We start from the raw sequence: 57671 nt of genomic DNA on the forward strand, positions 1-57671 counted from the left end.
GACAACATCTGGCTCGGCGACCGCGACGCCGTCCGCACCCCCATGCAGTGGACCCCCGACCGCAACGCGGGCTTCTCCTCGTCCGATCCGGGCCGGCTCTATCTGCCCACGATCATGGACCCGGTCTACGGCTACCAGGTCGCCAACGTCGAGGCGTCCATGTCCTCGCCGTCGAGCCTGCTGCACTGGACCCGGCGGATGATCGAGATCCGCAAGCAGAACCCCGCCTTCGGACTCGGCACGTACACGGAGTTGCAGTCCTCCAACCCGGCGGTGCTCGCGTTCCTGCGGGAGTACGAGGACGACCTCGTGGTCTGCGTGCACAACTTCTCGCGGTTCGCGCAGCCCACGGAGCTGGATCTGCGCCGGTTCATCGGGCGGCATCCGGTCGAGCTGTTCGGCGGGGTGCGCTTCCCGGCGGTGGGCGAACTGCCGTATCTGCTCACGCTGGCGGGTCACGGCTTCTACTGGTTCCGGCTCCGCGAGGACGCCGCGTAGTGCGGCCGGAGTGGGGCGGCGGGCGGTTTCCGTCGCCCCACCCGGGGCACGGTTGAGTAACACCCCCGACGATCCGGGGAAAGGACGTGACGCCCATGGCGGAAACGGTCACCCCCTCCGGCACCACCCCGTCCGGCACCACCACCCCCACCGGCACCACCGCTCCGCTCCTCGTCTCGCTCGACCCCCTGCTGCGCGAATGGCTGCCCCGGCAGCGCTGGTTCGCCGGGAAGGGGCGCGCGGTCACCGGGTTCACCCTCGTCGCCGCGACCGAACTGCTGCCTCCCGAGGGCAGGTTGGGGCTGTACCACCTGCTGCTGCGCGTGCATCAGTCCGCCGCGCCCGGCGCCCCGCCGCAGCCCGACGACTGCTACCAGCTCCTGATAGGCGTGCGCGAGGCGCTGCCGCCCCGGCTGGCGCCCGCGCTGATCGGCCATGTCGCCTCCGGACCGCTCGCCGGGCGCACCGTGTACGAGGCACTGCACGACCCCCGGCCCGCCGAAGTGCTTCTGGAAGCCCTGCGCACCCGCGCCCGCGTCGGCGCCCTCGCCTTCGAGCGGGCGGAGGGGCAGGAGATCCGGGACGGTCTGGTGGCCCGGCTGCTGACCTCCGAACAGTCCAACTCCTCGGTGGTGTACGGCGATACGTTCATCCTGAAGCTGCTGCGCCGGGTCACCCCGGGGGTCAACCCCGATCTGGAACTCCCCCTCGCCCTGGCCCGCGAGGGCTGCCCCCGGGTGCCCGCGCCGGTCGCCTGGCTGCACACCGAGCTGGACGCGGAGCCGTACGTCCTGGCCGTCCTCCAGCCGTACGTCAGCGGCGCGGCCGACGGCTGGGAGCTGGCGCTGCGCGAGCTGGCCAAGGGCGAGGACTTCGCCGCCGAGGCGCGGGCGCTCGGTCGAGCCACCGCCGAGGTGCACACCGCGCTCGCCCGCGCGCTGCCCACGGTCACCCTCGGCCAGGCACAGCTCCGGCAGTTGGTGGACGGCATGACCGAGCGGCTGACGGCGGCCGTACGGGCGGTGCCCGCGCTGCGACCGTACGAGCCGGGGCTGCGGTCGGCGTACGCGGCGCTGGCCGACCTGGCCGCCGAGGGCCGTACCTGGACCGCGCAGCGGGTGCACGGCGATCTGCATCTGGGTCAGTGCCTGCGCTCGCCGTCCGGGGCGTGGTCGCTGATCGACTTCGAGGGCGAGCCGTCCCGGCCGCTGACCGAGCGGCGGCTGCCGCAGCCGGTGGTGCGCGATGTCGCCGGGATGCTGCGCTCCTTCGACTACGCCGCCCACTCGGCCACCCCGTCCGCGCCGGACTGGGCGCACACCTGCCGGTCCGCCTACTGCTCCGGCTACGCCGAGGTCGCGGGCCGCGATCCGCGCACCGATCCGGTGCTGCTGCGCGCCTACGAGACCGACAAGGCGGTCTACGAGGTCGTCTACGAGGCACGGCACCGCCCCGAGTGGCTGCCGGTCCCGCTCTCGGCCGTCCGCCGCCTCGCCGCCCCCGACCCGGCTTGACCCCGACCTCCCCCTCACCCGACCCGCCCGGGAGAACCGTCCGTGACGCCCAAGAAGCGAGCCACGTCGAAGAACAAGTCCGCCAAGAACCAGACCGGTGGGGCGGCGAAGTCCGCCACGCCTGCCAAGTCGGCCAAGTCCGCGAAGCCGAAGGCGCTCAAGGCTCCGGAAGCCCCGAAGACACCGGAGGCCGCGGAGGTCGTTCAGAGTCCGGCGATCCCCCAGGCCCGCGCGCCGCAGGACGCCCCCCGGGTGCCCGCCCCGCGCACCGAGACCGCTCCGCCGCCCGCCCCGCCCGCCGTCTCCCCCGCCCTCGACGCGGACGACCGCGCGCGGCTGCTGCTCGGCACCCACCACGACCCGCACGCCGTGCTCGGCGCCCACGCGGTACCCGGCGGTGTCGCCTTCCGGGTCTTCCGCCCGTACGCCGAGGCGGTCACCGTCGCCATCGGGGAGGTCCGGGCGCCGCTGCACGACGACGGCGACGGCTTCTTCTCCGGTCTGCTGCCGCTGACCGACGCGCCGGTCTACCACCTGCTGGTCACCTACGACGGCATCGTGCACGAGACCGAGGACCCCTACCGCTTCTGGCCCACCCTCGGCGACCTGGACCTGCATCTGATCGGGGAGGGGCGCCACGAGGAGCTGTGGAAGGCGCTCGGCGCGCGGGTCATGACCCATCAGGGCGTGACCGGCACCCGCTTCTCGGTGTGGGCGCCGAACGCGCGGGGTGTGCGGGTCGCGGGCGGCTTCGACTACTGGGACGCGACGGGGTATCCGATGCGCTCGCTGGGCTCCAGCGGGGTGTGGGAGCTGTTCGTGCCCGGGGTCGGGGAGGGCGAGCTGTACAAGTTCGAGATCACCCGCCCCGACGGTTCGCACACCCTGCGCGCCGACCCGATGGCCCGGCGCACCGAGGTCCCGCCCGCGACCTCCTCGGTGGTGGAGGTCTCCCACCACGAGTGGGACGACGCGGAGTGGATGGCGCGGCGCGGTGAACAGGCGGTGCACGAGGCGCCGTTCTCGGTGTACGAGGTCCATCTGCCGTCCTGGCGCCCGGGGTTGACCTATCGGCAACTGGCGGACCAGCTCACCGCGTACGTCAAGGATCTCGGCTTCACCCATGTGGAGCTGATGCCGGTCGCGGAGCATCCCTTCGGCGGTTCCTGGGGCTATCAGGTCACCGGTTTCTACGCCCCGACGGCGCGTCTGGGCACCCCGGACGACTTCAAGTACCTGGTGGACACGCTCCATCGGGCGGGCATCGGGGTGCTGATGGACTGGGTGCCCGCGCACTTCCCCCGCGACGAATGGGCGCTGGCGGAGTTCGACGGACGCGCGCTGTACGAGCACCACGATCCGCTGCGGGCGGCCCATCCCGACTGGGGGACGCTTGAGTTCGACTTCGGGCGCCGTGAGGTGCGCAACTTCCTCGTGGCGAACGCGGTGTACTGGTGCGAGGAGTTCCACATCGACGGGCTGCGCGTGGACGCGGTCGCCTCGATGCTCTACCTCGACTATTCGCGCGAGCCCGGTCAGTGGACGCCGAACGAGCGCGGCGGGCGGGAGAACCTGGACGCGGTGGCGTTCCTCCAGGAGATGAACGCCACGGTCTACCGGCGCTGCCCGGGCGTGGTGACCATCGCCGAGGAGTCCACCGCCTGGGACGGCGTCACGCGCCCCACCCATCACCGGGGTCCGAGCGGCTTCGGCGGTCTGGGGTTCGGGCTGAAGTGGAACATGGGCTGGATGCACGACTCGCTGGAGTACATGAGCCACGACCCCGTGCACCGCAAGTACCACCACCACGAGATGACGTTCTCGATGGTGTACGCGTACAGCGAGAACTACGTCCTGCCGATCTCCCACGACGAAGTGGTCCACGGCAAGCGGTCGTTGGTGTCGAAGATGCCGGGCGACTGGTGGCAGCAGCGCGCCGGTCTGCGCGCCTACCTCGCCTTCATGTGGGCTCATCCCGGCAAGCAATTGCTCTTCATGGGGCAGGAGTTCGCCCAGGGCGCGGAGTGGTCCGAGGCGCACGGTCCCGACTGGTGGCTGCTCGACCCGTCGTACGGCGCCGCCCCCGACCACCGGGGCGTACGCGACCTGGTGCGCGACCTCAACACCCAGTACCGCGCCACCCCGGCTCTGTGGCAGCGGGACACCGATCCCTCGGGCTTCGCCTGGGTCGTGGGCGACGCCGCCGACGACAACATCCTCGCCTTCCTGCGCCGCGACGCCGACGGCACCCCTCTCCTCGCGGTCTCCCACTTCGCCCCGGTGGTCCGCCACGACTACCGCCTCGGCGTCCCCGACGACATCCCCGCCTGGCACGAGACCCTCAACACCGACAGCGCCCCCTACGGCGGCAGCGACGTCACCAACCCGGACGTGATCAAACCGGAGCCCCAGCCGTGGCACGGGTATCCGGCGAGCGTACGGCTGACGCTGCCGCCGCTCTCGACGGTGTGGCTGCGCCCGGCGTGAGCCGAGTGGGCCGGTCCGGGAGCCGAGCGCTCCCGGACCGGGGCCGTCACACCGCGGCCGGAGCCAGCCCCACGGGCAGCTTCTCGCTGTGCAGGATGCCCAGGTGCTGGGTCGCGCGGGTCAGGGCGACGTAGAGGTCGCTCGTGCCGTAGTCGCCGGGTTCCACCACCAGGACGGAGTCGAATTCGAGACCCTTGGCCTGGCGGGGGTCCAGGAGGACGACCCGCCGGGTCAGGTCGGGTTCGGCTCCGGGGGTGACGCCGTCGAGGCGGGCGGCGAGGGCGGGGTGCAGGGCGCGGGGGGCGATGACAGCCAACCGCCCCTCTTCCGGGGTGAGTTCGGTGACCGCCTCCGCGACCGCGCCGGGCAGGTCGTCGCCCGCGTCGCGCACCCAGGGCCGTACGCCGGTCGAGCGGACGGAGGCGGGCGGTTCGAAGTCCGGGTCGGTGGCGCGGACCACGCCCGCGGCGAGGTCCATGATCTCGGACGGGGTGCGGTAGTTGACCCCGAGGCGGGTGTGCTCCCAGCGGTCCTCGACGTAGGGCGCGAGGATGTCCGACCAGGAGCCGACGCCCGCCGCCTCGGCGGTCTGCGCGGGGTCTCCGACCAGCGTCATGGAGCGGGTCGGGCTGCGGCGCATCAGCAACCGCCAGGCCATCGGGGAGAGTTCCTGCGCCTCGTCCACGATGATGTGCCCGAACGCCCAGGTGCGGTCGGCGGCGGCACGCTCGGCGGCGCTGCGGTGGTCGGACTCCTCGTGGCGCTCCGCGAAGCGCTCGGCGTCGATGATGTCGTGCGCCGAGAGCACCTCGGAGGCGTCGGCGTCCTGCTCCTCCTTGTCGTCGAACTCGTAGGTGCGCGAGGCGTACGACACGTCCAGGACGCCCTGGGCGAAGGCGATCTGGGTCTCCCGCTCGCGTTCCGCGCGGGCGCGGGCCATCCGGTCGTCCTCACCGAGGAGTTCGGCTGCCTCGTCCAGCAACGGCACGTCCGCGACGGTCCATTCGCGGGTCTCCGGGCGGCGGATCGCGTCGGCGTCCGCCGCCGGGAGGTACCCGTCAGGCTCCGCGAGGAAGTCCGCGATCAGCCGGCGCGGGGTCACGCGTGGCCACAACTGGTCGATGGCAGCCCAGACTTCGGGGTTCTCCGCGAGTTCGTCGCGGATCTGGGTGATGTCGGAGGGGTCGAGCAGGCTGGTGCCGTCGTAGGGGTCGGTGCCCACGCGCTCGGCGTACAGCTCGGTGAGCGCGTTGAGGACGTGCCCCTCGAAGTGCTCGCGGGCCACGTTGTGCGGCAGCCCGGTGGCGCGGGTGCGCTCGCGGGCGACGCTCACCAGACCCTGGTCGAGCATGAGGATCTCCCGGTCGTGCTCGACGGCGATCACCGGGTCGGGCAGCGCCTGCCGGTCGCGTACGACGGCGGCGATCACGTCGGCCATCTCCGCACGCCCCTTCACGGCAGCCGCCTCGGGCGTGTCCGTGGCGGTCGCCTTCACCCCGGGGAACAGCTCGCCGACGGTGGCGAGGAGCACCCCGGTCTCACCGAGCGAGGGCAGCACCTCGCCGATGTAGCCGAGGAACGCCGGGTTGGGTCCGACGATCAGCACGGCGCGGCGGGCGAGCAGTTCGCGGTGCTCGTAGAGGAGGTAGGCGGCGCGGTGCAGCGCGACCGCGGTCTTGCCGGTGCCGGGACCGCCCTCGACCACGAGCACGCCCCGGTGCGGAGCCCGGATGATCTCGTCCTGCTCGGCCTGGATGGTGCGCACGATGTCGCCCATGCGTCCGGTGCGCGCCGAGTTCAGCGCGGCGAGCAGCACGGCGTCCCCGGTGGGGTCCTCGTGTCCGGTGCGCTCCTGGTCCCCGAGGTCGAGGATCTCGTCGTGCAGGGAGGTGACGCTGCGGCCCTCGGTGGTGATGTGCCGACGGCGGCGCAGACCCATCGGGGTGTGCCCGGTGGCGAGGTAGAAGGGGCGGGCGACGTCGGCGCGCCAGTCGATGAGAATCGGGGTGCGCTCGGTGTCCTCCTCGCGCAGTCCGATGCGGCCGATGTGGTGGGTGGTGCCGTCGGACATGTCGATCCGGCCGAAGCAGAGGGAGCCGTCGACGGAATTCAGCGCGGCGAGCAGCCCGGAGCGCTCGGCCACCAGGATGTCCCGCTCCAGCCGCGCCTGCTGGGGCTTGTCGCCCTGCGCGAGGGCGTCCTCGACCGAGGTCTCGGCCTCGCCGCGGAGCACGTCCACGCGCTCGTACAGTCCGTCGATGAATTCCTGCTCGTGCCGCAATTCATCGTCCGGAAATTCTGTGTTTGACAATTCCACTCCCGCCCGCATATACTGTGCTCACTGAACTTCTCCGCGATCTCCTTTTCGGAAGTCGCGAATCAATGAATATACCTAAGGAAATCCCCCGAGCGCAATTGCTCGGGGGATTTCCTTGTGTCGGCGGGACCGTCGGGCGGCTACAGCACGTCGGCCAGCTCCTCCAGCAGCCGCCGCTTGGAGCGTGCTCCCACCATCGACTTCACCGGCTCACCGGCGCGGTAGACGACCAGCGTCGGCGCGGAGAGCACGCCGTGCGCCAGCGCCGTCGCCGGATTGCGGTCCACGTCCACCTGGACGACCTTGAGCCGGTCGCCCTCGCTGACGGCTAGGTCCTTCAGCACCGGCGCCATCTGACGGCACGGTCCGCACCAGTCGGCGGTGAACTCCACAAGGACCGGCAGCTCGGAGCCGATCACCTCCGCCGCGAAATCCGCGTCCGTCACCTCGTCCACTCCGCTCGCCACGCTCATCGCGGTCCTCCCAGCTCGCACGAAGGCTCCGGACCCCCCGGAACCAGCGATTCGGCGACCAGCTCCGCGCGCGCCTCCTCGGCCCGCCGCAACTGCCCCGCGACCGTCTCCCGCACCGCCGCGAGCTGCCCGATCAGCTCGTCCAGCTCGCCCAGCTTGCGCCGGTAGACCACGCGCGAGGCGGGACACGCGTCGCCCTCGGGATGCCCGGCCCGCAGACACTCCACGAACGGCCGCGTCTCCTCCAGCTCGAACCCGAAGTCCCTCAGCGTCCGGATCTGCCGCAACACCCGCAGATCCCCCTCGTCGTACTCCCGATGCCCCTGCGCGTCCCGCCGCGCGGGCAGCAACCCCCGCGCCTCGTAGTACCGCAACGCCCGTGCCGTCGTCCCGGCCCGCGCGGCCAGCTCGCCGATTCGCATGTCAGGGACGGTAGGGGGTGACGCGGGGGTCAAGGCAACCGGCCGGTGTCACCGGGCCGGAACGTGATGCGCGGGCGGGCGTCGGAACGACGCCGAACAGGGGTGCCCGTCTGAGCCGACTGGGTAGTCTGGCAACGCAGGTTGAGTCTGTTACGAGGGGGCGGATTCGTGGACCCGGAGCTGGCCGCGCTGGCGGCGACCGCAGGAACGACCCTGGTGTCGTCCTTGACGACCGAGGTGTGGCAGCGAGCCAGGGACGGCATCGCCTCATGGTGGCGGCGCAGTCAGCCGGAGCGGGCCGATGCCGTCACCACGGAACTCGACGCGACCCGCGACGACCTGCTCGCCGCGCGGGCCGACGGCGACACGGGCACGCCGGCCGAGCTGGGCGCGGAGTGGCAGGGCCGGATCCGGCGGCTGCTCGTGGCGCATCCCGAGGCCGCCGACGACCTGCGGACTCTCCTCGCGGAACTGGCCCCGTCGGTGCCCGTCCCGTCGGTGACGCAGCACGCCACCGCCTCCGGGCACGCACGGGTCTACCAGGCGGGCCGAGACCAGCACATCACCGAGCGGTGACCGGCCACAACGACGCCCGGGCCGACGGCCGGGGCCGCGTCTACCAGGCTTCCGGTGACCAGCACATCACCGAACACCACCACCACGGACCCGACTGGAGCGGCCCGGACTCGGTTCGCCGCCCGGCGGTCGGCCGTGCCCCGGTGGTGCTCCGTGACCGAGCCGCGGAGATGGACCGCCTGCGCGCGGCCGTCGAACCCGGCATCGGCAATGGTGTCTACGTCCTGCACGGCCTCGGCGGCTGCGGAAAGACCGCCGTCGCCTACACGCTCTTCGACCACGCCACCCGTCACACCGGCCGGATCGGCCTGTGGGTCAACGCCTCCGACCCCGCCTCCCTGCGCGCCGGGATGCTCGCGGTCGCCGCCGACCGCGGTGCCACCGACGGCGAACTGATGGGCGCGCGCAGTGGATTACGCCCCGCGGCGGACCTCGTCTGGCAGCACCTCGACCATTCCGACCAGCCCTGGCTGCTCGTCCTCGACAACGCCGACGACCCGGCGATCCTCCGCGAGGGCGGCTGGCTGCGCACCAGCCCGGCCGGGATCGTCATCGTCACCAGCAGACAGGCGGCGCCCCACTGGTGGCCCGGTGCCGAACTCCTCCAGTTCGGCGTACTCCCCCGCGACGAAGCCGCCCTGGTACTGCGCGATCTCGCACCGGACGCCGGGACGGTCGAGGACGCGGCGGAGATCGCCGACCGTCTCGGTCGGCTGCCCCTCGCGCTCACGCTCGCCGGTGGCTTCCTGGCCCACCAGGTGATCGACCCCTGGACCATGACCGACTACGGCCGACGGCTCGACGGTGGGGACGGGCTCGATCCCATCGAGTTGATCGACCAAGGCGCCCTGGACGGCAGCGACTCCCGGCACCTGCTCAGCCGCACCTGGCAGCTCTCCCTCGACGCCCTTACCGCCCAGGGGCTGCCCGAAGCCGGGAGCCTGCTGCGACTGCTCACCTGCTGGGCGGGCGACCCACTGCCCCTCTCACTGCTCTCCGGCGCCACGTTCGGCTCGGCCCTCCCGGCGTTCCGTGTCGAGTCGGCCCTGCGCGGACTGCTCGACCAGTCCCTCACCGAGCTGGTGCCCGGCGGGGTGCGCTGTCTGCGCACCCACGGTGTGCTGCTCGACAGCGTGGCCCGGACCACCCCCTCCGACCAGTACGAACAGCTCGCCGCGGCAGCCGCCCGGCAGCTCAGGGCCGCGCTGCCGGAGAACCCGGAACGCGCGACGCACGACCCGCGCAGTCACCTGCTCGCCCCGCATGTACTGGCGCTGCTGCGGAGGGTCGTGGTCTGGCCGGTCGACCAGTCAGTCGTGGAGGAGGCCACCGAGTGCTCGTTGCGGCTCGTGATCGCGCTTCACCGTGACGGCGACTACTCCTCGGCGCTTTCCCTCGCCAACAGAGCCGTCGAACTCGCCGAGCGGCGTCTGTCCGGCGACCACCGGCTGGTCATCAGGCTGCGCCAACGTGCCGGTCGGGCGGTGTACCGGCTCGGTCGATTCGAGGAAGCCGAGGTCCTGCACCGCCGCATACTCGAAGCGTGCGAACGCGCCTTCGGCCCCTCGGACTTGGACACCCTGGAGAGCTGTGTGGGGCTGTCGCGGTCGCTGTGGCAACTCGGGCGCGAACCGGAGGCGATGCGGCTGATCCGGCGGATCATCGCGGGCAGGACCGAGACGCTGGGAGCCGTCCACCCCTCGACCCTCCTCGCACGAGCCTCGCTCCTGGAAGTGGCTCCGGGACCGGAGCTGGACGAGGAAGTCGCCCTGGGGCACGCCCTCGTGGCGGACTGCCACCGCACCTTCGGGGGGCGGCATCCGATCACGTTGATTGCCGAACTCGACCAGGCGGACCTCCTCCGTCGCGCGGGGCGCACCGCCGAGGCGCTTCCCGGCGCCCGCAGAGCCCATGCGGCACACGAGCAGCGCTACGGACCCGAGTACCCGATCACCTTGGCCGCCCGGTCCCTGCTGAGTACCGTCCTGGCCGAACTCGGCCGGTATGACGAGGCGATCGAAGAGGTCGAGGCGGTGGCGGAGGCGCGGGCCCGCGTACTGGGGGCGTCCCATCCCTGGACGTTGGCGTCCCAGGAGAGGCTGGCCGAGTACCGGCGCGCGCACGGACAGCCGTAGTCCGGGACTGCCGGGAGGTCACCCCTGGTGTCCCACCCCCGCCGACTCCTCCACCTCCAGCAGCGAAGCGCTGCGGCGTTCCTCGTCGAACTTTTTCCGGCCGCCCCGGAGGCCGAACAGCCGCTTGGTCAGGGCGATGTAGAGGACGGCGAGGATGTTGAGGGTGAGGGTGGCGATCTTGACCCAACTGATGTGCTCGGTGAGTTCGTAGATCTCCAGGGGGAGGAAGGCGGCGGTGGCGACGACGGTGAGGTACTCCGCCCAGCGCTTGGCGTACCAGAGCCCGACCGCTTCGATCAGTTCGATCAGGGCGTAGGCGAGGAGGACGCCCGCCACCACCAGGAGGGTCGAGTGGTGGTAGCCGAACGCCTTCTGGATGGAGCCGACGACCGGGGAGTGGTCCAGGTCGTAGTGGAAGTGGCGGAAGACCGGGCGGAAGACGTCGAGGTACTCGTCGAACAGGCGGCGCACCGCGTCCTGGCTGTTGCTGAACTTCCAGACCGCGACCGCCACCAGCACGATGAACACCCCGCGCAGCGCCCGTTCCACGGCGAGGAAACGCAGGACGAACAGGTCCCGCAGCACCTTTCCGCGCGGGACCAGCGGAGCCTCCGACGCCGGACCGGAACCGTGCGGCTCGCCCGGGGTGAAGTCGCCGCAGCGCAGGCAGCGCCAGATGTCGCCCAGCTCGGTGCGGGCGTGGAGGCGTATGCGGAGTCTGGGGTCGTCCGGCGCGTAGGTCACATGGCCCTTGCGGGCGCAGGTCCGCCGGTTCCAGTCGATCTTCATCCCCCGTGCCTCCGTATGACGTGCCGTGCCGTGCCGGTCCCGCGGATTCGCGGTTCCGGCACGGCACGTTAGTGGATCGTGGCGTGTCAGTCGGTCGGGGCGGTCACTTGGCCGCGGTTTCTGCCGGTTCGGCGTCCGGGTCGGGGGCGGATTCGGGTGCCGGTTCCGGTGCGGACTTCGGTGCCGGTGCCGGTTCCGGTGCGGGCTTCGGCTCCGCCGCTACGGCATCCTTCGCGTCGTCGGCAGCCTCGGCAGACTCACCAACGCCAGCAGCCTCAACAACCTCAGCCGTCTCGACCGCCCCCGTCTTCTCCCGCCCCGGCAGCAGCACCGTCACCACCACCGTGCCCACCGCCAGGATCACCGCCCCGATCAGGCTCGTGTGCGCCACCGCGTCGGAGAACGACGCGCCGACCGCCTCGGCCATCCGGTGCGCGCCGGAGGCGAGCTGGGTCGCCTGCTGCTTGAGCTGGGCGGCCTGCTGGGGGTCGGTCGCGGCGGCTGCCTTCGCGGCGAGGGCGTGCGCCTTGTCGCCGATGCCCTGCGCGACGGCGTAGCCCGCGCCGACCGAGTCCCGCGCGGTGTCCAGCGCGTTCGCCGGGAGCCCGCTGCCCTTGGTCGAGGACGTGAGGTGGTCGCCGTAGGAGGTGGCGAGGAGGGAGCCGAGGATCGCGATGCCGAGCGAGCCGCCCAGCTCCAGCGAGGTGTCGTTGACCGCGCCGCCCACGCCCAGCTCGGACTCCGGGAAGGAGCCCATGATCGCGTCGGTGCAGGGCGAGAGGGCGAGACCGATGGCGAGACCCAGGACGACGAGGGGCGCCACGAAGTCGCCGTACGTCGAGCCCGCGTCCACACGGGTCAGCAGCGCGAGCGCCACCGTGCCGCCGACCATGCCCGCGCCGACGGTCCAGCGCATCCCGACGCGCGGGGTCAGCCAGCCGGTGAGCGCCGAGCCGACGAAGACCGCTCCGGCCAGCGGCAGCATACGGACGCCGGTCTCCAGCGCGTCGTAGCCGAGGACGAACTGGAGGTGCTGGGTCAGGTAGTAGAACGCGCCGAAGACCGCCAGGAAGAACAGGGCGACGGCGAGGTTGGAGCCCGCGAAGCGGCGGTCGGCGAAGCGGCGTACGTCAAGGACGGGGCGCGGGTGCCGCAGTTCCCAGCCGACGAAGGCGATCAGACCGAGCCCCGCGACGACCGCGGCGGTGACGGCCTTGGCGCCCCAGCCGAAGTGCGGTCCCTCGATGATCATGTAGACGAGCGCGCCGACCCAGACCACGGACAGCAGACCGCCGACGTAGTCGATCCGCTCGCTGTGCCCCGCCTTCGACGGCGGTACGAGGACCAGGGCGGCGACGATCGCCACGGCCGCGATCGGCACGTTGATCAGGAAGGTCGAGGACCAGCCGTGGTCGCGCAGCAGCGCGCCCGCGACGACCGGTCCCGCGGCGATGGCGAGACCCGCCGTCGCGGTCCACAGGGTGATCGCCTTGGCGCGCTCGGCGCGCGGGAAGGTCGCCGTGAGCAGCGAGAGCGTGGCCGGCATGATCAGCGCGGCGCCGAAGCCCATCACGGCACGCGCCGCGATGACGGTGGTGGAGCTGTCGGCGACGTACCCGAAGACCGCGCCCCCGCCGAACACGGTGAGACCGAGGATCAGCGCCCCGCGGCGGCTGTACTTGTCGCCGATCGCGCCGAGCAGCAGCATCAGCGCGGCGTACGGAACGGTGTAGCCGTCGATCACCCACTGGAGGTCGGCGCTGGACAGCCCCAGGTCACGGGTCATGTCGGGCGCGGCGACCGTGAGGGCGGTGTTCGCCATCACGATGATCAGCAGGCTGAGGCACAGCACGAGCAGTGCCCACCAGCGCCGGGGGTAGGGACGCCCCGTCCTCTCGACCGGTTCGTTCATGACGAGTCGCATGACAGGGGTGGCCTTCCTCGGCAGCGTGCGCGACGGGACAACCTGCGCGATACGGACTTGCACAGGGGCGTGCAATTGCACAACCATGTGCAATGTACGTCGTTGCACAACGCTGTGCAAGTCGAGAGGGTGTGCACAATGACTGCCATGACCACGGGTAACCCCAGCCGCGCCGACACCAACCGGCGCCGCATCCTCGACGTCGCGCTCGCCGAACTGCTGCGTGATCCCGAGGCATCGATGGACCAGATCGCGCGCGCTGCGGGCGTCGTACGGCGCACGGTGTACGGGCACTTCCCGAGCCGGGAGGCGCTGATCGGCACGCTCGTGGACGAGGCGGTGCAGGTGCTGACGGACACCGACGCGGGCGCCCGGACGGACGTGACGGACCCGGCGGAGGCGGTCGCCCGTACGGTGCTCACGGTCTGGGAGATCGCCGACCGCTACCGGTTGCTGGTGGCCCTCGCCCAGCGCACGGTCACCGTGCAGGGCATCCGCGACCGGCTCGCACCGCTGCGCGCGGAGAAGGCACGGCTGCTCCAACGCGGGCTGGAGGACGGCACGTTCGTCTCCCCGCTGCCGCCTCCTGCGCTCGCGCTCGTCCACGAGCAGATGCTGTTCGCGGTGATGGAGGCGGTGAACGAGGGCGCGCTCCCGGCCGAGGAGGCGGGGAGCGCGGCGGCGGTGACGATGCTGACGGCGGCGGGGGTGCCGTCGGAGCGGGCGGTGGAGCTGGTGGAGCGGGTGCGGGGGGAGGTGTAGCCCCGCGCTTGCGCTCCCGCACGTGTGAACCCCGCCCTCGCGAACCCTCCCCTGTGAACCCCGCCCTCGCGATCCCTCCCTGTGAACCCCGCGAACTCGACGCCTCGACTGTGAACCCCACGAACTCGACAGCCGGACGCCCGGCCCCGGTTCAGGCGGGTCCGGGCGTCCGGAGTTCACAAGGGGCGCGACTGTTGACCGAGTTCACAGCCGGACGACCCGTGTACTGAAGTCGCGGGACGGCGAACCGTGACATCGGTCAACCGGCGGAGCCGTTACGCCGAAGCCAGCTCCTTCTCCCCGCCCCCACGCTCCTGCGGCTCCCGCGACGCACCGCCGCCGTCGCCGTCACCCTTGCCGTCGCCGTCGTCGAGCAACGTCGTCTCGTCGAAGGGCAGTTCCCCGGAGAGCACCCGCTTGACCCGCTCCGCGTCGATCTCCTTCGTCCACGTGCCGATCAGCACCGTCGCGACCGAGTTGCCCGCGAAGTTGGTCAGCGCCCGCGCCTCGCTCATGAAGCGGTCGATGCCGACGACCAGCCCGATGCCGTCCACCAGCGCGGGCTTGTGCGACTGGAGTCCGCCGGCCAGCGTGGCGAGTCCGGCGCCGCTGACGCCCGCCGCGCCCTTGGAGGCGAGCAGCAGGAAGAGCAGCAGCGGGATCTGCTCGCCCACCGACATGGGCGTACCGAGGGCGTCGGCGATGTAGAGGGACGCCATGGTCATGTAGATCATGGTGCCGTCGAGGTTGAAGGAGTACCCGGTCGGCACGGTGATGCCGACGACCGCCTTGCTGACGCCGAGGTGCTCCAGCTTGGCGATGAGCCGGGGCAGCGCCGACTCCGAGGACGAGGTCGACAGGATCAGCAGGAACTCACGGGCGAGGTACTTCATCAGCAGGAAGATGTTCAGCCCGGAGACGATCCGCAGCAGCGCGCCGAGCACCACGAAGACGAACAGCACGCAGGTGACGTAGAAGCCGAACATCAGCACGGCGAGGCTCTTGAGCGCGTCGAGTCCGGCGGAGCCGACGACCGCCGCGATGGCGCCGAACGCGCCGATCGGCGCGGCCCACATGACCATCGCGAGGATGCGGAAGACCAGCCGCTGGATGTGCTCGATGCCGCGCAGCACCGGCTGCCCGGCGGCGCCCATCGCCTGGAGCGCGAACCCGGCGAGCAGCGCGATCAGCAGGGTCTGGAGGACCTGCCCCTCGGTGAAGGCGGACACGAAGGTGACCGGGATGATCGACAGTACGAAGTCCACCGGGGGCAGCGCGTCGGCGGACACCTGCGCGTGCCCGCTCTGGCGGAGCGCCTCGGTCAGGTGCAGACCCTCGCCCGGGTGCAGGACGTTGCCGACGACCAGGCCGATGGCGAGCGCCACCAGCGACATCACGGTGAAGTAGCCGAGCGCGATGCCGCCGACCGCGCCGACCTTGGCGGCCTTGCGCACCGAGCCGATGCCGAGCACGATCGTGCAGAAGATGATGGGCGAGATCATCATCTTGATGAGGTTCACGAAGCCGGTGCCCAGCGGCTTCAGCTCGACCCCGGCGTCGGGCCAGATGAGGCCCACCGCGATGCCGAGTGCGACCGCCACGATGACGGCGATGTACAGGTAATGGGTGCGGTCCCGCTTCACGGCGGGTGCGGCAGGTGCCGTATCGGGGGTGCTGGCGGCCACGGCTGCCCTCCTTGACGTCTTCGTCGGCACCTTCGGCGTGCGGCTCACGTCCGGGCGGTGCGGGGGATCGCCGTACTATCTCCCGCCATGTGACGGCGGTCACCCTTGCGTTCATTTAGTTCACGCCGGGATCGGCAGGCACACTGCTGGGATGCGTTCGCCCGCCCTCCCCCTGCCCCGCAGCCTCGCGGGGCAGCTCTTCGCCATGCAGGCCGTGCTGATAGCGGTCGTGGTGGCGGGGTACGCGCTGTTCACCTACGTCAGCGACCGGCGGCAGGCGGAGGACGCGGCCGTGCGGCAGGTGCGGGCGGTGGCGCGGACCATCGCGGACGCGCCCTCGGTGCGGGCGGCGATCCGCACCCCGGACCCCACGGCCGACCTGGAGCCGTACGCCCTGCGGGTCACCCGGGACGCCGACGTCGACTTCGTGACGATCATGAATCCGGACGGCATCCGCTGGACCCACCCGCACACCGGGGAGATCGGCAAGCGGTTCCTGGGCCGGATCGCGCCCGCGCAACAGGGGAGGACGTTCACCGAGACGTACACCGGCACGCTCGGTCCCTCGGTGCGCGCGGTGACCCCGGTGCGGGACGGCGGGCGGATCGTCGGGCTGGTCAGCGCGGGCATCAAGGTGGAGGCGATCAGCGCGCGGGTCCAGGACCAGGTGACGGCGCTGCTCGCGGTGGCGGGCGCGGCGCTGCTGCTCGGCGCGGTGGGCACGTACGTCGTCAACGCCCGTCTGCGCCGCCACACCCACGGCATGAACGCCGCCGAGCTGAGCCGGATGCACGACTACCACCAGGCCGCGCTGCACGCGGTGCGCGAGGGACTGCTGATGCTGGACGGACTCGGGCGGGTGGCGCTGGCCAACGACGGCGGGCGCGAGCTGCTGGACCTGGGCGAGGACGCGGTGGGCCGGTCGGTGGCGGAGCTGGGTCTCCCGGGTCCGCTGACCGGGGCGCTGCTCTCCCGGGAGTCCCGCGTGGACGAGGTGCACCTGACCGCCTCCCGGGTCCTGGTGCTCAACACCTCGCCGGTGTCGGGCGGGGAGCGCAGGGGCACGGTGGTGACGCTCCGGGACGTGACCGAACTCCAGTCGCTGATGGGCGAGTTGGACTCCGAGCGGGGTTTCAGTCAGGCGCTGCGCGCGCAGGCGCACGAGGCGGCGAACCGGCTGCACACCGTGGTCTCGCTGATCGAACTCGGGCGGGCCGAGGAGGCGGTGGAGTTCGCCACGGCGGAACTGGAGCTGGCGCAGGCGCTGACCGACCGGGTGGTGGCGGCGGTGGGCGAACCGGTCCTCGCCGCCCTCCTGCTCGGCAAGACCGCGCAGGCGAACGAGCGGGGCGTGGAGCTGGTCGTCTCCCCCGACAGCCGCCTGGACGACGGGGTCCTGCCGCCCGGTCTCACCGCCCGGGACCTGGTGACCGTCCTCGGCAACCTCATCGACAACGCGGTGGACGCGGCGCAGGGCGGTACGGGCGCGCGGGTCACGGTGACGGCGTACGCGTCCGCCGACGCCCGCTCCCTGGTCCTCAAGGTCTCCGACACCGGCCCGGGCGTCGACCCGGCCCACGCGGGACTGGTCTTCCAGCGCGGCTGGTCCACCAAACCGGCCGGTCCCGGCGGGCGTGGGCGCGGTCTCGGGCTGGCCCTGGTCCGCCAGGCGGTGACCCGGCTCGGCGGCACCCTGACGGTGACGGAGGGCGAGGAGGGCGGCGCGGTCTTCGAGGTCCGGCTGCCGCTGCACACCGAGGTCCCGGCGGGAGGCGCGGCATGACGGGCACCGGAGAGCGCGCGATCCGGGTCCTGGTGGTGGAGGACGACCCGGTCGCCGCCGACGCCCACGTCCTCTACGTCAACCGCGTCCCCGGCTTCACGGCGATCGGCAGCGCCCCCACCGGCGCCCAGGCCCTCCGCCTCCTGGACCGCACCCCGGTCGACCTGCTCCTCCTGGACCTCCACCTGCCCGACGTCCACGGACTCCAGTTGGCCCGCTCCCTGCGCGCGGCGGGCCACCAGACCGACGTCATAGCGGTCACCTCCGCCCGCGACCTGGCGGTCGTCCGCGAAGGCGTCTCGCTCGGCGTCGTCCAGTACGTCCTGAAGCCCTTCACCTTCGCCACCCTCCGCGACCGCCTCCTGCGCTACGCCGACTACCACGCCTCCGCAGGCGAGGCGACCGGCCAGGAGGACGTCGACCGAGCCCTCGCCACCCTGCGCGCCCCCACCCCGACGGCGCTGCCGAAGGGGTTGAGCGCACCGACACTGGAGCGGGTCACGGCCGTACTGCGCGACGGCGCGGACGGTCTGACGGCGGCCGGGGTCGCCGAGGAGGTCGGCATCTCCCGCATCACGGCGCGCCGTTATCTGGAGTACCTGGTGGAGTCGGCCCGGGCGGTCAGACGTCCGCAGTACGGCCAGGTGGGCCGCCCGGAGCTGATGTACCACTGGCTGCCGGAGGGAAAGGGGCGCTGAGGCACCCTTCCTCCGGGCAAGGACCCGCTAGAAGACCGACTCCGCCTCGTCCATCCGCGACACCGGCACCGTCTTCAGTTCGGTGACCGCCTCCGCGAGCGGGACCAGGGCGATGTCGGTGCCGCGCAGGGCGGTCATGCCGCCGAAGTCGCCTCGGTGGGCGGCTTCCACGGCGTGCCAGCCGAAGCGGGTGGCGAGGACGCGGTCGTAGGCGGTGGGGGTGCCGCCGCGCTGGATGTGGCCGAGGATGACCGGGCGGGCCTCCTTGCCGAGGCGGCGCTCCAGCTCGTAGGCGAGCGCGGTGCCGATGCCCTGGAAGCGCTCGTGGCCGAACTGGTCGATCTCGCCCTTGCCGTAGTCCATGGTGCCGTCGATGGGGTGGGCGCCCTCGGCGACGCAGATCACGGCGAACTTCTTGCCGCGCGCGAACCGCTCCTCGACCATCTTCATCAGGTCGGCCGGGTCGAAGGGGCGCTCGGGCAGGCAGATCGCGTGGGCGCCGGCGGCCATGCCGGACTCCAGCGCGATCCAGCCCGCGTGGCGGCCCATGACCTCGACGACCATCACACGCTGGTGGGACTCGGCCGTGGTCTTCAGGCGGTCCATCGCCTCGGTGGCCACGCCGACGGCGGTGTCGAAGCCGAAGGTGCGGTCGGTGCCGGAGATGTCGTTGTCGATGGTCTTCGGCACGCCGACGACCGGCAGACCCGCGTCGGACAGCATCCGGGCCGCGGTCAGCGTGCCCTCGCCGCCGATCGGGATCAGCGCGTCGATGCCGAACTCCTCGGCCATGTCGGTGGCCCGCTCGCACGCCTCGCGCAGCCGGTCCCGCTCCAGGCGGGAGGAGCCGAGGATGGTGCCGCCGAGGGCGAGGATGCCGCTGACCGCGTCCAGGTCGAGGGAGCGGTAGTGGCCGTCGAGCAGACCGCGGTAGCCGTCCTCGAAGCCGATGACCTCGTCGCCGTAGTGCGCCACCGCGCGGTGCACGACCGACCGGATCACGGCGTTCAGGCCCGGGCAGTCGCCGCCTGCGGTGAGAACTCCGATGCGCATCGTGCTGTGTCTCCTGCTCGCTGTGGGTACCGGTGAGCCGCTTCGATTCTTTCATGGCCGCCGAAGAGCCGACGACCACCACCCTCCCAGCCACCGTCCACGGGGACTCCGCGCACCCTGCGTGACCCCCCGGACCGACACGCGCCTTATCGACGGCCCAGAGTATTGTCAAGAGGGTTGTGCTCACCTCGGTGGGCGATTTTTGTGCCGGCGTACGGCGAGACCCCCAGGTGGCGGCCCGTACGAGCAAGGATCGGAGAGCACGCGTGACGCGCAGCGTGTACGTGACCGGGATCGACCGGAGCGACGGCCGTCAGGTCGTCGAGCTGGGAGTGATGGAGCTGCTGACCCGGCAGGTCGACCGGGTCGGGGTGTTCCGCCCCCTGGTGCACGACGGGCCGGACCGGATGTTCGAGCTGCTGCGCTCGCGCTACCGCCTCACCCAGGACCCCACGACGGTCTACGGCATGGACTACGAGGAGGCGTCCACGCTCCAGGCCGAGCGCGGCACCGACGAGCTGGTCTCCGTCCTGGTCGACCGCTTCCACCGGGTCGCCCGCGACTACGACGTCGTCCTGGTCCTCGGCACCGACTTCGCCGCCACCCAGCTCCCCGACGAGCTGGCGCTCAACGCCCGCCTGGCGAACGAGTTCGGCGCCTCGGTGATCCCGGTCGTCGGCGGACGCAAGCAGACCACCGCCTCCGTGCTCGCGGAGACCCGCAACGCCTTCCGTGCCTACGCGGGACTCGGCTGCGACGTGCTCGCCATGGTCGCCAACCGGGTCGACCGCGAGGACCGCGACGAGATCGCCGAGCGGCTGGCCGACCGCCTGCCCGTGCCCTGCTACGTGCTGCCCGACGAGCCCGCCCTCTCCGCGCCGACCGTCTCCCAGATCGCGCACGCGCTGGGCGCCAAGGTGCTGCTCGGGGACGACGCCGGGATGTCCCGTGACGCGCTGGACTTCGTCTTCGGCGGCGCCATGCTGCCCAACTTCCTCGCCGCCCTGACCCCCGGCTGCCTGGTCGTGACCCCGGGCGACCGCGCCGATCTGGTCGTCGGCTCGCTCGCCGCGCACAGCGCGGGCACCCCGCCCATCGCCGGTGTGCTGCTCACCATCAACGAGGTGCCGAGCGAGGAGATCCTCACCCTCGCCGCCCGCCTCGCCCCCGGCACCCCGGTGCTCTCGGTGCCCGGGACCAGCTTCCCCACCGCCGAGCAGCTCTTCTCCCTTGAGGGCCGGATGACGGCCGCCACCCCGCGCAAGGCGGAGACCGCCCTCGGTCTGTTCGAGCGGTACGCCGACACCGCGGGTCTGGCGAGCCGGGTCTCGGCGCCGAGCGGCGACCGGGTCACCCCGATGATGTTCGAGCACAAGCTCCTGGAGCGCGCCCGCGCCGACAAGCGCCGGGTAGTCCTCCCGGAGGGCACCGAGGAGCGGGTGCTGCACGCGGCGGAGGTGCTGCTGCGCCGGGACGTGTGCGACCTCACCCTGCTCGGACCCGAGGACCAGATCCGCAAGAAGGCGGCCGACCTCGGCATCGACCTGGGCGAGAGCCAGTTGATCGACCCCGCCACCTCCGCGCTGCGCGACTCCTTCGCGGAGAAGTACGCCGCCCTGCGCGCCCACAAGGGCGTCACGGTGGAGCTGGCGTACGACGTGGTCACCGACGTGAACTACTTCGGCACCCTGATGGTCCAGGAGGGTCTGGCCGACGGCATGGTCTCCGGCTCGGTGCACTCCACCGCCGCGACGATCCGCCCCGCCTTCGAGATCATCAAGACGAAGCCGGACACCTCGATCGTCTCGTCCGTCTTCTTCATGTGCCTGGCCGACAAGGTGCTGGTCTACGGCGACTGTGCGGTCAACCCCGACCCGGACGCCGAGCAGCTCGCGGACATCGCCGTGCAGTCGGCGGCGACGGCGGCGCAGTTCGGCGTGGAGCCGAGGATCGCGATGCTGTCGTACTCCACCGGCACCTCCGGTTCGGGCGCCGACGTGGACAAGGTGCGTACGGCGACCGAGCTGGCGCGCTCGCGGCGCCCCGATCTGAAGATCGAGGGCCCGATCCAGTACGACGCGGCCGTGGACGCCTCCGTGGCCGCGACCAAGCTGCCCGGCTCCGAGGTCGCCGGCCAGGCCAGCGTGCTGATCTTCCCCGACCTGAACACCGGCAACAACACCTACAAGGCCGTACAGCGCTCCGCGAACGCCATCGCGGTCGGCCCGGTCCTCCAGGGCCTGCGTAAGCCGGTCAACGACCTGTCGCGGGGCGCGCTCGTGCAGGACATCGTCAACACCGTCGCCATCACGGCGATCCAGGCACAGCAGCCGACCGCCTCCGAAAGGTCCCCCGAGCAGTGACCCCCACCCGTGTCCTCGTTCTCAACTCCGGCTCGTCCTCGCTGAAGTACCAGTTGCTGGACATGCGGGACAGCAGCAGGCTCGCGGTGGGCCTGGTCGAGCGGATCGGCGAACAGACCTCGCGCCTGGTGCACACCCTGGTCGCCACCGGCGAGAGCCGTGAGCAGAACGGTCCGATCGCGGACCACGAGACCGCGCTGAAGGCGGTCGCCGAGGAGCTGGCCCGCGACGGGCTCGGTCTCGACTCCCCCGAACTGGCCGCCATCGGGCACCGCGTGGTGCACGGCGGCATGTTCTTCACCGAGCCCACCGTGATCGACGACTCGGTGCTCACCGAGATCGAGCGGCTGATCCCGGTCGCGCCGCTGCACAACCCGGCCAACCTCACCGGCATCCGCACCGCCCAGGCGCTGCGCCCGGACCTGCCCCAGGTCGCCGTGTTCGACACCGCCTTCCACACGACGATGCCGGAGTCGGCGGCGCGCTACGCCATCGACCCGAAGATCGCCGACCGGCACCGCATCCGCCGCTACGGCTTCCACGGCACCTCGCACGCCTACGTCTCCCGCGAGACCGCGCGCCTGCTCGGCAAGGAGCCCGACGAGGTCAACGTGATCGTGCTGCACCTGGGCAACGGCGCCTCGGCATCCGCGGTGGAGCGCGGGCGGTGCGTGGAGACCTCGATGGGGCTGACGCCGCTGGAGGGTCTGGTCATGGGCACGCGCTCGGGTGATCTGGACCCCGCCGTCATCTTCCATTTGGCCCGTGTCGGCGGAATGTCCATGGACGAGATCGACACTCTTCTGAACAAGAGGAGCGGTCTGTTCGGACTGTGCGGGGACAATGACATGCGGGAGATCCGCCGCCGCATCGAGGAGGGCGACGAAGAGGCGTCGCTCGCCTTCGACATTTACATTCACCGCATCAAGAAGTACATCGGCGCCTATTACGCCGTACTCGGGCAGGTGGACGCGGTGGCGTTCACCGCCGGGGTCGGGGAGAACGCGGCGGCCGTGCGGTCCGCGGCCATCGCGGACCTTGAGGGACTTGGCCTGGCGGTGGACGAGGAGCTGAACGCCGTACGGTCCGACGGGGCCCGGCTGATCTCGCCCGCGTCCGCGCGGGTGGCCGTCGCCGTGGTGCCGACCGACGAGGAACTGGAGATCGCGACGCAGACCTATGCGCTGGTCGGAAAGAAGAGCTGAGCATTACACCGCAGTAACACGCCTGAGCGCATGTCCGCCCATTTGTATCTTCCGCAGGGCGGAATATTCCGCAGTGAAACAAACCGATAGGATCGCCTCATGCGCCGTTCGAAAATCGTCTGTACTCTCGGCCCCGCGGTCGACTCCCACGAGATGCTCGTCGCCATGATCGAGGCGGGCATGAATGTGGCCCGCTTCAACTTCAGTCACGGCACCCACGCCGAGCACCAGGCGCGGTACGACCGCGTCCGTGCCGCCTCCAAGGAGACCGGTCGCCCCATCGGTGTGCTGGCCGACCTCCAGGGCCCGAAGATCCGCCTGGAGACCTTCGCCGAGGGTCCGGTGGAGCTGGAGCGCGGTGACGAGTTCGTCATCACGACCGAGGACGTGCCGGGCGACAAGCAGATCTGCGGCACGACGTACAAGGGTCTGCCGGGCGACGTCTCGCGCGGCGACCAGATCCTCATCAACGACGGCAACGTCGAGCTGAAGGTCGTCGACGTCGAGGGCCCGCGGGTGCGGACGATCGTCATCGAGGGCGGTGTGGTCTCCGACCACAAGGGCATCAACCTGCCCGGCGCGGCCGTGAACGTGCCCGCGCTGTCCGAGAAGGACGTCGAGGACCTGCGCTTCGCGCTCCGCATGGGCTGCGACATGGTCGCGCTGTCCTTCGTCCGCGACGCCAAGGACGTGGCCGACGTCCACAAGGTGATGGACGAGGAGGGCCGCCGCGTCCCCGTGATCGCCAAGGTGGAGAAGCCGCAGGCGGTCGAGAACATGGAGGACGTCGTGCTGGCGTTCGACGGTGTGATGGTCGCCCGTGGTGACCTCGCCGTCGAGTACCCGCTCGAGAAGGTCCCGATGGTGCAGAAGCGCCTGATCGAGCTGTGCCGCCGCAACGCCAAGCCGGTGATCGTCGCGACCCAGATGATGGAGTCGATGATCACCAACTCGCGCCCGACCCGCGCCGAGGCGTCCGACGTGGCCAACGCGATCCTGGACGGCGCCGACGCGGTCATGCTGTCCGCCGAGTCGAGCGTGGGCGCGTACCCGGTCGAGACCGTCAAGACGATGTCGAAGATCGTCCGCGCGGCGGAGGAGGAGCTGCTCTCCAAGGGTCTCCAGCCGCTGGTGCCGGGCAAGAAGCCGCGCACGCAGGGCGGTTCGGTCGCCCGCGCCGCCGCCGAGATCGCCGACTTCCTCGGCGCCAAGGGTCTGATCGCCTTCACCAAGTCCGGCGACACCGCCCGCCGTCTGTCGCGCTACCGCGCCGCCCAGCCGATCCTCGCCTTCACCACCGACGAGGGCACCCGCAACCAGCTCACCCTGAGCTGGGGCGTCGAGTCGCACGTCGTCCCGTTCGTGAACACCACGGACGAGATGGTCGACATGGTGGACCAGGAGCTGGCCGACCTCAACCGCTTCAGCGCGGGCGACACCGTCATCATCACCGCGGGCTCGCCCCCCGGCGTCCCCGGCACCACCAACATGGTCCGGGTGCATCACGTGGGCGGCGACGCCAACTGAGGCAGCGCTCCCGGTAATTGACAGTGGCCCGGTTCCCCACGCGGTGTGGGGGACCGGGCCACTGCCGTGCGGCTCCCGGAACGGCTCGGGGTCAGTCCGTCGTGTAGACGTGCATGCCGGGAACGTGGAGGCTGCCGCCGAACTGGCCCGCCTGGGTCACCTTGGCGTCGGTGAAGTAGATCAGCGGGATGTTCAGCGGGGGCGGGCTGTCGGGGCTGAAGGTCACCGGGATCAGACCGAAGAGGTTGCCGGAGATGCTCTCGGTGTACATCACGGTGTCGCCGTCGCGGATGGTGGACGTCGACCCCTTGGCGGCCTGGACGTGGTACGTCTTGCCCGCCTGCTTGTCCTTCACGGTCTGGTGCAGGTCCCCGATGTCGGTGCCGCCGGAGATGACGTACTTCAGCACCTTCTTGGTGGTGCCGTCCGCCGTGCGCACCTCGACGACGCCCTTGTAGTCGGCGCCCTTGAGCAGCAGGGAGCTGGCGTTGAGGTACCAGGGGTCGTCCGCCACCGGGACCTTGTTGTCCACGCCGCCCTGGTCGTCGGTGGCCGTCGGACAGTCGTCCGGCGCGGCCGACTCGCTCGCGGAGGGGTCGGCGGACGGGGTCTCCGTCGCGGACGGCGTCCTGGTCGCACCGGCGACCTTCTCCAGGGTGTCCTGGACCGTGCGCGGCGCCTTCTTGGTGCTCGCGCCGCCACCGCTCGTACCGCTCTTGTCCCCGTCGCTCTTGTCCGCACCGCCCGCCGGAGCGGACGACGTGGCCGAGGGAGCGGGGGCGGGCGTGGACGACGACGCGGCGGGCGCCGGGGTCGTCGCCCCGTCGGACTTCTTGCCGCCGCTCAGGACGTCACCGATCGCGTCCCCGAGGGAACCGAGCAGTCCGCCGTCGGCGCTCTTGGACGGGGCAGGGGTGGTGGCCGACGTACCGGAGCCGGACGCGGCACCGGACGTACCGGAACCCGAGGCGCCGGACGCACCCGACGTGCCCGAACCCGCCCCGGACGAACCGGAGTCCGCGGAACCGCCCTTGCCGGTCCCCGCCTTGCCGTCGGAACCTGAATCCGGCGAAGAGGCGTTGCCCGACCCGTCCTGCGCCCCGGAGGTGGCCGAGGGGGACGGCGCGGTGGTGGCGGACGGCGCGGTGGACGCGCCCGCGGAGGGCGTGGCGCTCGGGGACGCGGAGTCCTCGCCGCCGTCCAGCGCGTCGACGCAGTCCTTGTAGTCCGCCGCCTTCTGGCTGTTGGACGCGGGGCTGCTGCCGGTGCTGTCGGCGATGGCGAGCGTGGACGTGAAGCCCATGCCCATGATGACGGCCGTGGGCATCGCCACGGAGGCTATCGCCTTGCCGGCCGGCATGTGGAACCTGGTGAACAGCGGCTTCTTGGGGGCCGCGTGGCGGGGTCCGGTTCTCGCCCGGGACTCCTCCACACCGGTCCCGCGGGCCTCGTCAGCCGGCACTGTGCCTCCCGTTCGCCTCGTTGGCCGGGCTCGTTCCTGACAGGTCGTTCGACTCGATCCCCGCGTCCGCGGCCCGGGGCGGCGGTACGGCTCCGGCGGCACCCTCGCCGGGCACGGCCCCGGCCGGTACGGTCCCGGCCTCGGACGCCTGGGCGGGCACTCCCGGTGCCTGCTTGGCCGCGGGAGCGGGCGCCCAGGAGACGGCCATCGCGCCGCCGACGAGGGCGAGCAGGAAGCCGACGATGAAGCCGCCGAAGTTGGAGACGGGCAGGGACACCAGCGCCAGCAGGATCGCCGCCACACCCGCGAAGGTGCGGACGTGCTTCTGGAACCAGAGGCTGATGCCGAGGACGATGAGGAGCACGCCGATGATCAAGGACCCCGACCCCGCCGTGGTCGCCATGGCCAGCGTCAGATGGCCGAGCTGCAGGTGGTAGTACGGGAAGTAGATGATCGGAAAGCCGCTGAGCAGCACGTAAAGACCGGCCCAGAAGGGGCGGTCGCCTCGCCAGGCGCGGAACTGCTGCCTCCGGCGGGTGAACTGGCCGGAATCGGCGACAGGGGTCTCGGCGCTCATGGAAAACAGCTCCCTGGTGCGGCGTTGCTGTGGTGGTGATGTGGGCCGCGTGTGAAACACGGCCGGAGAGGGGACGGGCGGGGGCGCCATCGGCTCCCCCGCCCGTCAGAGAGTGCTTAGTAGCACTCCTCGCCGTCCGTGGACAGCGACATCTTCAGCCCGCTCAGCTCGAACGTGCCGGCGGTGGTCGCCCACGCCGTCTGACGCACGTTGACCAGCGTGGCCGAGTCGGCCTGCTGGGCGAAGCCGTAGGGGTTCGACTGCTCGCCGCCCCCCTTCATGCCCGGACCCTTCGAGGCGTCCTTCGCGGCCACACCGATGTCGATGTTGTGGAACGTCGCGTCGGCGCCCAGATCCGCGACATCGATGTAGATCCGGTCGGCCGAGACCGGCTTCTTGCCGCCACCGGCCCGCAGGATCAGGCTGATCTTGCCGAGACCCGGAACCGGGGTGACGACCGACTGGCACAGGTTGGTGATGTCGGCGTGGTTGAACGCCGAGACCGCCACCGGGTGGGCGGTCTTCTTGCCGTCCAGCGTGTAGCCGTCGTCGATCGCGCCGTACTGCGCGAAGCCCTTGCCGTCGAGCCGGTCGGCGCTCACCTTGAACGACTGCCCGGACACGCTGAACGAAGCGGCCAGAGCGCCCTGCGCGAGGGCGACACCTATCGCTGCCGTAGCGGCGACGCTGGGCACCATGACCACAGCGAACCGCTTCCATCTGGTCCCGCCACGCACCTGGGACTCCATATTTCCTCCTTCTCGGACGTACATCTCCTGGCCCGGACCGCCCCAGGGGGGTTGCGACCGGACAGGGATGGGAGAAGTGCTACGTCCTCGGGAAGGAGAGCGCCCGCGCCCGACGGCGCGACCCGCGCCCGAACAACCGGCGTTCACCCCCGAGCGACAACCACTGGTCGCGCCTGACACACATCACGCACAACCTTCCGGACAGGCTTCGCCGCAGTGGCGAAGACCCCCCTGTCCCAGAGCCGGCGCCACTGCCGCCGGCTCTGCTCGGTGGGGACACATTCACCGTGTCCCGGCCGGGTGCCGGGGTTACGGAAATGGACCGAGCGTGGCCGATCGTGGTGCATTCTCGCCGCCCGCACAAGGGGCTTCGTTACTGCCTAGTAACGGCGGGATAACCGAAAGACGACTCAGTGGTCTCAAAGGGCGACGCACGGTGCCAACAGTGGGCAGAACAAAGCCGCTGATCCCCGGGCGAAGCCGGACAGACCAACGACCTTGATTTACTCGGAGTAACAGCGGAGCCGATTACCAAGATTTGGTAAAGCGCGGCGGCTCCCGTGCCACATCGGCCATTCCTTCACCGCCGCGCCACAGAACCGACGAGCCGTCAGAACAGCGCCCGTGCAAGCGCCCGGCGGGCCGCCACCACTCTCGGGTCCTCCCCGCCCACGACCTCGAACAGCTCCAGCAGCCGTCGCCGCGCCGCGTCCCGGTCGTCACCGGCGGTGCGGGCGACGGTCTCGATGAGCCGCCCGAGGGCGTCCTCGACATGACCGCCCACCAGATCCAGGTCGGCCGCCGCGATCTGCGCCTCGACGTCACCCTGCTTCTCGGCGGCGTCCTTGCGCACCTTCTGCGGATCCATACCCTGCACCCGCTGGAGCAACTCGGCCTGACCCAGACCGAGTTTCGCCTCTGTGTTCGCCGGGTCGTCGGCGAGTACGTTCTTGTACGCCTGGACGGCACCGGGCAGGTCGCCCTCGTCCAGCGCCCGCACGGCCGCCTCCAGGAGCGCGTCGTACGGTCCCTCCGGCTCCTCGGCGGGGGCGGCGCCCGGCTGCGCGTCCGGGTCCACGGTCAGACCGGTCAGCCCGAAGCGCTGCTCGGCGACCTGGATCAACTGGTCCAGCGTCTCCCGGATCTGCCGCTCGTCGGCGGCGCCCTGGAAGAGCGGCAGCGCCTGGCCCGCGACCACGGCGAAGACCGCCGGGATCCCCTGGACGCCGAACTGCTGCATCAGCATCTGGTTGGCGTCCACGTCGATCTTGGCCAGCAGGAAGCGCCCGCCGTACTCGACGGCCAGCCGCTCCAGGACCGGGCTCAACTGCTTGCAGGGCTGACACCACTCGGCCCAGAAGTCGATGACGACCGGGACTTCGGCGGAGCGCTGGAGGACTTCGCTCTCGAAGTCCGCCTCGTTGACGTCGACGACCAGATCGGCCGGGGAGATCGCCCCCGCGCCGCCGCGCCGGGCGGACTCGGCGCGCGCCTGCTCCGCCTTGGCCTTGGCCTCCTGGGCCGCCTTCACCGCGGCGAGGTCGACGACCCCGCTCATGGACATGTTCCGTGGCTGCATGGGTCTATCCTCCCCCGTTCCCGCGCATGAAGGAAAAAAGCGATGTCGGTCGGCACCGGGGTCCCCACCCCGCGCCGGTGGCCGTCACTCGCGTACGTCCGTCGCGAGCTTTCGCTACGGGTCGTAGCGTAATGGCAGAAGGGGTTCCGGCGACACCCTTTCCCGGTGATCTCCCTCACGACGGCGCGGAGGTGGCCGGTTATGGTCGAGGACATGCAGAGCCGCACCCCCGCAGGCCGTACGGGCCGACCGCGCAGCGCCGCCGCGGACGCCGCGATCCTGGCCGCCACCCGTGAGGCCCTGGTGGAACTGGGCTGGTCCCGGCTCACCCTGGGAGACGTGGCGACGCGCGCCGGGGTTGCGAAAACGACGCTCTATCGCCGCTGGTCCGGCAAGAACGAGCTGGTGGTCGACGCGATCGCCGAGCTGTTCAACGAACTGGAGGTGCCCGACCGGGGCAGCCTCGGCGCCGACATCGAGGGCGTGGTGCTCCAGTTCGCGGCCATCCTGGCCCGCCCGGAAGCCAGGAACGGTCTGATCGCAGTCGTCGCGGAGGCGACCCGGGACGACGCGCTGCGCGAGCGCATCCGCCACTCGATCGTCGGGCGCCAGAAGCATCTGGTCGTCACGGGGCGCGAGCGGGCGCAGGAGCGCGGCGAACTCCCCCCGGAGTCCGACCCGGAGGCTGCCTGCCGCGCCGTCGACCTCATCTTCGACATCGTCGCGGGCACGGTGGTGCACCGGATGCTGGTGAGCGCGGAACCGGCGGACACCGAGTGGGTACGGCGCTTCATCGCGGTGCTGCTCGCGGGGGTCACGGCGGCCGAGGGCTGAACTCCCCTCCACACGTGGGGCGTTGAGGTGTGAAGGTCTTGCGGGCGTGACATGTTCAGGTCACCATGGGCTGCGAGGTCTACTCGCATAGAACCTCACCCGGCGTCCCGTCCGCCGTCGTCCCGGCACCACCCCCCTGTCAGTGCGTCACTCCCCCACCTGGCCACTCGCATCCGGAGGGATCGATCCCCGTGAGACCCCGTCAGTCGCCCCGCCGCGCCGCCCGGACCGTCACCGCGGCCACCCTGCTCGCCCTCGCCGCCACCCAGGCCCTCATCACCGCTCCCTCGGCCACCGCCGCGCCGACCGCCACCGCGCAGAAGGTCACCGGCGCCCAGGACCGCGCCGCCCTGGCCATCGCCCGCTCGCTGGGCGACGCCTCCTGGCGCACCCGTCTGCGCTCTGCCGTCCTCGCGTCCCCGGACGTGGCTCTCACCCCGCTCGCCGCGAAGGGCGACCCCGCCCTGAAGTCCGACCTCACCGCCGCCGACCACGCCATCGCCGACGCCAAGGGGCTCGGCGGCAAGGTCGGTTCCCTGCTGCGGCTCCGGCTCGGCGCCCGCTCCATGCGCGCCGCGCTGACCGACGGCACCGCGCCCTGGGTCGCCGCGGCTGCCTCCGACGACGACACCAGGACGGTCACCGCCTACGACAGCCGGGGTCGCGCCCACACCCTGGACGCCCGCAAGGCACCCGACCACCCGGTGTACGTCGTCGACATCGACGGCACCAAGGCGCTCGCGGCGGGACTCGACGTCCTGCGCGAGGAGCTGGCGAAGAAGGGCGTGCGCTCGGCCGCACCCGCCGCGGTGAACACGGCGGCTTCGGGGCGGTCCGCGGCGGCTTCCGGCGGCTTCTGGACCACGAAGATCGACGCGGTCGAGCTGTCCGACGACGAGGAGCCCTGGGTCAAGGGCGCCGCCGAGATCTACACCCTGGTCTCCGGCTTCGGCCAGGACGGCAAGGTCCGCGTCGACCCCGTCGACATGCCCTACCTGGACTACGACGGCACGGTCTACCGCCCCAACCAGATCCTCGTGAACTGGTCGAACTACAAGTACAACCTCGCCGACGCCGTGATGATGGAGGACGACGGCGACACCAACTACCACGACCTCGCGGTCGCCATCGCCGACGCCCTGCTCACCATCACCGACCAGGGCGCCTACATCCCGCTGGTGGACGCGATCCTCAACGCCATCCCCACCTCCTGGTGGACCGACGACCCCGACTACGTCGACTCCTGGTACACCCTGGCGCAGAACTACAACGGCACCTACTACGGCGCCCGGGGCAACGGCTGGATGACCGTGGAGCCGTACTTCGTGCAGGAGTTCTGAGGCGCGCGGGAGTTCCGAGCCGTGCGGGACTTCCGTGAACGGCGCGGAGCGGCGGCGGGGCTCGCCGGGACGGCTGTCCGTCCCGGCGAGCCCCGTCGTACGCCGACGGGGCTCAGAACCCGGCAGGCTCCGTGTAGACGCCCCACTCGTCGCGCAGCACCCCGCAGATCTCGCCCAGGGTCGCCTCCGCGCGGACCGCGTCCAGCATCGGGGCGATCATGTTGGAGCCGTCGCGCGCGGCGTCCAGCATGGCGTCCAGGGAGGTCTTCACGCGGGTCTCGTCGCGCCCGGACTTCCGCTCGGCCAGCATCCTGACCTGCTCGCGCTCCACCTCGTGGCTGACCCGCAGGATCTCCAGGTCCCCGGTGACCGAACCGGTGTGGGCGTTGACGCCGACGACCCGCTTCTCCCCCTTCTCCAGCGCCTGCTGGTAGCGGAAGGCGGACTCCGCTATCTCGCCGGTGAACCAGCCGTCCTCGATCCCGCGCAGGATGCCGGAGGTGATCGGACCGATGGGGTGCTGCCCGTCCGGGTGGGCCCGCAGACCCCGCTCCTTGATCTGCTCGAAGATCTTCTCCGCGTCCGCCTCGATCCGGTCGGTGAGCTGCTCGACGAACCACGAACCGCCCAGCGGGTCGGCCACGTTGGCGACGCCGGTCTCCTCCATCAGCACCTGCTGGGTGCGCAGCGCGATCTCGGCCGCCTGCTCGCTCGGCAGCGCGAGGGTCTCGTCCAGGGCGTTGGTGTGCAGCGAGTTGGTCCCGCCGAGCACCGCCGCGAGCGCCTCCACCGCCGTGCGCACCACGTTGTTGTACGGCTGCTGCGCGGTCAGCGAGACCCCGGCGGTCTGGGTGTGGAAGCGCAGCCACTGCGCCTTCTCGCTCTGCGCGCCGTACACGTCCCGCATCCAGCGGGCCCAGATGCGGCGCGCGGCGCGGAACTTGGCGATCTCCTCGAAGAAGTCCAGGTGCGCGTCGAAGAAGAAGCTGAGCCCTGGCGCGAACACGTCCACGTCGAGTCCGCGCGAGAGACCCAGCTCCACGTATCCGAAGCCGTCCGCGAGGGTGTACGCCAGCTCCTGCGCGGCCGTCGCCCCCGCCTCGCGGATGTGGTAGCCGGAGACCGACAGCGGCTTGTACGCGGGGATGCCCGCCGCGCAGTGCTCCATCAGGTCGCCGATCAGGCGCAGATGGGGCTCGGGCTGGAAGAGCCACTCCTTCTGCGCGATGTACTCCTTGAATATGTCGGTCTGGAGCGTGCCGTTGAGGATCGCGGGGTCCACGCCCTGCCGCTCGGCGGCGACCAGGTACATGCAGAAGACGGGCACGGCGGGACCGCTGATCGTCATCGAGGTGGTGACATCGCCGAGCGGGATGTCCCGGAACAGGACCTCCATGTCGGCGGCGGAGTCGATGGCCACGCCGCAGTGACCGACCTCGCCGAGCGAGCGCGGGTCGTCGGAGTCGCGGCCCATCAGCGTCGGCATGTCGAAGGCGACGGACAGACCGCCGCCGCCCGCGGCCAGGATCATCTTGTACCGCTCGTTGGTCTGCTCGGCGTTGCCGAAGCCGGCGAACTGGCGGATCGTCCAGGTGCGGCCCCGGTAGCCGGTCGGATGGAGCCCGCGCGTGAAGGGATACTCGCCGGGCCAGCCGATCCGCTCGAAGCCGTCGTACACATCCCCCGGGCGGGGGCCGTACACCGGCTCGACCGGATCGCCGGAGAGCGTGGTGAAGTCTGCGTCGCGCTTGCGCGCGGCGTCGTACCGGGCCTGCCAGCGGCGGCGGCCTTCGTCGATCGCGTGAGCGTCCATACCCTCGAATTTACTTGGACGTCCTAGTAAATGTCGATGGGGGACCGCCGTACGACACCCGTACGGCGGTACGAATCAGACCTTGACCGGGGCGGGAGCGGCGCCCTGGACCTTGGACTCCAGCTCGCGGCTGATCTTCCGCTCGACGAAGAAGGCGGCGGTCGGGATGGTGCCCGCGAGCAGCACCCAGAGCTGCTTGCCGACCGGCCACTTCGCCTTGGAGCCCAGGTCGAAGGCGAAGACCAGGTAGACGACGTAGAGCCAGCCGTGCGCGATGGCGACGACCCGGGTGAAGTCCGCGGCGCCGTCCAGGTGGAACGCGTACTTCGCGATCATGCCCAGGCACAGGAGCACCAGGAGCACACCGGTGATGTAGGCGAGGGCTCGGTAGCGGGTCAGCACGCTCTTTTTCATGCCGTCGAGCGTAACCACCCGTTCCGGGAGATCTTGCCCCGGGGGCGCCCTGTCGTATCGGCCCAGGTCACTCCCCCGTCCGCGCTGGTCAGTCCTCCGCGAAGTCGTGCGCGGAGACCCGCAGCGGGCGCAGCAGCGCGAAGATCTCCCCGCACTCCTCCGCGTCGTACGCGCCGAGCCCGAAGTCCATCGCCATCAGGTCGCGGGTGGCCGCGTCGACCACCTCGCGACCCTTGTCGGTGATGACGGCGAGGGTGCCGCGACCGTCGTTGGGGTTGGGGCGCTTGGCCACCAGACCCGACCTGACCAGGCGGTCCACCGTGTTCGTCACGGACGTGGGGTGCACCATGAGCCGCTCGCCGATCTTGGACATCGGCAGCTCGCCCGCCTTGGAGAAGGTGAGCAGCACGAGTGCCTCGTACCGCGCGAAGGTCAGTCCGTACGGCTTGACCACCGCGTCGACCTCGCCGAGCAGGATCTGCTGGGCCCGCATGATCGAGGTGATCGCGGCCATGGAGGGCACGCTTCCCCAGCGCTGCTTCCAGAGTTCGTCGGCGCGGGCGATGGGGTCGAAGGGGAGACCGAGAGGCTTGGGCACGTCATCAGACACTACCGGCCGGTCATATGCCGGTCAGCCCCGTCTCGCCCTTCGGTCGCCCGGCAGGCCAGCGCGAGCCCGGCGCAGCACAGCGCGCCCAGCACCCCGGCTCCCGCGACGGCCGTCCGCACGCCCGTGACCTCGGCGGCGACGCCCGCGAGCGCCATTCCGGCGCCCTGGACGGTCATCAGCCCGGCGCTGAGCACCGTCATGGCGGTGCCCCGCAGTTCCTCGGGCACCGCCCGCACGAACCACTGGTCGAGACCGAGGGTGTACGCCGAGCCCGCGCCGGAGACGACCAGGAGCAGCAGCGAGACCCACAGTCCCGGGCGCAGGGCGTAGGCGACGTAGGGCAGCAGGGTCAGGCAGAGCAGCGGCAGCACGATGCGTTCGCGGGTGGCCGTGCCGAGCCGGGCGCCCGCGTACAGCTCCCCGGCGACGGTGCCCACCGGCAGCGCGCACATCAGCAGGCCGAGCCCCGGGGAGCCCGCGCCGAGGTCGTGGGCGTAGGGCGCGGCCAGTGCCTCGGGGACGACGCAGAACATGGCGGGCACCCAGAAGACGAGGAGCAGCACGCGCACGCGCGGGTGCGCGAAGAGGGCGCGCAGTCCGCTGCGGGCGCCCTCCCGCCGGTCGCGAGCCCGGGCCGGGCGGTCGCGGGTGCCCAGGCGCAGCAGCAGGGCGGAGGCGAGGAAGGTGGTCACCGTGACGAGCAGGGCGTGGCGGGGCGCGGTGACGGTCAGCAGGAGACCGCCGAGTCCGTAGCCGACCAGGAGCGCGCTCTGGGAGACGATCCGCAGCAGGGAGCGGCCGAGCACGAACGGTTCGCCGTCGCCGAGCACGTCCGCGAGGGTCGCCATCCGGGTGCCGCTGAAGACGGGCGCGACGACGGCGAGGCAGCAGCGCAGCACGAGCAGCGTGCCGACACCCGCGCCCGGCGCGACCATGGCGGCCACGCACGCGGCGCACACCAGGTCGCAGGTCACCAGGACGCGCCGGGCGGGGAAGCGGTCGGCGACCGGGGCGAGCAGGGCGCCGCCGACGGCGTAGGGCAGGAAGCCGAGCGCGAAGACGAGGGCGCTCATCAGCGGGGAGCCGGTGAGGTCGTAGACGAGGACGGAGAGGGCGATCTCGCTGACGATCACGCCGAGCAGGGAGAGGACGTGCGCGGCGAAGACGGCGCGGAACTCGGGGACGGCGAGGACGCCGCGGTATCCGGTGCGGGCGGGTCCGGCGTCGGGAAGCGTCGCGTTCTGGGGTGGTGCGGACATGACGGGCAGGGTGCCGGGGCGGGGGCGGCGGGTCGTAGAGTTTCGGCTGCAGCCGAATCCTGTCGGCTGTCCAGCCGGATCATGGCGGCTGTCCGACCGGATCGCGCTCCATGAAGGCGCGTCAGTCACAGTGACGGAGGTTCCGTGCCCTCTCAGCTCCGCTTCGGCGAGGAGGACTTCCTGCGCTGCCGGTTCGCGATCTCGCCGTTGTGGGAGGCGCAGGACGCGGTGCGGACGCTGCGGCGGCCGGACCGGCACGGGTATCACGGGCCCTGGCTGCGGCGGGTGCGCACGGCGGCTGCCGGGCTCGATCTGGCGCCGCTGTGGCTGCTGATGCCGCGCCGGGGCAGTTCGCCGGACTGGCTCAGTCCCCCGCCGCTCGGTCCGCTCACCTCCTTCGATGACGAGATCGCGGCGGTGCGGGCGGCCGATCCGGAGGCGGCGCGGGCGGAGACGGCGCGTTCGCTGGCCTGTACGCCGGGGGCGCTGGAGTCGGCGCGCGGGCGGGCGTGGCTCGCGGACCCCGCGCGGATGGTGCGGGAGCTGGCGGACCTCCTGGAGGCTGCCTGGCGGGTGCTGGTGGCGCCGGAGTGGCCCCGGCTGCGGGCGCTGCTTGAGGCGGACGTGGCTTTCCACTCGCGCAGGCTGGCCGAGGTGGGTCTGGGGGCGCTGCTGCCGGAGCTGGACGCGCGGCTGTCCTGGGACGGGCGGACGCTGACGCTGCCCGGGGGACGGTACGCGCGCGATCTCGGCGGCCGGGGTCTGCTGCTGATGCCGAGCGTGTTCTGCTGGCCGGACGTGATCACGGGTTTCGAGGCGCCGTGGCAGCCGATGCTGGTCTATCCGGCGCGGGGCATCGGGGACCTGTGGGCAGAGCCCGCCGGACGGACTCCGCAGGCGCTGGTACGGCTCCTGGGGCGCAACCGCGCGGTCGTCCTGACCGCGCTCGGCGAGCCCGCGACGACCTCGGCACTGGCCCACCGGCTCCGTCTCGCACCCTCCTCCGTCTCGGACCATCTGACGGTCCTCAGGGCAGCGGGGCTGCTGACCGCGACCCGGCACGGCCACCAGGTGCTGTACGCCCGCACACCGCTGGGGACGGCGCTGGCGGCGGGAGCGGTCTGAAGTCAGCTCCCCTGCCGCTCCAGGGTCCGCAGGACACCCGGGGTGCGCGGCTGGGTGACGGGCGAGCGCAGACAGCGGCGGGCGGCCGGGGTGCCGGGGAGCGGCGACTTGAACAGCGCGAGCGAGATGACCAGCACCAGCAGCAGCGGGCACAGGAAGGCGAGCACGGGCGCGAGGGGACCGAGCAGCGGGAGCATGGGCTCCAGACCGAGCCCGGCGGCGCAGACGGTCAGCACGAGGGCGCGTACGGCGAGTTCGGTCAGCCAGTTGGCGAGGGCGCGCTCGGGGGTGATGCCCCGCTCCAGCCACAGCCGCAGCCGGTCGAAGGACCAGGCGGTGGCCCAGACGGTGAGCGGGCGCAGCAGCAGCCGGTCGGCGAGGGCGCCCGGAGTGCCCCCTCGGGGGCGGTAGTCGTAGCCGGTCAGGAAGCGGACGCCGTGGGCGTCGGGGACGTAACGCCAGTAGCCGCTGCCCTCGGTCAGCGGGGAGAGGGGGTGCGCGGAGGCGAAGCGCAGGGCGGAGGCGCGGGTGCCGTCGGGGCGTTCGCGCTCTTTGGCGGCGACGCCGGTGCCGTGGACGGTGAGGAACGGCAGCAGGCGCGCGGTGCAGCGGAAGGGGCGCGGGGCGGTGTCCGGGGCGCTCTTCGTGGCGGGGTGGGGGAGGCTGGGGAGGTACTCGATCTCGGCGAGCCTGAGGTCCCAGCGCCGGCGGTGGGCGGGGTCCTGGGTGCGGGTCCAGAGCTCGTCCAGGTCGGTGCGGATGTGCGTCTCTATGTAGAGACCCATGTGGTGTTCCCCCACGTCGGAGCGGATTTCAGGCTCAAACTACCGGGAGGATCCTGGTGCCCCGCCGCTGTGGCGACCGGGACCGGGCGGGGGGACGACGAAACCCCGGCCACGGGGGCCGGGGTCCGGTCGAGGTGCGTCGCGAGGGGGGTGTCACCCGGCCAGGTGACGCTCCACGGTCTCCACCTTCGAGGTGAGCCCGTCAGTGACACCGGGGCGGATGTCGGCCTTGAGCACGAGCGAGACGCGCGGCGCCCGGGACTCGACGGCGGCGACGGCGCGCCGGACGACGTCCATGACCTCGTCCCACTCGCCCTCGATCGAGGTGAACATGGCGTCGGTGCGGTTCGGCAGACCGGACTCGCGGACCACGCGGACGGCGTCGGCGACGTACTCCCCCACGTCCTCGCCGACGCCGAGGGGCGTCACGGAGAAGGCGACGATCATGCGTTCACGACTCCCTCGCGGCGGGCGCGGGCGGCCATGACGGCTGCCTCGGACTCGCGGCGCAGCCTGCGCTCGGCGAAGAAGCCGCCGGTGGGCAGGACGGAGAGGACGAAGTAGAGCGCGGCGGTGCCGAAGCTCCACTTGGCGCGGTTCCAGGCGTCGGCCCAGAAGAGCACGTAGAGGATGAACAGCACGCCGTGGACCGCGCCCATCACAGGGACGGCGTTGAAGTCCGTGGTCCGCTTCAGCACCGAGCACAGGAGCAGGATCAGGAAGGACACCGCCTCGGGCGCCGAGACCAGTCGCAGTCGGCGGATGGCGGATGCTGTCTTGAGGTCCACGGGTCACCTTCGGTGGGGAGGGCGCTGGGGCGCGGTCGTGATCGCTCGGTGAGCGGCTCATGATCCTTTGTGAACGGAAGCACAAGCGTCGCCCATTGTGGCAAACAATGCCCCTAGGGGTGCGCTCAGGGTCGTTCTCCACCCGTGGGCCCTGTTCTCTCCACCCGGGCGGGGGCTAGTTTCGCGGTGTGGCGACGTTCCGACTACAGGGCGGCAAGGTGCTCGCCGTCGACATGACCGGGGATGCCGTGAAGGCGAAGAACGGCTCCATGGTCGCGTACGACGGGCAGATGGCCTTCAAGAAGCTGAGCGGCGGTGGCGAGGGTCTGCGCGGCATGGTGACCCGGCGGCTGACCGGCGAGCAGATGACGGTGATGGAGGTGAAAGGGCAGGGGACCTGCTGGTTCGCGGACCGGGCGTCCGAGATCAACCTCGTGACGCTGCGGGGCGACAAGCTCTGGGTGGAGTCGAGCAATCTGCTGGCGACGGACGCGGGGCTGCGCACGGGCACGGCGTTCACGGGTCTGCGCGGCGCCTCGCAGGGCAACGGCCTGTTCACCACGACCGTCGAGGGCCACGGCCAGGCGGCGGTGCTGTCCGACGGACCGGCGGTGGTGCTCCGGGTCTCCCCGCAGTACCCGCTGACGGTGGATCCGGGGGCGTACATCGCGCACCAGGGGGACGTCCGGCAGTCCTTCCAGTCCGGCGTCACGTTCCGCACGCTCTTCGGGGAGGGCGGCGGCGAGGCGTTCCAGATCCGTTTCGAGGGCGAGGGGCTGGTGTACGTCCAGCCGAGCGAGCGGAACACGATCGCGGGGGATCTGTGAGATGGGCTTCCGGGAGATCAACTCGAAGATGATCGAGGCGGCGGTGTCACCGGGCGTGCGGCTGTTCAGCCAGCGCGGGGCGATGCTCGCCTACCGGGGGGACGTGTCGTTCACGCCCAGTGTGCAGAGCGGGCAGGGCGGCATCATGTCGATGCTCGGGCGCCGGGTGGCGGGCGAGGCTGCCCCGCTGATGTCGGTCGAGGGCAGCGGCACGGTGTTCTTCGGGCACGGCGGCCACCACGTCCAGGTGATCAACCTGACCGGCGACACGCTCTACGTGGAGGCGGACCGGCTGCTGGCCTTCGAGGGCTCGCTGCGGCAGGGCACGATGTTCATGGGCTCGCAAGGGGGTGTCATGGGCATCGTCCGGGGCCAGGCGACCGGGCAGGGGCTGTTCACCACCACGCTCCAGGGGCACGGCGCGGTCGCCGTGATGGCGCACGGCGGCGTCTTCGGGATACCGATCACCCCGCAGCGCCCGGTCCATGTGGACCCCCAGGCGTACGTCGCCCATCACGGCGAGGTGCGCAACCGGCTCTCCAGCGCGCTCGGCTGGCGCGACATGGTGGGGCGGGGCTCCGGCGAGGCGTTCCAACTGGAGCTGAGCGGCAGCGGCACGGTCTATGTCCAGGCATCGGAGGAGAAGCTGTGAGCGCGTACGCGGGCGCGGGCGGGCCGGTGGTGTTCGACCCCGTGACCCTCCCGGTCGACGACAACGTGACCCCGTACACGTTCTGCGTGGAGCTCAAGGGCAGTCAGTGGTTCCTGCAGAAGGGGAAGATGATCGCCTACTACGGGGCGATCGAGTTCAACGGCATCGGGCACGGGCGGCTGGACCGGCTGGTGCGTTCCTCGTTCCATTCGCCATTGCACGCGAGCGACTGGGTCGTGGCGGAGGGCTCGGGCAAGATGCTGCTCGCGGACCGGGCGTTCGACGTGAATTCGTACGACCTGGACGAGGGCAATCTGACCGTTCGCGCAGGCAACTTGATCGCTTTCCAGCCAAGTCTGGCACTCAAACAGTCGATCGTGCCCGGCTTTCTGACGCTGATCGGCACGGGGAAGTTCGTGGCGGCGTCCAACGGGCCGGTGGTGTTCATGGAACCCCCGATCCGGGTGGACCCCCAGGCGCTGGTCGGCTGGGCCGACTGCCCCTCGCCCTGCCATCACTACGACCACGGCTACCTGACCGGCGTACTGGGCGGTCTACGTGCGATGACGGGCCTGGGCGGCGCCTCCGGGGAGGAGCACCAGTTCGAGTTCGTCGGCGCCGGGACGGTGCTGCTGCAGTCCACCGAGGCGCTGATGGCGGAGCGGGAGACGGGTGCGGTTCCGTCCGAAGCGGGGGTACCCGGAGGGGGTGGAGCAGCGCCCGGCGGCCCCGCCACAGGAGCCTCAGGGGTACCGCGCCTTCCCGGACAGCTAGGGGACCTCCAGCGTCGCTTCGGGCTGTGAGCGGTAGTCTGCGGAGTGTGACGTCGAACGCGTGCGCACAGTCACATCACCCAGAGTAGTTCGCCATTCAACATCTTAGGTAGACTTCATTCATGGAGACCGAGACGGCCACGCACTGGCTGACCGATGCGGAGCAGTGCGCCTGGCGCACCCACCTGGAGGTCAACAGGCTGTTGACGTACCAGCTCGAAAAGGATCTGCAACCGTTCGGACTGACGATGAACGATTACGAGATCCTCGTCAATCTGTCCGAGTCCGAGGACATGCGGATGCGGATGAGCGATCTCGCCACCGCCACCCTCCAGTCCAAGAGCCGGCTCTCGCACCAGATCACCCGCATGGAGAACGCGGACCTGGTGCGCCGGGAGAACTGTGAGTCGGACCGCCGCGGCCTGTACGCCGTGCTGACCGACCACGGCCTGGAGACGATGAAGAAGGTCGCGCCCCACCATGTGTCCTCGGTGCGCCGCCACTTCATCGACCTGCTCTCCCCCGATGCCCTCCAGGACCTGAACAAGTCCCTCAAGCCCGTCGCGGAACACCTGCGCACCCAACGCGGCCGCCTCTGACACCCACCAGAGCAGCCGGGCGAAGGCGCGGTATCCCGGCCCACCCGCCGGACCGCGCCTCCGCCCCGGGCGGCACCGCCCGCCGACGCCCGCCTACCGCACGGCGGGCACCCCGGACGCCCCGGCATCACCGGTGAGCGCATCCGACGCCCGGGCCTCACCGGCGACTGTTTCCGGCACCCCGGCTTCCGGCACCCCGCCTTCTGACATCCCCGCCCCGCTGACGGACACCCCGCCCCGCCGGGTGCCGACGGCGACGGTCGTCGCGGCCAGCGACGCCGCACCGGCCAGCGCGAAGCACAGGGGCAGCGGCAACCGGCCGATCAACGCCCCGGCGATCAGCGATCCGCTCGAATAGCCCCCGTTCACCGCCATGTTCACCCAGGCTCCGGCCCGGGTGCGGGCGTCCTCCGGCGCCGTCTCGTCGGCCAGCAGATACGCGGTCGTCAGCGTCGGGGCGATGAAGACGCCCGTGAGGACCATGGCCGCGGTGAGGGTCCACAGGCCGGGCGCGAGTCCCGCCGCCGCGATCATCAGGCCGAGCCCCGCCGTGAACCCGGCCAGACGCGCCCGCGCGGACAGCCGCCAGTCGACCGCACCGTTCACGAGACCGCCCAGCGCGCTGCCGACCGAGAGCGCGCCCAGCACCCAGGGGACCACCGCGGTGCCGTAGGAGCCCTGCTCGGCGTAGGCGGCCACCAGCAGTTCCGCCCCGCTCAGCGCGAGCCCCGCCCCCGCCGCCACGACGACCGGGACCAGCAGCCCGGGCACCCCGCCCGACCGGGTCCGGCGGGACGTGGCGCGTCGCCCCGCACCCGCCCCCGCACCCGCCCCCGTACGCGACCCCGTACGCAACCCGGTCACCGCCGGGGACGTGACGAACGCGGCCGTTCCGCCGAGGACCAGCAGCGCGCCCAGCAGGATGCCGGACGCCGGGGGCGCCCAGGTGATCAGCACGCCCACCAGGACCGGTCCGGAGACGAACAGCAGCTCCTCGGCGACCCCGTCGAGGCTGTACGCGCGGCGTTGCAGACGCCGGTCGGCGACCAGCGCGGACCACACCGCCCGCATGACCGGCCCCAGCGGCGGCACACACGCGCCCGCGAGCGCGGCGGCGGCGCCGATGAGCGGTGCCGGGACACCCGGGCGCCAGACGAGCGCGGCGAGGACGCAGAGCAGGACGGCGTACAGCCCGGCCATGGGCGGCAGGGCGCGGCGCGCGCCGTACCGGTCGACCAACGACGCCCGCACCGGCATCAGGAAGACCGCCGCGCCGCCGAACAGGGACATCACCGCCCCGGAGACGGCGTAGGAGCCGGTGACGCGGTTGACGGAGAGCAGGACGGCGAGGGGGATGACGCCGTTGGAGAAGCGGCCGGTGAGCGCGGCGGCGAAGGTGCGGCGCGCGTGCGGGACGCGCAGGACGGCGGCGTACGAGGGCGCGGCGGGGCGCGCGGGGGCGGGCGCGGACATGCGCGGGGTTCCTCACGGGAGGCGGTACAAGGGCGCGACGGTGCGCCGCACGAGGTGCCGGCCGTGTGCCGGGCACCCGCGCGGGCAGGGGCGCGCGCTATGCCAAGAGGAGGAACATGTGGATCAAGCTAACAGCGGGGGTCGCGGGGCGGTACCGGTTTTCTTCCGAGGGCGGCCCTGGTCCCCGGCGTAGCGGGAGCGAGCCGGGACCCTGCCGGGACCCGCACCCGCGCCCGCGTCAGCCCTCCCCCGGTTCCCGGGTCAGCCCGGAGAGCAGTTGGTCCGCCGCCGCGTACGGGTCCAGTTCGCCCGTGGCGACGCGGCCCGCGAGGCTGGGGAGGTCGTGAGCGCCGTGCAGGTCCCCGATGCGCTCGCGCAGGGCCGTGACCGCGATCGTCTCCACCTCCCGGGCGGCGCGGGCGCGGCGGCGCTCGGTGAGGACGCCGCGCTCCTCCATCCAGGCGCGGTGCTTCTCCAGGGCTTCCACGACCTCGTCGACGCCCTCGGAGCGGGCGGCGACCGTCTTGACGATGGGCGGGCGCCAGTCGCCGGGGCCGCGGGACTCGCCGAGGCCGAGCATGTGGTTCAGCTCGCGGGCGGTGGCGTCGGCTCCGTCGCGGTCGGCCTTGTTGACGACGTACACGTCGCCGATCTCCAGGATTCCCGCCTTGGCGGCCTGGATGCCGTCGCCCATGCCGGGGGCGAGCAGGACGACCGAGGTGTCCGCCTGGGAGGCGATCTCGACCTCCGACTGGCCCACGCCGACGGTCTCCACGAGGATCACGTCGCAGCCCGCCGCGTCCAGGACGCGGATCGCCTGCGGGGCTGCCCAGGCAAGACCGCCGAGGTGGCCGCGGGTGGCCATGGAGCGGATGTAGACGCCGGGGTCGGAGGCGTGGTCGGACATCCGCACCCGGTCCCCGAGGAGCGCGCCCCCGGAGAATGGGGAGGACGGGTCGACGGCGAGGACGCCGACCCGCTTGCCCTGTTTGCGGTAGGCGGTGACGAGCGCGGAGGTGGTGGTCGACTTGCCGACGCCCGGCGAGCCGGTCAGACCGACGACGTAGGCGTTGCCGGTCAGCGGAGCCAGCGCCGCCATGACCTCCCTGAGCTGCGGGGACGCCCCCTCCACCAGCGAGATCAGCCGGGCCACGGCCCGGGGCCGCCCTTCTCGCGCCTCGGCCACCAGAGAGGAGACGTCCCGCATCGATACAGCTCCGTTCACTTGCGTCGCCGGCCGCTCACACCGCCGGAGAGGATGTCCTCAGACCTTCGGTACCCGCACGATCAGCGCGTCACCCTGTCCGCCGCCACCGCACAGCGCGGCCGCGCCGAGCCCGCCGCCCCGGCGCTTGAGCTCCAGCGCCAGGTGGAGGACGAGACGGGCGCCGGACATGCCGATCGGGTGGCCGAGGGCGATGGCGCCGCCGTTGACGTTCACCTTTTCCGTGGACACGCCGAGGTCGTTCATTGACTGCACGGCGACCGCGGCGAACGCCTCGTTGATCTCGATGAGGTCGAGGTCCGAGACCTGAAGCCCCTCCTTCTTCAGCGCGTGCAGGATGGCGTTGGACGGCTGCGACTGGAGCGAGTTGTCAGGACCGGCCACGTTGCCGTGCGCGCCGATCTCCGCGAGCCACTCCAGGCCCAGTTCCTCGGCCTTGGCCTTGCTCATCACGACCACGGCGGCGGCGCCGTCGGAGATCTGCGAGGCGGACCCTGCGGTGATGGTGCCGTCCTTGGTGAAGGCGGGGCGCAGCTTGCCGAGCGACTCGGCGGTGGTGTCGCCCCGGATGCCCTCGTCCTTGCTGAAGAGCACCGGCTCGCCCTTGCGCTGCGGGATCTCCACCGGGGTGATCTCCGCCTCGAACAGACCGTTCTTCTGCGCGGCGGCGGCCCGCTGGTGGGACAGCGCGGCGATCTCGTCCTGCTCGGGGCGGCCGATGCCGAGCCGGGTGTTGTGCTTCTCGGTGGACTCGCCCATGGCGATGCCCTCGAAGGAGTCGGTCAGCCCGTCGTGCGCCATGGAGTCGAGCATCTCGATGGCGCCGTACTTGAAGCCCTCACGGGACTTCGGCAGCACGTGCGGGGCGTTGGTCATGGACTCCTGGCCGCCCGCGACCACGATGTCGAACTCACCCGCGCGGATCAACTGGTCCGCGAGCGCGATGGCGTCGAGCCCGGAGAGGCACACCTTGTTGACGTTGAGCGCCGGGACGCTCATCGGGATGCCCGCCTTGACGGCCGCCTGGCGGGCCGGGATCTGACCGGCGCCGGCCTGGAGCACCTGGCCCATGATCACGTACTGCACCTGGTCGCCGCCGATACCGGCGCGGTCGAGCGCGGCCTTGATGGCGAAGCCGCCCAGGTCGGCACCCGAGAAGGACTTCAGCGAACCCAGCAACCGTCCCATGGGCGTCCGAGCGCCCGCGACGATCACAGAGGTGGTCGTTCCAGAAGACATGAGCTGCGATCCCCTTACCGGCCTGCACAGCCGAGGAGTGAACGAGGGTTTACTTCGAATGTACTGACCGGTACCGGAACCCGTCACCCGGCGTACGGTGTGATCGCGCGCACGTTGCGTAACCACCTCGCACGCGCTGCACTGAAAACATGCTGACGCGAATCGACCACATCGGGATCGCCTGCCACGACCTCGACGCCACCGTCGAGTTCTACCGGACCACCTACGGCTTCGAGGTGTTCCACACCGAGGTGAACGAAGAGCAGGGCGTGCGCGAGGCCATGCTCAAGATCAACGAGACGTCCGACGGCGGCGCCTCCTACCTCCAGCTCCTGGAACCGACCCGGGAGGACTCCGCGGTCGGCAAATGGCTCGCCAAGAACGGGGAGGGCGTCCACCACATCGCCTTCGGTACGGCGGATGTGGACGCGGACTCCGAGGAGATCCGCGGCAAGGGCGTACGCGTTCTGTACGACGAGCCACGACGTGGGTCCATGGGGTCGAGGATCACCTTCCTGCACCCGAAGGATTGCCACGGAGTCCTGACAGAACTGGTCACTTCGGCCTCGGTTGAGTCACCTGACCACTGACCTTCGTACATAAGGGCCGGTAGGGTTGGGGGCGGTCGTCTCCGAACACGGGGGACGACCGATGCCGGGGTCCGGGTTGGGGGACGAGCGTCGGGGCAGCAGCCCGTGCTCCGCCGTTGATCTGACACCATTCCCCGGGGGCCCCGTTCGGCGGACGGACGGAGCTCGTTGGAGAAGCTGACCAGGGGACGGATGGGACCGCGCAGTGCGGGGCTACGAGAGCCAGGAGCGAGAGCCGGCGGCTGACGTCGACCACCTCTCTCGGTTCGAGGCCGAGATGAAGCGGCTGAAGACCGAGCGGGAAAAGGCGATCCAGCACGCCGAGGACCTCGGCTACCAGGTCGAGGTGCTGCGCGCCAAGCTGCACGAGGCGCGCCGCACTCTGATGACCAGGCCCGCCTACGACGGCGGTGACATCGGCTATCAGGCCGAGCAGTTGCTGCGCAACGCCCAGGTGCAGGCCGAGCAGTTGCGGCAGGACGCGGAGCGGGAGCTGAGTCAGGCCCGCGCGCAGACCCAGCGCATCCTGCAGGAGCACGCCGAGCAGGCGGCCCGGCTCCAGGCGGAGCTGCACCAGGAGGCGGTCACCCGTCGCCAGCAGCTCGACCAGGAGCTGGCGGAGCGTCGGCAGACCGTCGAGTCGCACGTCAACGAGAACGTGGCGTGGGCGGAGCAGTTGCGCGCCCGGACCGAGCAGCAGGCACGCAGGCTGCTGGACGAGTCGCGCGCCGAGGCGGAGCAGGCGATGGCCGCCGCCCGCGCGGAGGCCGAGCGGCTGACGCGCGAGGCCCGCGACCGGCTGCGCACCGACGCCGAGGCGGCCAGGTCCGAGGCGGAGCAGATCCTGCGCCGCGCCCGCACGGACGCCGAGCGGCTGCTGAACGCCGCCTCCGCGCAGGCCCAGGAGGCCACCGACCACGCCGAGCAGGTGCGCTCGTCCACGGTGAGCGAGTCGGACGCCGCGCGCCGCCAGGCCGCCGAGCTGAGCCGGACCGCCGAGGAGCGGATGGCGGAGGCCGAGCGGGCGCTGCGCAGCGCGCGTTCGGAGGCCGACAAGCTGGTCGCGGAGGCCGAGGAACGCGCCGCGAAGGCGATCTCCAGCGCCGAGGCGGCCAACGAGACGCGTACGCGCACCGCCAAGGAGCAGGTCGCCCGGCTGGTCGGCGAGGCCACCAAGGAGGCGGAGACCACCAAGGCCGACGCCGAGCAGCTCGTCGCCGACGCCCGCGCCGAGGCGGAGAAGATCCTGGCGGAAGCCGGGGAGAAGGCGCGCAGCGCGACCGCCGAGGAGACGGCGAGTCAGCTCTCCAAGGCCGCCCGGACCGCCGAGGACGTCCTCAACAAGGCGTCGGAGGACGCCCGTCGGACCACGAAGGCCGCCACCGAGGAGGCCGAGCGCATCCGCTCGGAGGCCGAGGCGGAGGCGGACCGGCTGCGCGCCGAGGCGCACGACCTGGCCGAGCAGCTCAAGGGCGCGGCCAAGGACGACACCAAGGAGTACCGGGCCAAGACGGTCGAGCTGCAGGAGGAGGCCCGGCGCCTGCGCGGCGAGGCCGAGCAACTCCGCGCCGACGCGGTCGAAGAGGGCGAGTCCATCCGCGCCGAGGCACGCCGCGAGGCGGTCGCGCAGATCGAGGAGGCGGCCAAGTCCGCCGAGGAACTCCTCTCCAAGGCCAAGGCGGACGCCGACGAGCTGCGCAAGACGGCCACCACGGACAGCGAGAAGGTCCGCACCGAGGCCATCGAGCGCGCCACCGCGCTGCGCCGTCAGGCCGAGGAGACGCTGGAGCGCACCCGCAAGGAGGCCGAGCGGCTCAAGGCCGAGGCCGAGGAGCGGGCGGAGTCCGTCAAGGAGGACGCCGAGCGGGACGCGCGCGAGCTGCGCGAGGAGGCCGAGCGGGCGGCCGAGGCGCGCCGCGAGGAGGCAGCCGCCGAGCTGACGCGGCTCCAGACGGAGGCGCAGGACCGCCTGGAGTCGGCGGAGCAGGCGCTGACGGAGGCGCGCGAGGAGGCGTCCCGTATCCGCCGGGAGGCGGGCGAGGAGGCCGAGCGGCTGCGGTCGGAGGCAGCCGAGCGCATCCGTACGCTCCAGCAGCAGGCGGAGGCCGAGGCGGAGCGGCTGCGCGACGAGGCGGCGGCGGACGCGTCCGCCTCGCGCGCCGAGGGCGAGTCCGTGGCCGTACGGCTGCGCTCCGAGGCAGCGGCGGAGGCCGAGCGGCTCAAGGTCGAGGCGCAGGACACCGCGGACCGGGTGCGCGCGGAGGCGCAGGCAGCCGCGGAGCGGCTGGCGACCGAGGCGTCCGAGACGCTGGCCGCCGCCCAGGAGGAGGCCGTGCGCCGCCGCCGGGAGGCGGAGGAACTGCTCGGCTCGGCCCGCGAGGAGGCGGACCAGGAGCGCGAGCGGGCCCGCGAGCAGAGCGAGGAGCTGCTGGCCTCGGCGCGCAAGCGCGTGGAGGAGGCGCAGACCGAGGCGACCCGGCTGGTCGAGGAGGCGGACCGGCGCGCCACCGAGATGGTGTCCGCCGCCGAGCAGCACGCCCAGCAGGTGCGCGAGTCGGTCTCCGGGCTGCACGAGCAGGCGCAGGAGGAGATCACCGGGCTGCGCTCGGCCGCCGAGCACGCGGCGGAGCGTACGCGCCGGGAGGCGGAGGAGGAGGCGGACCGCGTCCGCACCGACGCCTACGCCGAGCGCGAGCGCGCGGGCGAGGACGCGGCGCGGCTGCGCCGGGAGGCGAACGAGGAGGCCGAGGAGGCCAAGTCGCTCGCGGAGCGCACGGTCGCGGAGGCGATCGCGGAGTCCGAGCGGCTGCGCACGGAGTCCTCGGAGTACGCCCAGCGGGTGCGCACCGAGGCGTCGGACGCGCTGGCCGAGGCGGACCAGGCGGCTTCGCGCACCCGGGCGGACGCCCGGGAGGACGCCAACCGCATCCGCTCGGACGCGGCGACGCAGGCGGACACCCTCATCACCGAGGCGGCTTCGGAGGCGGAGCGGCTCCAGAGCGAGACGGCAGCCGAGGCGGAGCGGGTGCGCGCGGAGGCGGTCGCGGGCGCGGAGCGGCTGATCGCGGACGCCACCGACGACGCGGAGCGGCTGCGTGCCGAGGCCGCCGAGACGGTGGGTACGGCGCAGCGGCACGCGGAGCGGATGCGCGCGGAGGCCGAACGGGTGCGCACCGAGGCGGAGTCGGAGGCCGAGCGGCTGGTCGGCTCGGCGCGCGAGGAGTCCGAGCGGACGCTGGACGAGGCGCGCCAGGAAGCCAACAAGCGGCGTTCGGAGGCGGCCGAGCAGGTCGACACGCTCATCACGGAGACGGCTGCCGAGGCGGACAAGCTGCTCGCCGAGGCACGTCAGCAGGCGCAGCAGACCACCGCGGACGCGGAGGCGCAGGCCGACACGATGGTGGGCGCGGCTCGCACCGAGGCGGAGCGGATCGTCTCCGAGGCGACGGTCGAGGGCAACTCCCGGGTGGAGAAGTCCCGTACGGACGCCGACGAGTTGCTGGTCGGGGCGCGCCGGGACGCGACCGCGATCCGGGAGCGCGCCGAGGAGCTGCGCGACCGCATCACCACGGAGATCGAGGAGCTGCACGAGCGGGCCCGCCGTGAGGCTGCCGAGACGATGAAGTCGACCGGCGACCGCTGCGACCACCTCATCAAGCAGGCCGAGGAGCAGTTGGCCAAGGCGCAGACGAAGGCCAAGGAGCTGGTGTCGGAGGCCAGTTCGGAGGCGAGCAAGGTGCGCATCGCCGCGGTCAAGAAGGCGGAGGGGCTGCTCAAGGAGGCCGAGCAGAAGAAGGCGAAGCTGGTCAAGGAGGCCGAGGAGCTGAAGGCCGAGGCGATCCGCGAGGCGCGTCAGACGGTCGAAGAGGGCAAGCGCGAGCTGGAGTTGCTGGTGCGTCGGCGCGAGGACATCAACACGGAGATCTCGCGGGTCCAGGACGTCCTGGAGGCGCTGGAGTCCTTCGAGGGTCCGGGCGGCAAGGACGCCGGTGTCAAGGCGGGCGCGACGGTGGGGGCACCCCGATCGGGTGGCAAATCCCAGGAGAACTAGCGGCCGGAGCGCTGTGCCGGGTGGGGCGGGGTGTGCTGCCGGGTCTTTGGCAAGTTGTCAGGGGTCCGGCCACCCGAAAGAGGTGTCATTCTATTGATCAAACACGTATCCGCTCGATGACACACCGCTTCGGCGCCTAGGATTCCACCTATCACCTCACCGGTCTCATTCGACAGGAACCCCATGAGCGACACTTCCCCCTACGGCTTCGAGCTTGTGCGGCGTGGATACGACCGCGCTCAGGTGGACGAACGCATCTCCAAGCTCGTCTCCGACCGTGACAGCGCGCTCTCCCGGATCACCGCTCTGGAGAAGCGCATCGAGGAGCTCCACCTCGAGACGCAGAACGCCCAGGCCCAGATCACCGACGCCGAGCCGTCGTACGCGGGTCTCGGCGCGCGGGTCGAGAAGATCCTTCGGCTCGCCGAGGAAGAGGCGAAGGACCTGCGCGAGGAGGCAAGGCGCGCGGCCGAACAGCACCGCGAGCTGGCCGAGTCGGCCGCCCAGCAGGTGCGTAACGACGCCGAGTCCTTCGCCGCCGAGCGCAAGGCGAAGGCGGAGGACGAGGGCGTCCGGATCGTCGAGAAGGCGAAGGGCGACGCGGCCCAGCTCCGTTCCGACGCGCAGAAGGACGCCCAGTCCAAGCGCGAGGAGGCGGACGCCCTCTTCGAGGAGACCCGCGCCAAGGCAGCGCAGGCCGCCGCCGACTTCGAGACGAACCTCGCCAAGCGCCGCGAGCAGTCCGAGCGCGACCTGGCCTCCCGTCAGCAGAAGGCGGAGAAGCGGCTGGCCGAGATCGAGCACCGCGCCGAGCAGCTCCGTCTGGAGGCGGAGAAGCTGCGCACCGACGCCGACCGCCGCGCCCGTCAGACGGTGGAGACGGCGCAGCGCCAGGCCGAGGACATCGTGGCGGACGCCAACGCCAAGGCTGACCGCATCCGTTCGGAGTCCGAGCGCGAGCTGGCCGCCCTGACCAACCGCCGCGACAGCATCAACGCGCAGCTGACCAACGTCCGCGAGATGCTGGCGACGCTGACCGGTGCCGCGGTGGCCGCCGCCGGCGCTCCGGTGGAGGACGAGCCGGTCTCGCGCGGCGTCCCGGCGCAGCAGACGCGCTAGTACCCGCGCGGCAGCCGTTTCGTACGGTCGCCAGGACCGGGCGGAGCCCCCTTCCGTTGCAGTCGGCAGGGGGCTTCGCCCGGTCCTGGCATGATCGCCACGGTGTCCGGTCGCGCCTCCCGGACCCTTTCGGACACGCCGGGTGAAGCTCTGGCTTTACTTTCTCTTGAGCGGAACCGTCAGCGCCCGGATATCCTCCTAACCCTTACGGGGGCGTGCGCCCCGCTGTCCTGAACCTTCCGATGGGTGCGGAGCATGATCGAGGCGGCTGGCCTGACCAAGCGCTACGGTGACAAGACCGCGGTGCACAACCTCTCCTTCCAGGTGCGTCCGGGCGCGGTGACCGGCTTCCTCGGGCCCAACGGCTCGGGCAAGTCCACGACCATGCGGATGATCCTCGGACTGGACAACCCCACCGCCGGGACGGTGACCATCGGCGGCTATCCCTACGGCAAGCTGCCCAACGCCCCCCGCCAGGTCGGCGCGCTCCTGGACGCCAAGGCGGTGCACGGCGGCCGCTCGGCCCGCCAGCATCTGCTGAGCCTGGCCCAGTTGTCCGGCATCCCGGCCCGCCGGGTGGACGAGGTCCTCGGGGTCGTCGGTCTCCAGGACGTGGCGAAGCGGCGTTCCAAGGGCTTCTCGCTCGGCATGGGCCAGCGGCTCGGCATCGCGGCGGCGCTGCTCGGCGACCCGCAGGTACTGCTCTTCGACGAGCCGGTCAACGGTCTCGACCCCGAGGGCATCCTCTGGGTCCGCAATCTGATGAAGGCGCTCGCCGCCGAGGGCCGTACGGTCTTCGTCTCCTCGCATCTGATGAGCGAGATGGCGCTGACCGCCGACCACCTCATCGTGATCGGGCGCGGCCAGTTGATGGCCGACATGAGCGTGACGGAGTTCATCTCCGCCAACTCCGCCGACTTCGCGCGGGTACGCACCCCCGAGACCGAGCCGCAGCAGCGCGAGAAGCTGACGGCCGCGCTCACCGAGGCGGGCGGTCATGTGCTGCCCGAGCCGGACGGCGCGCTGCGGGTGACCGGGCTTCCGCTGCCCCGCATCAGCGACCTCGCGCACGGCGCGGACGTACGGCTGTGGGAGCTGTCCCCGCACCAGGCGTCGCTGGAGGAGGCGTACATGCGGATGACGCAGGGCGTGGTCGACTACCGCTCGACCGCCGACCAGCGCTCGGGGCTCCAGCAGCCGCTGCCGCCGGGCGTCCAGCCCCCCATGCCGGTGCCGGGCCAGGGCCAGCCGGGCTGGTACGCCCCGCCGCCGCCCCAGCCGGGCACGCCGTACGCCCCGCAGACCCCGGCTCCGGGCCCGTACGGCGGCGGGTACGGCGCGGTGGGCGCCGGAGCCCCGAACCCGTACGCGGCGCCCGCACAGGCGCCTCAGCCGCAGCCGGCGCCCGCCGCCGCTCCCCCGGCGCCGCAGCAGGCTCCGCGGCCCGCCCCGGCGACCGCGCCCGCGCCGTCCGCCGGGAGCGCCGACCAGGGCGCCGCATCCGCCGAACCGACCCAGCCCGAGGACGCCCGATGAGCACGCACCAGCCCCCGCTGCCCCAGGCACCCGCGGCCGCCGTGAGCGGCGGTCCGTACCCCGGCTACAGCTCGCCCATCCCGGTCGTGCGCACCCACCTCGGGCACGCGCTGGCCTCGGAGTGGACGAAGATCAAATCGGTGCGGTCGACGGTGTGGACGCTCGGCGTGTTCGCGCTGCTCGTGTTCGGCATCGGTCTGATGGTCGCGCTCGCGGTGCGCGGCACCGACGCCGAGCTGTCCGGCGCGACCGCGCTCGCCATGGGCTTCTTCGGGCTGCTGCTCGGCATGGTCTGCGTGATCACGCTCGGCGTGCTGACCACCGCCTCGGAGTACGGCACGGGCATGATCCGTACGACGATGACGGCGTGCCCGACCCGGGGCCGGGTCCTCGCCGCGAAGTCGATCGTGTTCTTCGTCCTCGCGTTCGTGGTGACGCTGGTGACCGTGACGGTGACGGGTCTGGTGCAGACCTCGCTCCTGGAGAACCAGGGCGTGGACTCGCCGACCGCCCAGGACTGGCTGAAGGCGACGGTCGGCATCAGCCTCTTCATCGCGCTGATCGGGCTGATCTCGCTGCTGGTCGGCTCCATGATCCGGCACTCGGCGGGCGCCATCACCCTCATGATCGGCGCGGTGCTCGCCCCGCTGGTGATCGCCCTGTTCATGAACACGTCCTCGCTGGAGAAGGTCCAGGAGGTGCTGCTGGAGTACTCGATCCCGAGCCAGATGGGCGTCTTCTACGACAACACCCTCAGCCACTCCGGACCCTCGGGCTGGGAGCCGCTGTGGATCATGCTGGGCGTGACGGCGGCGGCGTACGCGGCGGCGTACGCGCTGCTGCGGACCCGGGACGTCTAGCCCGCGCCCCTCGGACGGAGAGGTCCGCGCCGGGTCAGAACCTCGGCGCGCCACCGGGCCGCCGCACCCTCGTGGTGCGGCGGTCCTTCGCGTTCCAGCACGCCTTGTGCCAGTGTCTGCGGTCGTCGACGCCCGCGTGCTGGGGCCAGGCGACCACGTGCGGGACGCCGGAGGGGATCAACTGGTCGCAGCCGGGGCAGCGGTAGGTCTTGCCCTGGGCGCTCGCCCCCGCGACATGGCGCACGCTCCAGTCCTCGCCCTGCCAGCTCTCGCTGGACTGCCAGCCGCCGTACCGGCCGGCTCCGTCGTCCTCGGCGCTGCGGCCGGACTCACCGGCTGCCTTCGGTCGGTTGCGACGCGGGGACACGGGACACCTCTCGGGGCTATACAGGAAGCACGGGTCGCGTCCAGCCTACGCGGCACCCCCGCGGGCACGCGGGAAAGAACCAACCCGCACAAGTCCCCTTCAGGGGCGATCCATTCCAGCAGAGAACCGACCATTCTGCAGACAATCCGCAAATCCCCCTGCCGAGCCGTGTCCTGGGCACGTGTCATGTGGTTATGCCGAGAGCGGGGGAGCTCCGGTCGGAGCCGAGAAAGCGGGAAGTGCGATGCGTGTAGGAAGTTTTGTCCTGGCGGCCCAGTTCCCGGGCCAGGGACCCGGAGAGGCACTCCACCGGGCGGTCCGCTCGGCGGAGGTGGCCGACGAGGCCGGTCTGGACACCGTGTGGCTGGCCGAGCACCACTTCGTGCCGTACGGGACCTGCCCGTCGGCGATCACCCTGGCCGCCCTGCTGCTCGGGCGCACCCGCCGGGTCCGGGTCGGTACGGCCGTCAGCGTCCTGCCCACCGCCCACCCGGTCGCCGTCGGCGAGCAGGCGGCGCTGCTGCACGTGACCAGCGGCGGGCGCTTCACCCTCGGCGTCGGACGCGGCGGTCCCTGGGTCGACCTGGAGGTGTTCGGCACCGGTCTCGGGGCGTACGAGCGCGGCTTCCCGGAGTCCCTCGACCTGCTGCTGCGCTGGCTGCGGGAGTCCTCGGTGGGAGCCGACGGCGAGCGGTACCGGTTCCGCGAGGTGCCCGTCGTACCGCGCCCCTCGGAGTCGCTGACCGAGGTACCGGGACCCGAGGTGGTCGTCGCGTGCACCTCGCCCGCGAGCGTGCGGCTGGCCGCCGAGCGGGGGCTGCCGATGCTGCTCGGGATGCACATCGGGGACGAGGAGAAGGCGGAGATGGTCGCGCTGTGGCGACGGCACGCGCGGGCGGCGGGGCGCTCCGGCGAGGAGATCACCGGAGCCGAGCACGTCTCGGCCGGGGTCTGCCAGCTCGCGGACCGGCGCACGGACGCGGTGGAGACGCTGCTGAAGGCGATGCCGGGCTGGCTGAAACAGGGCCTCGACGCGCATGTGACCGTCGACAACCGTCCCCGCGCGATGCGTGATCCGCACGCCTACACCGAGCTGCTGTGCGGGCTGCACCCGGTGGGCACGCCCCGGCTCGCCGCCGACCGGCTCGCGGCGACGGCCGAGCGCACCGGCATCTCCCGGTTCGCCCTGCTCACCGAGGGGTCCGGCGATCTGGACGCGACGGAGGAGAACCTGCGGCGCCTGGGCGCCGAGGTACTGCCCCAACTGCGCTGACCGCCCCGCGGTACTGGTGGCCGGGGTGCCTGCCGCTCCGGCGCCGCGCGGGCTGCGCGGGACCGGAGCGGCAGGCCGGCCGGGCCGTCAGCAGTCCCGGAGTTCCGGCGACTGATTGAGCAACTGGCTGCGCACCGAGGTGAACCGGGCCAGCGTCTCGTCGGCCGAGGGGTCGAGCGGGAACACCGCCACCCGGTGGCAGTTCTGGAAGGCGAGCCGCACTCCGAAGTGCCGCTGCAACGCGCCGCGCATGGCGTCGCTCGCGAGCACACGCAGCAGCTCACCACGCGCGTGCTCGTCCGGCGGGGGCGTCTGGTTGTCGGCGAAGGGTCCGCCGTCCACCTTCAGCCGGGCCACCAGGGTGCTGATCATCTCCCATGCGAAAGGCAGGGAGGTCCGGACGCAGTCGACGAATTCTGCATCGTCGACCTCGCCTCGCTCGGCCTTTTCGAGTAGGGCCGGTGAGACGTCGAGCGACATGGGTTCTCCTCTCGCACCCCCGAGGGACAGGGGTTGCCGGACAGATGTGGGAGTGCGCGACATCCGGACGATCGGTGCACCCACCGCGCCCCCCGATTCCTACGGTAGGCAACCGTCGGTGACCACACCAGCAGAATGCGTATATGGAACGGTCGCACTGCGGTCACAATCGGCCAGGGATGAACAAGAGTTTCCAGGGACAAATAGGGTGACCCACTGGACGGTTGAGGCGGGCGGTACGGAACGGGCTCCGGGCGAATCGCGTGCACCGGGGCGCGTCGAGTAGCGTTGCCGACCATGCGTCTCGTCATTGCCCGGTGCTCGGTCGACTACGCCGGCCGGCTCACCGCCCACCTGCCCTCGGCTCCCCGCCTGATCCTGGTCAAGGCGGACGGCAGCGTCTCCATCCACGCGGACGACCGGGCCTACAAGCCCCTCAACTGGATGTCGCCGCCCTGCACCCTGAAGGAGGGCGCGGGGGACGACAGCGGGGTGTGGACCGTCATCAACAAGGCGGGCGAAAAACTGATCATCACAATGGAGGAGATCCTGCACGACTCCTCCCACGAACTCGGGGTGGACCCCGGTCTGATCAAGGACGGCGTGGAAGCACACCTCCAGGAGCTGCTCGCGGACCGCATCGAGACGCTCGGCGAGGGCTACACGCTCATCCGCCGCGAGTACATGACCGCGATCGGCCCGGTGGACATCCTGTGCCGGGACGCCGACGGCGGCACCGTCGCGGTCGAGATCAAGCGGCGCGGCGAGATCGACGGCGTGGAGCAGCTCACCCGCTATCTGGAGCTGCTCAACCGCGACCCGCATCTCGCCCCGGTGCGCGGTGTCTTCGCCGCCCAGGAGATCAAGCCCCAGGCCCGCGTGCTCGCCACGGACCGGGGCATCAACTGCCAGATCCTCGACTACGACGCGATGCGCGGCATCGAGGACGACAAGCTGCGGCTGTTCTGACCCGCCCGGGGTTCCGGGCGGGCGCCCCGGTCAGATGACCTCGCCGGGGCCGCTGCTCGACGGATCGGCTGACCGCTCGACGGGCGAGGCGCTCGCCGAGGCGGGACCGCTGGCGGAGGTCGAGGTCTCCGGGTCGGAGCCGGTCTCCGTCGAGGTCGGTGACGCGGGCGTGGACGGCGGGGTCGAGACCGGCGTCGACGGAGTCGTGGGCTTGGTCGAAGTCGGCTTCGAGGACGGCTTCGTCGTCGTCCGGCTCGGCTTCGGATCGGGCTTCTCCGAGTGCTTGCCCCCGCCCGTCCCCTTCGTCTCCCCCGGGTCGGCGGACGCCGTGGTCGCCGGGGCGGACGGGGTCGGGTCGTCGGCGGTGCCGAGGGTGCCGTCGGGACCCGGGTCGGTGGGGCGGGCGCTCGGGGCGGACTTGTGGCGTGCCTTGGCGTCGTCCTTCTTCGGCACCGCGCCCAGGTTCCCGTCGTCCAGTCCCTGCGTCGCGGACGGGTCGATCTCCACGCTGCCCGCCGGATCGCGGTCGGCGTTCTGCTGCGAGGTCATGCCGAGCGTGACGACCGTGCCGAGCACGGCGACGAGCAGCGCGCCGGACCCGGCGGCCACCAGATTGCGCCGGGCCACACCGCGGAACCCGCTCTTGCCCTGCTCCGCCGCCGGGCTCATCGTGACCGTGCCCGCGCCGGAGGAGCCGTAGAGCGTGACGGGCACCGGCAGGGTCTGGTCGGCGCGGGTCTCGGACGCCTCGGCGGCCGTCAGCGCGGCGAGCGCGGGCAGGTCGCCCGCGCGGTCGGCGACCAGCGCGAGCGCGCGGCGCCCCGCGACGGTGCCCCGCTTGTCCGCGAGCGCGGCCCGCAGCCCCTGGGAGGTCTCCAGTTCGCCGCGCGCCCGGTCCAACTGGCCCTCGCACAGCGCGAGTACGCCCAACTCATGGTGGAAGTAAGCCTGTTCGGCGGTGTCTCCGGCGAGCCTGGCGGCTTCGGTGCCCACCCGCAGGGTGCGCTGCCAGGCGTTCCAGTGGAGTCCGGCGGCGAAGGCGGCGCAGGCGGCGTGGGCGAGCCGTACCGCGCAGTTCTCCTGAGCGTCCTCCTCGCCGCCCTCGCCCTCGGGGCGCCGGCGTACGGCGGGGGCGAGCAGGGCGAGTGCGGCGAGCACCGCGTCGGCTTCGGCGCACACCCGCTCGGGGGCGACCGAGGGGTGACCGGCCCACCAGGCGTAGTGCCGGGCGGCGGTGAGGGCGCGTTCGGCGGCGTCGTCGCCGTATCCGGCGGCCTCCAACTGGGTGCGGATGCTGGTCGCGAGCCGGTAGCGGGCACCGGCGCGGGAGACCAGACCGCAGGCGGACAGCTCGGCGAGCGCGGCGTCGGCGTGGGTGTCGCCCACCAGCGCGGGCAGATGCGCCTGGTGGGGCACCTCGCCCTCCAGCGCGACGGCGAAGCGGAGCGTGGCGCGGGCGGAGGCGCTGAGCCGGGAGGCGAGCAGCGGGGCGGGGGCGGCGGCTTCGCCGAGGGAGGGCAGCGGGACCTCCTCGGCCTCGTCCTCCTCGACCGGCACCTCGAACACCGCCTCGGCGGGGTGCCGTACGTCCTGGAAGACGCCGTACTCGTCCACCACCCCGGCGCCCGCGCGCAGTTGCTCGCGCTGCCGGAGCAGGGCGCCCGCCTGGACGAAGCGGAGGGGCAGTCCCTCGGACTCGAACCACAGGTCGCCCGCCCAGTTCGCCTCCTCCTCGGTGAGGGCGCGGCCGAGCGTGCGCTCCAGGATCGCCACGCTGGCGGCGCGGTCCAGACCGGGGAGTTCGACCTCCTCGACCTCCAGCTCTGCGGCGGGGGCGGGGATGTCGGGGGTGGCGCCGAGCAGGAAGGCGCACTCGGGGGTGGAGTCGAGGAGGTCGGCGAGGGAGGCGCCGCCGAACTCGAGGTCGTCCACGACGACGACGGCGCCGATCTCCTTGACCAGCGCGCGCAGTTCGTCCGGTCCGGGGTGGCGGTTCGGGGCGTCGTAGACGGTGTGGAAGAGGTCGCGCAGGAGGTCGTCGGCGGTGCGGTGGGCGCCGGTGAGCCGGACGACGCCGTCGGGGGCGAGGTCG

General features: G+C 71.8%; 49 protein-coding genes (1 of these 49 running past the window's edge). 25 read left to right on the forward strand and 24 right to left on the reverse strand.

Annotated features, from left to right (window positions below; translation table 11 throughout):
* From IF655_RS24460 to glgB, 3 genes are all read left to right on the forward strand, one after another.
* The coding region (locus tag IF655_RS24460; protein WP_199587266.1) for an alpha-glucosidase C-terminal domain-containing protein at window positions 1-498 on the forward strand (498 nt) is incomplete at its 5' end.
* 95 nt (window positions 499-593) lie between these two features.
* Entirely contained in the window at window positions 594-2012 is a 1419-nt protein-coding gene (locus tag IF655_RS24465; protein ID WP_199587267.1) for a phosphotransferase, read from the forward strand.
* A 42-nt stretch (window positions 2013-2054) separates the two neighbouring features.
* Complete coding sequence (gene glgB / locus IF655_RS24470) at window positions 2055-4499, forward strand: 1,4-alpha-glucan branching enzyme (protein ID WP_199587268.1); 2445 nt, start codon at window positions 2055-2057, stop codon at window positions 4497-4499.
* 46 nt (window positions 4500-4545) lie between these two features.
* Here glgB and IF655_RS24475 read toward each other — a convergent pair whose 3' ends face one another.
* The 3 genes from IF655_RS24475 to IF655_RS24485 all read right to left on the reverse strand — a co-directional run bounded on the left by IF655_RS24475 (window position 4546) and on the right by IF655_RS24485 (window position 7711).
* A complete protein-coding gene (locus IF655_RS24475) occupies window positions 4546-6828 on the reverse strand; it encodes a UvrD-helicase domain-containing protein (protein ID WP_199587269.1) in 2283 nt (760 codons plus the stop codon).
* 128 nt (window positions 6829-6956) lie between these two features.
* Entirely contained in the window at window positions 6957-7289 is a 333-nt protein-coding gene (locus IF655_RS24480; protein WP_206776378.1) for a co-chaperone YbbN, read from the reverse strand.
* Window positions 7286-7711: a MerR family transcriptional regulator gene (locus tag IF655_RS24485; protein WP_199587270.1), complete on the reverse strand. Its 426-nt coding sequence runs from the start codon at window positions 7709-7711 to the stop codon at window positions 7286-7288. Before IF655_RS24485 ends, IF655_RS24480 begins: the two co-directional genes overlap by 4 nt.
* Window positions 7712-7879: 168 nt before the next feature.
* Here IF655_RS24485 and IF655_RS24490 point away from each other — a divergent pair, with 168 nt between their 5' ends.
* On the forward strand, window positions 7880-8287 hold the full coding sequence (locus IF655_RS24490; protein WP_199587271.1) for a hypothetical protein: 408 nt from the start codon (window positions 7880-7882) through the stop codon (window positions 8285-8287).
* Complete coding sequence (locus tag IF655_RS24495; RefSeq protein ID WP_199587272.1) at window positions 8284-10422, forward strand: tetratricopeptide repeat protein; 2139 nt, start codon at window positions 8284-8286, stop codon at window positions 10420-10422. The genes IF655_RS24490 and IF655_RS24495 overlap by 4 nt, the downstream gene beginning before the upstream one ends.
* 18 nt (window positions 10423-10440) lie before the next feature.
* On the opposite strand, the gene IF655_RS24500 is transcribed toward IF655_RS24495, so the two are convergent.
* Both IF655_RS24500 and IF655_RS24505 read right to left on the reverse strand, forming a co-directional pair.
* The gene (locus tag IF655_RS24500) at window positions 10441-11211 is read right to left on the reverse strand and encodes a DUF2127 domain-containing protein (RefSeq protein WP_199587273.1); all 771 of its coding nucleotides are present in this window, start codon (window positions 11209-11211) and stop codon (window positions 10441-10443) included.
* A gap of 103 nt (window positions 11212-11314) precedes the next feature.
* Window positions 11315-13135: an MFS transporter gene (locus tag IF655_RS24505; protein ID WP_199587274.1), complete on the reverse strand. Its 1821-nt coding sequence runs from the start codon at window positions 13133-13135 to the stop codon at window positions 11315-11317.
* Window positions 13136-13282: 147 nt separating this feature from the next.
* On the opposite strand from IF655_RS24505, the gene IF655_RS24510 reads away from it, so the two are divergent.
* Window positions 13283-13897: a TetR/AcrR family transcriptional regulator gene (locus tag IF655_RS24510; RefSeq protein ID WP_199587275.1), complete on the forward strand. Its 615-nt coding sequence runs from the start codon at window positions 13283-13285 to the stop codon at window positions 13895-13897.
* 275 nt (window positions 13898-14172) lie between these two features.
* Here IF655_RS24510 and IF655_RS24515 read toward each other — a convergent pair whose 3' ends face one another.
* Window positions 14173-15582 carry a cation:dicarboxylate symporter family transporter gene (locus IF655_RS24515; protein ID WP_307815040.1) on the reverse strand — a complete coding sequence of 470 codons (1410 nt, stop codon included), beginning with the start codon at window positions 15580-15582 and terminating at the stop codon, window positions 14173-14175.
* 151 nt (window positions 15583-15733) lie between these two features.
* On the opposite strand from IF655_RS24515, the gene IF655_RS24520 reads away from it, so the two are divergent.
* Together IF655_RS24520 and IF655_RS24525 are read left to right on the forward strand one after the other, a co-directional pair.
* Window positions 15734-17365, forward strand: coding sequence for a sensor histidine kinase (locus IF655_RS24520; protein ID WP_199587276.1), 1632 nt, complete (start codon window positions 15734-15736; stop codon window positions 17363-17365).
* Window positions 17362-18063, forward strand: coding sequence for a response regulator (locus tag IF655_RS24525; protein ID WP_199587277.1), 702 nt, complete (start codon window positions 17362-17364; stop codon window positions 18061-18063). The genes IF655_RS24520 and IF655_RS24525 overlap by 4 nt, the downstream gene beginning before the upstream one ends.
* Window positions 18064-18090: 27 nt before the next feature.
* On the opposite strand, the gene IF655_RS24530 is transcribed toward IF655_RS24525, so the two are convergent.
* Window positions 18091-19116 carry an ATP-dependent 6-phosphofructokinase gene (locus tag IF655_RS24530; protein ID WP_199587278.1) on the reverse strand — a complete coding sequence of 342 codons (1026 nt, stop codon included), beginning with the start codon at window positions 19114-19116 and terminating at the stop codon, window positions 18091-18093.
* 266 nt (window positions 19117-19382) lie between these two features.
* Between IF655_RS24530 and pta the strand changes: the two genes are divergently transcribed.
* The 3 genes from pta (at window position 19383) to pyk (ending at window position 24211) form a co-directional block, all read left to right on the forward strand.
* Window positions 19383-21479 carry a phosphate acetyltransferase gene (gene pta, locus IF655_RS24535; RefSeq protein WP_199587279.1) on the forward strand — a complete coding sequence of 699 codons (2097 nt, stop codon included), beginning with the start codon at window positions 19383-19385 and terminating at the stop codon, window positions 21477-21479.
* Window positions 21476-22684 (forward strand): acetate kinase, encoded by a 1209-nt coding sequence (locus tag IF655_RS24540; protein ID WP_199587280.1) that lies wholly within the window; start codon window positions 21476-21478, stop codon window positions 22682-22684. Before pta ends, IF655_RS24540 begins: the two co-directional genes overlap by 4 nt.
* Before the next feature lie 99 nt (window positions 22685-22783).
* Window positions 22784-24211: a pyruvate kinase gene (gene pyk / locus IF655_RS24545; RefSeq protein ID WP_199587281.1), complete on the forward strand. Its 1428-nt coding sequence runs from the start codon at window positions 22784-22786 to the stop codon at window positions 24209-24211.
* A gap of 91 nt (window positions 24212-24302) precedes the next feature.
* On the opposite strand, the gene IF655_RS24550 is transcribed toward pyk, so the two are convergent.
* The 4 genes from IF655_RS24550 to IF655_RS24565 all read right to left on the reverse strand — a co-directional run bounded on the left by IF655_RS24550 (window position 24303) and on the right by IF655_RS24565 (window position 28578).
* Window positions 24303-25673, reverse strand: a complete 1371-nt coding sequence (locus IF655_RS24550; RefSeq protein WP_199587282.1) for a hypothetical protein — start codon at window positions 25671-25673, stop codon at window positions 24303-24305.
* Window positions 25663-26250: a DUF6114 domain-containing protein gene (locus IF655_RS24555; protein WP_199587283.1), complete on the reverse strand. Its 588-nt coding sequence runs from the start codon at window positions 26248-26250 to the stop codon at window positions 25663-25665. The genes IF655_RS24550 and IF655_RS24555 overlap by 11 nt, the downstream gene beginning before the upstream one ends.
* A gap of 116 nt (window positions 26251-26366) precedes the next feature.
* Window positions 26367-26999, reverse strand: a complete 633-nt coding sequence (locus IF655_RS24560; RefSeq protein WP_199587284.1) for a DUF6230 family protein — start codon at window positions 26997-26999, stop codon at window positions 26367-26369.
* Between the two features lie 610 nt (window positions 27000-27609).
* A complete protein-coding gene (locus tag IF655_RS24565; protein ID WP_199587285.1) occupies window positions 27610-28578 on the reverse strand; it encodes a tetratricopeptide repeat protein in 969 nt (322 codons plus the stop codon).
* Between the two features lie 213 nt (window positions 28579-28791).
* Between IF655_RS24565 and IF655_RS24570 the strand changes: the two genes are divergently transcribed.
* Entirely contained in the window at window positions 28792-29412 is a 621-nt protein-coding gene (locus IF655_RS24570; protein WP_199587286.1) for a TetR/AcrR family transcriptional regulator, read from the forward strand.
* Window positions 29413-29603: 191 nt separating this feature from the next.
* Entirely contained in the window at window positions 29604-30752 is a 1149-nt protein-coding gene (locus IF655_RS24575; protein ID WP_199587287.1) for a DUF3103 family protein, read from the forward strand.
* A gap of 112 nt (window positions 30753-30864) precedes the next feature.
* Here IF655_RS24575 and IF655_RS24580 read toward each other — a convergent pair whose 3' ends face one another.
* The 4 genes from IF655_RS24580 to IF655_RS24595 form a co-directional block, all read right to left on the reverse strand.
* Entirely contained in the window at window positions 30865-32565 is a 1701-nt protein-coding gene (locus IF655_RS24580) for a methylmalonyl-CoA mutase (protein ID WP_199587288.1), read from the reverse strand.
* Between the two features lie 75 nt (window positions 32566-32640).
* The gene (locus tag IF655_RS24585) at window positions 32641-32979 is read right to left on the reverse strand and encodes a DUF3817 domain-containing protein (protein ID WP_199587289.1); all 339 of its coding nucleotides are present in this window, start codon (window positions 32977-32979) and stop codon (window positions 32641-32643) included.
* Window positions 32980-33067: 88 nt separating this feature from the next.
* Window positions 33068-33577, reverse strand: a complete 510-nt coding sequence (locus tag IF655_RS24590; RefSeq protein WP_199587290.1) for a MarR family winged helix-turn-helix transcriptional regulator — start codon at window positions 33575-33577, stop codon at window positions 33068-33070.
* An 11-nt stretch (window positions 33578-33588) separates the two neighbouring features.
* The gene (locus IF655_RS24595) at window positions 33589-34848 is read right to left on the reverse strand and encodes an MFS transporter (RefSeq protein ID WP_199587291.1); all 1260 of its coding nucleotides are present in this window, start codon (window positions 34846-34848) and stop codon (window positions 33589-33591) included.
* 144 nt (window positions 34849-34992) lie between these two features.
* Between IF655_RS24595 and IF655_RS24600 the strand changes: the two genes are divergently transcribed.
* A complete protein-coding gene (locus IF655_RS24600) occupies window positions 34993-35973 on the forward strand; it encodes a DUF5937 family protein (protein WP_199587292.1) in 981 nt (326 codons plus the stop codon).
* A 2-nt stretch (window positions 35974-35975) separates the two neighbouring features.
* On the opposite strand, the gene IF655_RS24605 is transcribed toward IF655_RS24600, so the two are convergent.
* The 3 genes from IF655_RS24605 to IF655_RS24615 form a co-directional block, all read right to left on the reverse strand.
* The gene (locus IF655_RS24605; RefSeq protein ID WP_199587293.1) at window positions 35976-36758 is read right to left on the reverse strand and encodes a hypothetical protein; all 783 of its coding nucleotides are present in this window, start codon (window positions 36756-36758) and stop codon (window positions 35976-35978) included.
* 153 nt (window positions 36759-36911) lie between these two features.
* On the reverse strand, window positions 36912-37205 hold the full coding sequence (locus IF655_RS24610) for an MTH1187 family thiamine-binding protein (RefSeq protein WP_199587294.1): 294 nt from the start codon (window positions 37203-37205) through the stop codon (window positions 36912-36914).
* Window positions 37202-37546, reverse strand: a complete 345-nt coding sequence (locus IF655_RS24615; RefSeq protein WP_199587295.1) for a DUF3817 domain-containing protein — start codon at window positions 37544-37546, stop codon at window positions 37202-37204. Before IF655_RS24615 ends, IF655_RS24610 begins: the two co-directional genes overlap by 4 nt.
* Window positions 37547-37734: 188 nt before the next feature.
* On the opposite strand from IF655_RS24615, the gene IF655_RS24620 reads away from it, so the two are divergent.
* The 4 genes from IF655_RS24620 (at window position 37735) to IF655_RS24635 (ending at window position 40397) form a co-directional block, all read left to right on the forward strand.
* A complete protein-coding gene (locus IF655_RS24620; protein ID WP_199587296.1) occupies window positions 37735-38373 on the forward strand; it encodes an AIM24 family protein in 639 nt (212 codons plus the stop codon).
* Between the two features lies 1 nt (window position 38374).
* Window positions 38375-39025 (forward strand): AIM24 family protein, encoded by a 651-nt coding sequence (locus IF655_RS24625; RefSeq protein ID WP_199587297.1) that lies wholly within the window; start codon window positions 38375-38377, stop codon window positions 39023-39025.
* Window positions 39022-39828: an AIM24 family protein gene (locus IF655_RS24630; RefSeq protein ID WP_199587298.1), complete on the forward strand. Its 807-nt coding sequence runs from the start codon at window positions 39022-39024 to the stop codon at window positions 39826-39828. The genes IF655_RS24625 and IF655_RS24630 overlap by 4 nt, the downstream gene beginning before the upstream one ends.
* A gap of 92 nt (window positions 39829-39920) precedes the next feature.
* The gene (locus IF655_RS24635; protein WP_199587299.1) at window positions 39921-40397 is read left to right on the forward strand and encodes a MarR family winged helix-turn-helix transcriptional regulator; all 477 of its coding nucleotides are present in this window, start codon (window positions 39921-39923) and stop codon (window positions 40395-40397) included.
* A 93-nt stretch (window positions 40398-40490) separates the two neighbouring features.
* Here the strand turns inward: IF655_RS24635 and IF655_RS24640 are convergent, their stop codons facing one another.
* From IF655_RS24640 to IF655_RS24650, 3 genes are all read right to left on the reverse strand, one after another.
* On the reverse strand, window positions 40491-41870 hold the full coding sequence (locus IF655_RS24640; protein WP_242488919.1) for an MFS transporter: 1380 nt from the start codon (window positions 41868-41870) through the stop codon (window positions 40491-40493).
* 238 nt (window positions 41871-42108) lie between these two features.
* Window positions 42109-43077, reverse strand: coding sequence for a methylmalonyl Co-A mutase-associated GTPase MeaB (meaB, locus tag IF655_RS24645; RefSeq protein WP_199587300.1), 969 nt, complete (start codon window positions 43075-43077; stop codon window positions 42109-42111).
* A gap of 57 nt (window positions 43078-43134) precedes the next feature.
* Window positions 43135-44334 carry an acetyl-CoA C-acetyltransferase gene (locus IF655_RS24650; RefSeq protein ID WP_199587301.1) on the reverse strand — a complete coding sequence of 400 codons (1200 nt, stop codon included), beginning with the start codon at window positions 44332-44334 and terminating at the stop codon, window positions 43135-43137.
* A 149-nt stretch (window positions 44335-44483) separates the two neighbouring features.
* Between IF655_RS24650 and mce the strand changes: the two genes are divergently transcribed.
* The 5 genes from mce to IF655_RS24675 all read left to right on the forward strand — a co-directional run bounded on the left by mce (window position 44484) and on the right by IF655_RS24675 (window position 52490).
* A complete protein-coding gene (mce, locus tag IF655_RS24655) occupies window positions 44484-44924 on the forward strand; it encodes a methylmalonyl-CoA epimerase (RefSeq protein ID WP_018544542.1) in 441 nt (146 codons plus the stop codon).
* A 205-nt stretch (window positions 44925-45129) separates the two neighbouring features.
* Complete coding sequence (gene scy / locus IF655_RS24660; RefSeq protein WP_199587302.1) at window positions 45130-48975, forward strand: polarized growth protein Scy; 3846 nt, start codon at window positions 45130-45132, stop codon at window positions 48973-48975.
* Between the two features lie 183 nt (window positions 48976-49158).
* The gene (locus IF655_RS24665) at window positions 49159-50094 is read left to right on the forward strand and encodes a cellulose-binding protein (RefSeq protein ID WP_199587303.1); all 936 of its coding nucleotides are present in this window, start codon (window positions 49159-49161) and stop codon (window positions 50092-50094) included.
* Window positions 50095-50349: 255 nt separating this feature from the next.
* Window positions 50350-51630 (forward strand): ABC transporter ATP-binding protein, encoded by a 1281-nt coding sequence (locus IF655_RS24670; protein WP_199587304.1) that lies wholly within the window; start codon window positions 50350-50352, stop codon window positions 51628-51630.
* Window positions 51627-52490, forward strand: a complete 864-nt coding sequence (locus IF655_RS24675; RefSeq protein ID WP_199587305.1) for an ABC transporter permease — start codon at window positions 51627-51629, stop codon at window positions 52488-52490. Before IF655_RS24670 ends, IF655_RS24675 begins: the two co-directional genes overlap by 4 nt.
* Before the next feature lie 34 nt (window positions 52491-52524).
* Here IF655_RS24675 and IF655_RS24680 read toward each other — a convergent pair whose 3' ends face one another.
* Window positions 52525-52857 (reverse strand): ATP/GTP-binding protein, encoded by a 333-nt coding sequence (locus tag IF655_RS24680; RefSeq protein WP_199587306.1) that lies wholly within the window; start codon window positions 52855-52857, stop codon window positions 52525-52527.
* 244 nt (window positions 52858-53101) lie between these two features.
* Between IF655_RS24680 and IF655_RS24685 the strand changes: the two genes are divergently transcribed.
* On the forward strand, window positions 53102-54130 hold the full coding sequence (locus IF655_RS24685) for an LLM class flavin-dependent oxidoreductase (RefSeq protein ID WP_199587307.1): 1029 nt from the start codon (window positions 53102-53104) through the stop codon (window positions 54128-54130).
* Window positions 54131-54217: 87 nt separating this feature from the next.
* Here IF655_RS24685 and IF655_RS24690 read toward each other — a convergent pair whose 3' ends face one another.
* Window positions 54218-54610 (reverse strand): SCO5389 family protein, encoded by a 393-nt coding sequence (locus IF655_RS24690; protein ID WP_199587308.1) that lies wholly within the window; start codon window positions 54608-54610, stop codon window positions 54218-54220.
* Window positions 54611-54907: 297 nt separating this feature from the next.
* Here IF655_RS24690 and nucS point away from each other — a divergent pair, with 297 nt between their 5' ends.
* Window positions 54908-55579 carry an endonuclease NucS gene (gene nucS, locus IF655_RS24695; RefSeq protein WP_199587309.1) on the forward strand — a complete coding sequence of 224 codons (672 nt, stop codon included), beginning with the start codon at window positions 54908-54910 and terminating at the stop codon, window positions 55577-55579.
* Between the two features lie 30 nt (window positions 55580-55609).
* Here the strand turns inward: nucS and IF655_RS24700 are convergent, their stop codons facing one another.
* Window positions 55610-57671: the 3' portion of an ATP-binding protein gene (locus IF655_RS24700; protein ID WP_199587310.1), read on the reverse strand. The gene runs 419 nt beyond the window's last position; the window shows 2062 of its 2481 coding nt (coding positions 420-2481); the start codon falls outside the window, past its right edge — the gene reads right to left on this strand; it ends in the stop codon at window positions 55610-55612.

This window comes from Streptomyces sp. DSM 110735, from assembly GCF_016482685.1.
Taxonomy (GTDB): domain Bacteria; phylum Actinomycetota; class Actinomycetes; order Streptomycetales; family Streptomycetaceae; genus Streptomyces.

Bases quoted from the DNA above. Each gene is read 5' to 3' on its own strand.
- IF655_RS24520 (WP_199587276.1), top strand. From the start codon at position 15,734: ATGCGTTCGCCCGCCCTCCCCCTGCCCCGCAGCCTCGCGGGGCAGCTC.
- IF655_RS24650 (WP_199587301.1), bottom strand. From the start codon at position 44,334: ATGTCTTCTGGAACGACCACCTCTGTGATCGTCGCGGGCGCTCGGACG.
- IF655_RS24555 (WP_199587283.1), bottom strand. From the start codon at position 26,250: ATGAGCGCCGAGACCCCTGTCGCCGATTCCGGCCAGTTCACCCGCCGG.
- IF655_RS24640 (WP_242488919.1), bottom strand. From the start codon at position 41,870: ATGTCCGCGCCCGCCCCCGCGCGCCCCGCCGCGCCCTCGTACGCCGCC.
- IF655_RS24670 (WP_199587304.1), top strand. From the start codon at position 50,350: ATGATCGAGGCGGCTGGCCTGACCAAGCGCTACGGTGACAAGACCGCG.
- IF655_RS24530 (WP_199587278.1), bottom strand. From the start codon at position 19,116: ATGCGCATCGGAGTTCTCACCGCAGGCGGCGACTGCCCGGGCCTGAAC.
- nucS (WP_199587309.1), top strand. From the start codon at position 54,908: ATGCGTCTCGTCATTGCCCGGTGCTCGGTCGACTACGCCGGCCGGCTC.
- IF655_RS24525 (WP_199587277.1), top strand. From the start codon at position 17,362: ATGACGGGCACCGGAGAGCGCGCGATCCGGGTCCTGGTGGTGGAGGAC.
- IF655_RS24625 (WP_199587297.1), top strand. From the start codon at position 38,375: ATGGGCTTCCGGGAGATCAACTCGAAGATGATCGAGGCGGCGGTGTCA.
- IF655_RS24465 (WP_199587267.1), top strand. From the start codon at position 594: ATGGCGGAAACGGTCACCCCCTCCGGCACCACCCCGTCCGGCACCACC.
- IF655_RS24570 (WP_199587286.1), top strand. From the start codon at position 28,792: ATGCAGAGCCGCACCCCCGCAGGCCGTACGGGCCGACCGCGCAGCGCC.
- IF655_RS24485 (WP_199587270.1), bottom strand. From the start codon at position 7,711: ATGCGAATCGGCGAGCTGGCCGCGCGGGCCGGGACGACGGCACGGGCG.
- mce (WP_018544542.1), top strand. From the start codon at position 44,484: ATGCTGACGCGAATCGACCACATCGGGATCGCCTGCCACGACCTCGAC.
- IF655_RS24580 (WP_199587288.1), bottom strand. From the start codon at position 32,565: ATGGACGCTCACGCGATCGACGAAGGCCGCCGCCGCTGGCAGGCCCGG.
- IF655_RS24585 (WP_199587289.1), bottom strand. From the start codon at position 32,979: ATGAAAAAGAGCGTGCTGACCCGCTACCGAGCCCTCGCCTACATCACC.
- IF655_RS24595 (WP_199587291.1), bottom strand. From the start codon at position 34,848: ATGTCCGCACCACCCCAGAACGCGACGCTTCCCGACGCCGGACCCGCC.
- pyk (WP_199587281.1), top strand. From the start codon at position 22,784: ATGCGCCGTTCGAAAATCGTCTGTACTCTCGGCCCCGCGGTCGACTCC.
- IF655_RS24605 (WP_199587293.1), bottom strand. From the start codon at position 36,758: ATGGGTCTCTACATAGAGACGCACATCCGCACCGACCTGGACGAGCTC.
- IF655_RS24565 (WP_199587285.1), bottom strand. From the start codon at position 28,578: ATGCAGCCACGGAACATGTCCATGAGCGGGGTCGTCGACCTCGCCGCG.
- IF655_RS24665 (WP_199587303.1), top strand. From the start codon at position 49,159: ATGAGCGACACTTCCCCCTACGGCTTCGAGCTTGTGCGGCGTGGATAC.
- IF655_RS24635 (WP_199587299.1), top strand. From the start codon at position 39,921: ATGGAGACCGAGACGGCCACGCACTGGCTGACCGATGCGGAGCAGTGC.
- IF655_RS24510 (WP_199587275.1), top strand. From the start codon at position 13,283: ATGACCACGGGTAACCCCAGCCGCGCCGACACCAACCGGCGCCGCATC.
- IF655_RS24685 (WP_199587307.1), top strand. From the start codon at position 53,102: ATGCGTGTAGGAAGTTTTGTCCTGGCGGCCCAGTTCCCGGGCCAGGGA.
- IF655_RS24505 (WP_199587274.1), bottom strand. From the start codon at position 13,135: ATGCGACTCGTCATGAACGAACCGGTCGAGAGGACGGGGCGTCCCTAC.
- IF655_RS24475 (WP_199587269.1), bottom strand. From the start codon at position 6,828: ATGCGGGCGGGAGTGGAATTGTCAAACACAGAATTTCCGGACGATGAA.
- IF655_RS24500 (WP_199587273.1), bottom strand. From the start codon at position 11,211: ATGAAGATCGACTGGAACCGGCGGACCTGCGCCCGCAAGGGCCATGTG.
- meaB (WP_199587300.1), bottom strand. From the start codon at position 43,077: ATGCGGGACGTCTCCTCTCTGGTGGCCGAGGCGCGAGAAGGGCGGCCC.
- IF655_RS24675 (WP_199587305.1), top strand. From the start codon at position 51,627: ATGAGCACGCACCAGCCCCCGCTGCCCCAGGCACCCGCGGCCGCCGTG.
- IF655_RS24560 (WP_199587284.1), bottom strand. From the start codon at position 26,999: ATGGAGTCCCAGGTGCGTGGCGGGACCAGATGGAAGCGGTTCGCTGTG.
- IF655_RS24610 (WP_199587294.1), bottom strand. From the start codon at position 37,205: ATGATCGTCGCCTTCTCCGTGACGCCCCTCGGCGTCGGCGAGGACGTG.
- IF655_RS24690 (WP_199587308.1), bottom strand. From the start codon at position 54,610: ATGTCGCTCGACGTCTCACCGGCCCTACTCGAAAAGGCCGAGCGAGGC.
- IF655_RS24480 (WP_206776378.1), bottom strand. From the start codon at position 7,289: ATGAGCGTGGCGAGCGGAGTGGACGAGGTGACGGACGCGGATTTCGCG.